52 protein-coding genes and 2 tRNA genes (1 of these 54 running past the window's edge) are annotated in these 56,029 nt (G+C 70.7%); 20 read left to right on the plus strand and 34 right to left on the minus strand.

Features of this window, described 5'->3' with window-relative positions:
- Both PGH47_RS18065 and PGH47_RS18070 read right to left on the minus strand, forming a co-directional pair.
- Positions 1-786, minus strand: the 5' portion of a protein-coding gene (locus PGH47_RS18065) for an alpha/beta fold hydrolase (RefSeq protein ID WP_271664285.1). The gene continues 159 nt to the left of window position 1, outside the view; the window shows 786 of its 945 coding nt (coding positions 1-786); the start codon lies at positions 784-786; its stop codon lies beyond the left edge, outside the window.
- Positions 783-2,426: a flavin-containing monooxygenase gene (locus PGH47_RS18070; RefSeq protein ID WP_271664286.1), complete on the minus strand. Its 1,644-nt coding sequence runs from the start codon at positions 2,424-2,426 to the stop codon at positions 783-785. Before PGH47_RS18070 ends, PGH47_RS18065 begins: the two co-directional genes overlap by 4 nt.
- Positions 2,427-2,559: 133 nt before the next feature.
- Here PGH47_RS18070 and PGH47_RS18075 point away from each other — a divergent pair, with 133 nt between their 5' ends.
- Complete coding sequence (locus tag PGH47_RS18075; protein ID WP_125524516.1) at positions 2,560-3,201, plus strand: MerR family transcriptional regulator; 642 nt, start codon at positions 2,560-2,562, stop codon at positions 3,199-3,201.
- Positions 3,202-3,476: 275 nt separating this feature from the next.
- On the plus strand, positions 3,477-4,697 hold the full coding sequence (locus PGH47_RS18080; RefSeq protein ID WP_271664287.1) for a recombinase family protein: 1,221 nt from the start codon (positions 3,477-3,479) through the stop codon (positions 4,695-4,697).
- Between the two features lie 57 nt (positions 4,698-4,754).
- On the opposite strand, the gene PGH47_RS18085 is transcribed toward PGH47_RS18080, so the two are convergent.
- Positions 4,755-5,558 carry an exodeoxyribonuclease III gene (locus PGH47_RS18085; protein ID WP_271664288.1) on the minus strand — a complete coding sequence of 268 codons (804 nt, stop codon included), beginning with the start codon at positions 5,556-5,558 and terminating at the stop codon, positions 4,755-4,757.
- A 77-nt stretch (positions 5,559-5,635) separates the two neighbouring features.
- Between PGH47_RS18085 and PGH47_RS18090 the strand changes: the two genes are divergently transcribed.
- A complete protein-coding gene (locus PGH47_RS18090; RefSeq protein ID WP_271664289.1) occupies positions 5,636-6,112 on the plus strand; it encodes a GNAT family N-acetyltransferase in 477 nt (158 codons plus the stop codon).
- Positions 6,113-6,116: 4 nt separating this feature from the next.
- On the opposite strand, the gene PGH47_RS18095 is transcribed toward PGH47_RS18090, so the two are convergent.
- The 8 genes from PGH47_RS18095 to galU all read right to left on the minus strand — a co-directional run bounded on the left by PGH47_RS18095 (position 6,117) and on the right by galU (position 13,124).
- Positions 6,117-7,346: an MFS transporter gene (locus PGH47_RS18095; protein WP_271664290.1), complete on the minus strand. Its 1,230-nt coding sequence runs from the start codon at positions 7,344-7,346 to the stop codon at positions 6,117-6,119.
- Between the two features lie 113 nt (positions 7,347-7,459).
- Positions 7,460-7,533: transfer RNA gene (locus tag PGH47_RS18100), tRNA-Ala, on the minus strand.
- Between the two features lie 84 nt (positions 7,534-7,617).
- A complete protein-coding gene (sepX, locus tag PGH47_RS18105) occupies positions 7,618-8,949 on the minus strand; it encodes a divisome protein SepX/GlpR (protein WP_271664291.1) in 1,332 nt (443 codons plus the stop codon).
- A gap of 196 nt (positions 8,950-9,145) precedes the next feature.
- The gene (locus PGH47_RS18110) at positions 9,146-9,793 is read right to left on the minus strand and encodes a GNAT family N-acetyltransferase (protein WP_271664292.1); all 648 of its coding nucleotides are present in this window, start codon (positions 9,791-9,793) and stop codon (positions 9,146-9,148) included.
- A 20-nt stretch (positions 9,794-9,813) separates the two neighbouring features.
- Positions 9,814-10,314, minus strand: a complete 501-nt coding sequence (locus tag PGH47_RS18115; RefSeq protein WP_271664293.1) for a MogA/MoaB family molybdenum cofactor biosynthesis protein — start codon at positions 10,312-10,314, stop codon at positions 9,814-9,816.
- Positions 10,311-10,805: a cyclic pyranopterin monophosphate synthase MoaC gene (gene moaC / locus PGH47_RS18120; RefSeq protein ID WP_030950696.1), complete on the minus strand. Its 495-nt coding sequence runs from the start codon at positions 10,803-10,805 to the stop codon at positions 10,311-10,313. The genes PGH47_RS18115 and moaC overlap by 4 nt, the downstream gene beginning before the upstream one ends.
- An 86-nt stretch (positions 10,806-10,891) precedes the next feature.
- Complete coding sequence (glp, locus tag PGH47_RS18125) at positions 10,892-12,217, minus strand: molybdotransferase-like divisome protein Glp (RefSeq protein WP_271664294.1); 1,326 nt, start codon at positions 12,215-12,217, stop codon at positions 10,892-10,894.
- A gap of 4 nt (positions 12,218-12,221) precedes the next feature.
- Complete coding sequence (galU, locus tag PGH47_RS18130; RefSeq protein WP_271664295.1) at positions 12,222-13,124, minus strand: UTP--glucose-1-phosphate uridylyltransferase GalU; 903 nt, start codon at positions 13,122-13,124, stop codon at positions 12,222-12,224.
- Positions 13,125-13,217: 93 nt separating this feature from the next.
- Here galU and PGH47_RS18135 point away from each other — a divergent pair, with 93 nt between their 5' ends.
- Complete coding sequence (locus PGH47_RS18135; RefSeq protein WP_271664296.1) at positions 13,218-13,832, plus strand: 5-formyltetrahydrofolate cyclo-ligase; 615 nt, start codon at positions 13,218-13,220, stop codon at positions 13,830-13,832.
- Positions 13,833-13,902: 70 nt separating this feature from the next.
- On the opposite strand, the gene PGH47_RS18140 is transcribed toward PGH47_RS18135, so the two are convergent.
- Complete coding sequence (locus PGH47_RS18140; protein WP_271664297.1) at positions 13,903-16,677, minus strand: penicillin acylase family protein; 2,775 nt, start codon at positions 16,675-16,677, stop codon at positions 13,903-13,905.
- Between the two features lie 285 nt (positions 16,678-16,962).
- Here PGH47_RS18140 and PGH47_RS18145 point away from each other — a divergent pair, with 285 nt between their 5' ends.
- From PGH47_RS18145 to mscL, 6 genes are all read left to right on the plus strand, one after another.
- Complete coding sequence (locus PGH47_RS18145) at positions 16,963-18,432, plus strand: potassium/proton antiporter (protein ID WP_271668088.1); 1,470 nt, start codon at positions 16,963-16,965, stop codon at positions 18,430-18,432.
- A gap of 282 nt (positions 18,433-18,714) precedes the next feature.
- The gene (locus tag PGH47_RS18150; protein WP_271664298.1) at positions 18,715-20,007 is read left to right on the plus strand and encodes an MFS transporter; all 1,293 of its coding nucleotides are present in this window, start codon (positions 18,715-18,717) and stop codon (positions 20,005-20,007) included.
- A 67-nt stretch (positions 20,008-20,074) separates the two neighbouring features.
- A complete protein-coding gene (locus PGH47_RS18155; protein WP_271664299.1) occupies positions 20,075-20,401 on the plus strand; it encodes an FmdB family zinc ribbon protein in 327 nt (108 codons plus the stop codon).
- Positions 20,402-20,481: 80 nt separating this feature from the next.
- Positions 20,482-21,324 carry an S-methyl-5'-thioadenosine phosphorylase gene (locus PGH47_RS18160; protein WP_271664300.1) on the plus strand — a complete coding sequence of 281 codons (843 nt, stop codon included), beginning with the start codon at positions 20,482-20,484 and terminating at the stop codon, positions 21,322-21,324.
- 203 nt (positions 21,325-21,527) lie between these two features.
- On the plus strand, positions 21,528-22,028 hold the full coding sequence (locus tag PGH47_RS18165) for a hypothetical protein (protein WP_365105283.1): 501 nt from the start codon (positions 21,528-21,530) through the stop codon (positions 22,026-22,028).
- Between the two features lie 129 nt (positions 22,029-22,157).
- Positions 22,158-22,616, plus strand: coding sequence for a large conductance mechanosensitive channel protein MscL (gene mscL / locus PGH47_RS18170; protein WP_126901841.1), 459 nt, complete (start codon positions 22,158-22,160; stop codon positions 22,614-22,616).
- A 4-nt stretch (positions 22,617-22,620) separates the two neighbouring features.
- Here mscL and PGH47_RS18175 read toward each other — a convergent pair whose 3' ends face one another.
- Positions 22,621-22,806, minus strand: coding sequence for a hypothetical protein (locus PGH47_RS18175; protein WP_107905882.1), 186 nt, complete (start codon positions 22,804-22,806; stop codon positions 22,621-22,623).
- A 145-nt stretch (positions 22,807-22,951) separates the two neighbouring features.
- Between PGH47_RS18175 and PGH47_RS18180 the strand changes: the two genes are divergently transcribed.
- The 4 genes from PGH47_RS18180 to PGH47_RS18195 all read left to right on the plus strand — a co-directional run bounded on the left by PGH47_RS18180 (position 22,952) and on the right by PGH47_RS18195 (position 27,658).
- Positions 22,952-24,190 carry a low temperature requirement protein A gene (locus PGH47_RS18180; protein WP_271664302.1) on the plus strand — a complete coding sequence of 413 codons (1,239 nt, stop codon included), beginning with the start codon at positions 22,952-22,954 and terminating at the stop codon, positions 24,188-24,190.
- 107 nt (positions 24,191-24,297) lie between these two features.
- Positions 24,298-25,326 (plus strand): P1 family peptidase, encoded by a 1,029-nt coding sequence (locus PGH47_RS18185; protein WP_271664303.1) that lies wholly within the window; start codon positions 24,298-24,300, stop codon positions 25,324-25,326.
- A gap of 181 nt (positions 25,327-25,507) precedes the next feature.
- On the plus strand, positions 25,508-26,722 hold the full coding sequence (locus PGH47_RS18190) for a L,D-transpeptidase (RefSeq protein WP_271664304.1): 1,215 nt from the start codon (positions 25,508-25,510) through the stop codon (positions 26,720-26,722).
- 189 nt (positions 26,723-26,911) lie between these two features.
- On the plus strand, positions 26,912-27,658 hold the full coding sequence (locus PGH47_RS18195) for a DUF6227 family protein (protein WP_107905886.1): 747 nt from the start codon (positions 26,912-26,914) through the stop codon (positions 27,656-27,658).
- Between the two features lie 46 nt (positions 27,659-27,704).
- Here the strand turns inward: PGH47_RS18195 and PGH47_RS18200 are convergent, their stop codons facing one another.
- The 5 genes from PGH47_RS18200 to PGH47_RS18220 form a co-directional block, all read right to left on the minus strand.
- Entirely contained in the window at positions 27,705-27,968 is a 264-nt protein-coding gene (locus PGH47_RS18200) for a hypothetical protein (RefSeq protein WP_271664305.1), read from the minus strand.
- Between the two features lie 119 nt (positions 27,969-28,087).
- A complete protein-coding gene (locus PGH47_RS18205) occupies positions 28,088-30,217 on the minus strand; it encodes a PTS fructose transporter subunit IIABC (RefSeq protein WP_271664306.1) in 2,130 nt (709 codons plus the stop codon).
- A 286-nt stretch (positions 30,218-30,503) separates the two neighbouring features.
- Positions 30,504-31,451, minus strand: coding sequence for a 1-phosphofructokinase (pfkB, locus tag PGH47_RS18210; protein WP_271664307.1), 948 nt, complete (start codon positions 31,449-31,451; stop codon positions 30,504-30,506).
- Positions 31,452-31,490: 39 nt separating this feature from the next.
- Positions 31,491-32,252, minus strand: a complete 762-nt coding sequence (locus PGH47_RS18215; protein WP_030956965.1) for a DeoR/GlpR family DNA-binding transcription regulator — start codon at positions 32,250-32,252, stop codon at positions 31,491-31,493.
- A 176-nt stretch (positions 32,253-32,428) separates the two neighbouring features.
- Positions 32,429-33,877 (minus strand): MFS transporter, encoded by a 1,449-nt coding sequence (locus PGH47_RS18220; protein ID WP_271668089.1) that lies wholly within the window; start codon positions 33,875-33,877, stop codon positions 32,429-32,431.
- Positions 33,878-34,068: 191 nt separating this feature from the next.
- Here PGH47_RS18220 and PGH47_RS18225 point away from each other — a divergent pair, with 191 nt between their 5' ends.
- Positions 34,069-35,037, plus strand: coding sequence for a helix-turn-helix transcriptional regulator (locus PGH47_RS18225; protein ID WP_271664308.1), 969 nt, complete (start codon positions 34,069-34,071; stop codon positions 35,035-35,037).
- Positions 35,038-35,382: 345 nt separating this feature from the next.
- On the opposite strand, the gene PGH47_RS18230 is transcribed toward PGH47_RS18225, so the two are convergent.
- Both PGH47_RS18230 and PGH47_RS18235 read right to left on the minus strand, forming a co-directional pair.
- Positions 35,383-36,042: a TetR/AcrR family transcriptional regulator gene (locus PGH47_RS18230; protein WP_376052710.1), complete on the minus strand. Its 660-nt coding sequence runs from the start codon at positions 36,040-36,042 to the stop codon at positions 35,383-35,385.
- Between the two features lie 371 nt (positions 36,043-36,413).
- Positions 36,414-37,412 carry a sigma-70 family RNA polymerase sigma factor gene (locus tag PGH47_RS18235; protein ID WP_271664309.1) on the minus strand — a complete coding sequence of 333 codons (999 nt, stop codon included), beginning with the start codon at positions 37,410-37,412 and terminating at the stop codon, positions 36,414-36,416.
- A gap of 203 nt (positions 37,413-37,615) precedes the next feature.
- Here PGH47_RS18235 and PGH47_RS18240 point away from each other — a divergent pair, with 203 nt between their 5' ends.
- Positions 37,616-38,146: a GNAT family N-acetyltransferase gene (locus PGH47_RS18240; RefSeq protein ID WP_271664310.1), complete on the plus strand. Its 531-nt coding sequence runs from the start codon at positions 37,616-37,618 to the stop codon at positions 38,144-38,146.
- 32 nt (positions 38,147-38,178) lie between these two features.
- On the opposite strand, the gene PGH47_RS18245 is transcribed toward PGH47_RS18240, so the two are convergent.
- Positions 38,179-38,964: a dioxygenase family protein gene (locus tag PGH47_RS18245; RefSeq protein ID WP_271664311.1), complete on the minus strand. Its 786-nt coding sequence runs from the start codon at positions 38,962-38,964 to the stop codon at positions 38,179-38,181.
- A gap of 121 nt (positions 38,965-39,085) precedes the next feature.
- Here PGH47_RS18245 and PGH47_RS18250 point away from each other — a divergent pair, with 121 nt between their 5' ends.
- Positions 39,086-39,637 (plus strand): MarR family winged helix-turn-helix transcriptional regulator, encoded by a 552-nt coding sequence (locus tag PGH47_RS18250; protein WP_271664312.1) that lies wholly within the window; start codon positions 39,086-39,088, stop codon positions 39,635-39,637.
- Positions 39,638-39,751: 114 nt separating this feature from the next.
- On the opposite strand, the gene PGH47_RS18255 is transcribed toward PGH47_RS18250, so the two are convergent.
- Positions 39,752-41,296 carry an MFS transporter gene (locus PGH47_RS18255; protein ID WP_271664313.1) on the minus strand — a complete coding sequence of 515 codons (1,545 nt, stop codon included), beginning with the start codon at positions 41,294-41,296 and terminating at the stop codon, positions 39,752-39,754.
- A 150-nt stretch (positions 41,297-41,446) separates the two neighbouring features.
- Positions 41,447-42,091, minus strand: coding sequence for a TetR/AcrR family transcriptional regulator (locus PGH47_RS18260; protein WP_271664314.1), 645 nt, complete (start codon positions 42,089-42,091; stop codon positions 41,447-41,449).
- 315 nt (positions 42,092-42,406) lie between these two features.
- On the opposite strand from PGH47_RS18260, the gene PGH47_RS18265 reads away from it, so the two are divergent.
- Both PGH47_RS18265 and PGH47_RS18270 read left to right on the plus strand, forming a co-directional pair.
- The gene (locus PGH47_RS18265; protein WP_271664315.1) at positions 42,407-43,687 is read left to right on the plus strand and encodes a M6 family metalloprotease domain-containing protein; all 1,281 of its coding nucleotides are present in this window, start codon (positions 42,407-42,409) and stop codon (positions 43,685-43,687) included.
- A 222-nt stretch (positions 43,688-43,909) separates the two neighbouring features.
- Entirely contained in the window at positions 43,910-45,592 is a 1,683-nt protein-coding gene (locus PGH47_RS18270; protein ID WP_271664316.1) for an IclR family transcriptional regulator domain-containing protein, read from the plus strand.
- Between the two features lie 436 nt (positions 45,593-46,028).
- On the opposite strand, the gene PGH47_RS18275 is transcribed toward PGH47_RS18270, so the two are convergent.
- Positions 46,029-46,616: an NADPH-dependent FMN reductase gene (locus PGH47_RS18275; RefSeq protein WP_271664317.1), complete on the minus strand. Its 588-nt coding sequence runs from the start codon at positions 46,614-46,616 to the stop codon at positions 46,029-46,031.
- A 208-nt stretch (positions 46,617-46,824) separates the two neighbouring features.
- On the opposite strand from PGH47_RS18275, the gene PGH47_RS18280 reads away from it, so the two are divergent.
- Positions 46,825-46,900, plus strand: a tRNA-Arg gene (locus PGH47_RS18280).
- A gap of 67 nt (positions 46,901-46,967) precedes the next feature.
- On the opposite strand, the gene PGH47_RS18285 is transcribed toward PGH47_RS18280, so the two are convergent.
- The 10 genes from PGH47_RS18285 to PGH47_RS18330 form a co-directional block, all read right to left on the minus strand.
- Positions 46,968-48,116: a tyrosine-type recombinase/integrase gene (locus tag PGH47_RS18285; RefSeq protein ID WP_271664318.1), complete on the minus strand. Its 1,149-nt coding sequence runs from the start codon at positions 48,114-48,116 to the stop codon at positions 46,968-46,970.
- Complete coding sequence (locus PGH47_RS18290; protein ID WP_271664319.1) at positions 48,116-48,316, minus strand: helix-turn-helix domain-containing protein; 201 nt, start codon at positions 48,314-48,316, stop codon at positions 48,116-48,118. The genes PGH47_RS18285 and PGH47_RS18290 overlap by 1 nt, the downstream gene beginning before the upstream one ends.
- Before the next feature lie 488 nt (positions 48,317-48,804).
- Positions 48,805-50,280 carry an ATP-binding protein gene (locus tag PGH47_RS18295; RefSeq protein ID WP_271664320.1) on the minus strand — a complete coding sequence of 492 codons (1,476 nt, stop codon included), beginning with the start codon at positions 50,278-50,280 and terminating at the stop codon, positions 48,805-48,807.
- A gap of 2 nt (positions 50,281-50,282) precedes the next feature.
- Positions 50,283-51,152: a bifunctional DNA primase/polymerase gene (locus tag PGH47_RS18300; RefSeq protein ID WP_271664321.1), complete on the minus strand. Its 870-nt coding sequence runs from the start codon at positions 51,150-51,152 to the stop codon at positions 50,283-50,285.
- A gap of 89 nt (positions 51,153-51,241) precedes the next feature.
- Positions 51,242-51,694 carry a hypothetical protein gene (locus PGH47_RS18305; RefSeq protein ID WP_271664322.1) on the minus strand — a complete coding sequence of 151 codons (453 nt, stop codon included), beginning with the start codon at positions 51,692-51,694 and terminating at the stop codon, positions 51,242-51,244.
- A 49-nt stretch (positions 51,695-51,743) separates the two neighbouring features.
- Entirely contained in the window at positions 51,744-53,531 is a 1,788-nt protein-coding gene (locus PGH47_RS18310; RefSeq protein ID WP_271664323.1) for a MarR family transcriptional regulator, read from the minus strand.
- 267 nt (positions 53,532-53,798) lie between these two features.
- Positions 53,799-54,152, minus strand: coding sequence for a DUF6251 family protein (locus tag PGH47_RS18315; protein ID WP_271664324.1), 354 nt, complete (start codon positions 54,150-54,152; stop codon positions 53,799-53,801).
- Positions 54,122-54,493: an RRQRL motif-containing zinc-binding protein gene (locus PGH47_RS18320; protein WP_271664325.1), complete on the minus strand. Its 372-nt coding sequence runs from the start codon at positions 54,491-54,493 to the stop codon at positions 54,122-54,124. Before PGH47_RS18320 ends, PGH47_RS18315 begins: the two co-directional genes overlap by 31 nt.
- Positions 54,493-55,371: a DUF2637 domain-containing protein gene (locus PGH47_RS18325; RefSeq protein WP_271664326.1), complete on the minus strand. Its 879-nt coding sequence runs from the start codon at positions 55,369-55,371 to the stop codon at positions 54,493-54,495. The genes PGH47_RS18320 and PGH47_RS18325 overlap by 1 nt, the downstream gene beginning before the upstream one ends.
- Positions 55,368-55,631 carry a DUF6284 family protein gene (locus tag PGH47_RS18330; RefSeq protein WP_271664327.1) on the minus strand — a complete coding sequence of 88 codons (264 nt, stop codon included), beginning with the start codon at positions 55,629-55,631 and terminating at the stop codon, positions 55,368-55,370. Before PGH47_RS18330 ends, PGH47_RS18325 begins: the two co-directional genes overlap by 4 nt.
- Between the last annotated feature and the right edge of the window lie 398 nt (positions 55,632-56,029).

Genomic DNA, 56,029 nt, shown 5'->3' on the forward strand with positions numbered 1-56,029 from the left:
GAGGGAGCGCGTGTGCACCGGCGGCGTCATCCGGTCGGCGCTGCCGACGAGCACCGCGGTCGGCACCGTCAACTGGCGTACGCCGTGGTCGAGATCGAGCAGGTCGAGCACCTGCGACCAGGCGTGGCGCACCTTGCGCGGGCACGCGTGCACGATCCGCGCGCACGCCTCCACCATGTGCGGGGCCGAACCGGGGCCCATCGTGGCGTACTTGAGGATCGCCCGCGCCACCGGCGTGACCGGCCCGAGCGGCGCCCGGGAGCCGAGGACGCGCGCGGTCAGCCAGGTGCGCAGCCGGCCCGCCCGTATGGGTATGACGGTCGACTCGGCGACCAGCCGCGAGGCGCCGGTGCTGCACAGCAGGACGGCGGCTGCGTGTTCACGGAACCCCGGGCGCGCGGCGGCGGCCATCACCGTCATGCCGCCCACGGAGTGCCCGGCTATCACGGCCTTCTCGCCGGGTGCGAGGGTCTCCTTCAGGACGGCTTCCAGATCGTCGGCGAGGGCGTCGGCGGTGCAGGCAAGGCTCGCCGGGCTGCGGCCGTGGCCGCGCTGGTCGTAGGCAATGACGCGGTGGTCGACGGCGAGTTCGCGGATCTGCGCCGCCCAGAAGGCGGTCGAGCAGGCCCAGCCGTGCGCGAGGACGACGGCGGGCGCGTCGGGGTCGTCGACGCGGCCGTGCACCTCGACGTGCAGCCGGGCGCCGTCGGCGGACACGACCGTCAGCTCACGGGCGGGGGCGGGCGGGGCGTACGGCCCGGAGGCGACGTTCATCAGGCGGCTCACGCGGTCACCTCCGCGCCCTCGCCGGTCTTCGCGCTCTCGCCGGTCTTCACGCTCTCGCCGGTCTTCGCGCCCTCGCCGGTTTTCATGCCGTCGCCGGTTTTCACGCCGTCGCCGGTTTTCACGCCGTCGCCGGTCTTCACGCTCTCGCCGGTCTCCTCGCGCGCGCCGGCGGACGCCCGCACCACGGCGTACTCGGCGAGGTCCACGCGCCGGGTGGCCCGCCGGAACTCGCTCGTCGTGCCCGGCCAGACGGTGGTGTTGCGGCCGGCCGCGTCCAGGTACCAGCTGGTGCAGCCGCCGGTGTTCCACACCGTCCGCTTCATGCGCTCCTGCACCCGCCGGTTCCAGGTGTGCACGGCGCTGGGCCGCGCGTCGAGGGCGACCCCGCTGCCGAGCAGGCCGAGCTGCCGTACGAAGTCGGCCATGTAGTTCAGCTGGGACTCGATCATCAGGATCATCGAGGAGTTCCCGAGGCCGGTGTTGGGCCCGATGATGGTCATCCAGTTCGGGAACCCGGCGGCGGAGGCGCCGCGCAGGGCCTCCATCCCGCCCTTCCACACCTCGGCGAGGGTCTTGCCCTCCGCACCCACCACGCGCTCCGCGATGGGCATGTCGGTGACGTGGAACCCGGTGCCGAAGACGATCGCGTCGACCTCGGCCTCGGTGCCGTCGGCGGCGACGACCGTCGAACCGCGGATCTCACTGAGCCCGCTGGCGACGACGTCCACGTTGGGCCTGGCGAGCGCCGGGTAGTACGTACTGCTCAGCAGGATCCGCTTGCAGCCGATGCGGTAGTCGGGGGTGAGCTTGGCGCGCAGCACCGGGTCCTTGATCGCGCGGGCCATGTTCCGCTTGGCCATCTGCTCGATGAACCCGAGCTCGTTGGGGTGCTTGGTGAACGCCTGGACCTGGAGCTCCCGGATGCCCCACAGCAGCCCGCGGCGCAGCCGGCTGGTCAAGGGCAGGGCCCGGTGCAGGGAGCGCTCCGCGCCGCTGATGGCACGGTCGATGCGGGGCATGACCCAGGGCGGGGTGCGCTGGAAGAGCGTGAGCCGCTCCACCTCGGGCTGGATGGAGGGCACGATCTGGATGGCGGAGGCGCCGGTGCCGACCATGGCGACGCGCTTGCCGCGCAGGTCGAAGTCGTGGTCCCAGCGGGCGGAGTGGAAGACCTTGCCGGGGAAGGTGTCAAGACCGGGGATGTCGGGCGTCTTGGGGTCGGACAGCGGCCCGGTGGCGGAGACCACGAAGTCGGCCGACAGGTTCCCCGCGCTGGTCTCGATGTCCCAGCACAGCCGCTCGCCGTTCCAGGTCATCCGCTTCACCTCGGAGTCGAAGCGGATGTGCGGGCGCAGCCCGAAGGTGTCCGTGACGTGCTCCAGGTAGGCACGGATGTGCTCCTGCCCGGAGAATGTGCGCGGCCAGTCGGGGTTGGGCGCGAAGGAGAAGGAGTACAGGTGGGACGGCACGTCGCAGGCGCATCCCGGATAGCTGTTGTCCCGCCAGGTGCCGCCGACGCTGCCGGCCCGCTCCAGGACGACGAAGTCGGTCACGCCCTCGCGCCGCAGCCGTACGGCGGCTCCCAGCCCGCCGAACCCGGACCCGACCACCGCGACCCGCACATGTTCGCGTTCGGCCATGCCTGTGCCTCCACACTCGAACCGGAACCATGCCAGTGAACACTGGCGCAATGGGGAGAGTAGAGGAGGTCCGTACCGACCGGTAGGGGGTGGGGCGAGGAAAGTTACCGCCGGTACGATTTAAGGTGCCGGGGTGACCGAGAAGCGTGAATACCGCATGGAGGAGCTCGCCCGACTGGCCGGCATAACGGTGCGCACCCTGCGCTTCTACCGAGAACGCAAGCTGATCCCGCCACCACGCCGCGAGGGCCGCATCGCCTGGTACGACGAACACCACCTGGCCCGGCTGCGCACCATCGCGGCCCTGCTGGAGCGGGGGCACACCCTCACCGGCATCGCGGAACTGGCGGAGGCCCTCGACAACGGCCGCGACGTCGCCGACGTCCTCGGCGTCACCCCGACCGAGGAGGAGCCGGTCCGCCTCACGCCCGAAGAACTCGCGGCCCGCTTCGAGGGCCAGGTCACCCCGGAGAACCTGGCCGCCGCCCTGGACCTCGGCTACCTGGGCACCGACGGCGACGAGATCGTCCACATCAGCCGCCGCCTGCTCGACGTCTCCTCGGCCCTGGTCCGCGAGGGCATCCCCCTCGCCGAGGTCCTGTCCGCCGGCAAACGGGTCCGCGAACACGTGGACGCCCTGGCAGAAATGTTCGCCGAACTGGTCCTCCGCCACGCCCACGAGGACGACCTCCACCGCCTGCGCCCACTGGCCCGAAGCGTGGTGGAGGCAGAACTGTCGTTGGCACTGGACCGCCGGTTGCGAAAGCACGGTTAGCACCCGAGATCACCTCGCGCCTCAACTGTCCGACAGTTCATGGACATTCACACCATTGAGGCACTTTTACCGTAGTCCCAGGCGAAGCCGCGTTCGCACTCCGAGAGTGAGATCGAAAAGGCCCCGGCGACTGTGCGACCAGTCCCGGGGTATGGCCGACACTTACCAGGAGCGTCGACGTGCCCGAGCGTAGTCCTCAGCCCTCACAACCGGCGTCAACTCCCACCGAACATCCGCGAGCTCTTGGAGCTGTGCGTCTCAGCACTCTGACCGAAGTGACCACCTCACCCGGCAGGCAGCGCGCCTGCATCCAGCAGTGCACCGACCAACTGGGCTTCAGCCTGATCGCCGAAGCCGCGGATCTGGGGGTATCCGCACGCAAGATGTCTCCCTTCGAGAGGCCCTCGCTGTCGCCGTGGCTGCGGCGCCCGGACGAGTACGACGCCATCGTGTGGTCACATGTGGACCGTGCCGTGCGTTCCGTCGCCCATATGTCCGAGTTGATCGAGTGGGGTCAGCGGTGTGCGATCACGCTGGTCTTCGGGATGTCCGAAGAGCGTCAGCCACTCGTGGTCACGCCGCAGGCGGACGGCGATGCCATTCGCCGCTGCATGAATCTGGCCTACGCCGCCGAACAGGAATCTCGCGCCCTGTCCGCTCGGCTCACCAGTGCCCACGAAGCACTGCGCGCGACGGGCCGATACGGAGGCGGCCTTGCTCCGTTCGGGTACAAGAAGGCCCCGCATTCCTCCGGCGTCGGCTGGTGTCTCGCTCCCGACCCTGAGACCGTCACCGTTGTCCACGCGATCGTGGACGACGTGCACTCAGGGCTGTCTCTGGTCGCCATCGCCCACAAACTCGAAGCCGCGGGCGTACTCGTGCCGCGCGATCGCCATGCCCAACTCCAGGGACGCCCCACGGGTGGTCGGCGCCACGGCCGCGACTTCGACCGATTTCGCTGGACGGCAGGCAGCCTGTCCAAAATCCTGCGCACGCCGACTCTGATGGGGCACCGGGTACACAGGGGAAAGACCGTCCGTGACGCCGAGGGCTCACCCGTACTGATCGGCCCTCCGCTGCTCACCGAAGTGGAGTTCCAGGCCCTCCAGGACACCCTCGACGCCCGTTCCAACGGAATCCACCCCCAGCGCCGAGCGAAGTCGCTGTTGATCGGGGTGGCGCACTGCGCCGGATGCAACGGTCGCATGTACTTCGCCGCACGGAAGGCCTACGCGTACGGCGACTACGCCTGTCGTGCGTCGGCCCGCGGCACGACTTGTGCCGCTCCTGCCGCCATCCGCGCCGGCTGGCTCGACGAGTACACCGTCAGCCGCTACCGCGAGGCATACGCCGTGGACGGCGAGGTGACACGGGAACGACTCATCCGGGACGGGGTTCGGGTCACAGTCGCCAAAGGACGATCGGGCGGCGGACCGGAACGGCTGGCAGGCCCAGACACCTCCCGATTGACCTTCACGGTCGGGTCACGTCCCTGACCTACCCGCGATGCGCGTGGGGGTGTGCAGGGTGTCAGCACACCCCCATGGTCCAAGTCACATGTCGAAGACGACAGTCACGGGAGCGTGATCCGACCACCGTTCGTCATGACTGGCGGCTCGCTCCACGAAGGCCTTGGCCGCCCTCCGAGCAAGCCCCGGGGTCGCGACGGCAAGATCGATCCTCCAACCCGTATCCCGATCGAAGGCCCGCCCCCGATACGACCACCAGGTGTACGGCCCCTCCACATCCGGATGCAGCGACCGCACGACGTCGACATAGCCGCCCGCCGAAGGATCGAAGACCTCGGTCAGCCAGTCGCGTTCCTCCGGCAGGAAGCCGGAGTTCTTGGTGTTGCCGCGCCAGTTCTTCAGGTCGGCGCGCTGGTGGGCGATGTTCCAGTCGCCGCAGACGAGGACCTCACGGCCGTCGGCGGCGGCGCGCTCGCGCAGCTCCTTCAGGTGGGCCAGGAACTCGCCCATGAAGCGGACCTTCTCGTCCTGGCGCTCGGTGCCGACCTCGCCGGAGGGCAGATAGAGCGAGGCGATCGTCACACCCGGCAGGTCGGCCTCGACGTAGCGCCCGCTGTCGTCGAACTCGCTCGAACCGAATCCGACCTGGATCCGGTCCGGCTCACGGCGGGTGTAGAGGGAGACACCGGCGCGCCCCTTCGCGGCGGCGGGCGCGTGCACGACGTGCCAGCCGTCCGGCGTACGGACGTGCTCGGGCAGTTGCTCCGGCTCCGCGCGCACCTCCTGAAGGCACAGCACATCGGCGTCGGTACCGGCGAGCCACTCCACGAAGCCCTTCTTCGTGGCGGCCCGCAGCCCGTTCACATTCACAGAGGTCACAGTGAGCACCACGGCACCCTACCGGCACACTGGACGGTGTCCGATATTGGAACCTCTTGATCTTGAATTGATATACGGTATTCAGCATGCATATACAGCACGTCCCCTTCGACCACCCCGACGCCGTCAAGCTCAGCGACCAGGTCCAGGCCGAGTACGCGGTCCGCTACGGCGACGACGGCGACGCCACGCCCCTGGCCACGGCCGACTTCGACCCGCCGAACGGCCTGTACCTGATCGCGTACGACGAGCAGGGCATCCCGGTCGCGTCCGGCGGCTGGCGGGCCCAGGACGACAACGGCGAGGGCAACCGGAACGGGGACGCCGAGCTCAAGCGCATGTACGTCGTCGAGGCGATGCGCGGCCGGGGCCTGGCGAGACGCATCCTGGCGGCGCTGGAGGACGACGCCCGGACGGCGGGCCGTATCCGCATGGTGCTGGAGACCGGCGCCAAGCAGCCGGAGGCGGTGGCCCTGTACAGGTCGAGCGGCTACGAACCGTGCGGGAAGTTCGGCTACTACCGCTTCCACGACCTGAGCCTGTGCTTCGCCAAGGCGCTGTGAGCGGTCACTTCCCGGTCGCGTTGATGCGGTACACGTCCCGCACGCACAGGTTGAGGACGACCGCGGCGACGACGAGCCCGGCGCACGCCACCAGCACGGTCCGGTTGTCCCACAGTCCGGCCGCGAGCGCGGTCAGCAGATAGCCGAGCGGAATCGCCAGCCGCTCGCCGACGCTGTTGAACGCGCCGAGCCGCCCCAACTCGCCCTGCGGCACATGCTGCTGAAACGCCGTCGCCCAGGCGACGATGGCCACGTCGAGACCGATCCCGGCGAGCAGCGTGGCCAACAGCACCCAGGGCAGCGGCAGTCCCCACCCCATCGCCAGCAGCGGCGCGGCCAGGGGCGCGCCGCCCGCGACGGCCACGGCCAGCAGCCGGTACGGCCGCCAGCGCAGGCACACCAGCGTCCCGGCCAGCAGCCCGGCCGCGAACGCCCCCTGCACCAGCCCCCAGTCACGTGCTCCCGCGTACCGCTGCGCCGCGACGACGGGGCCGAGCAGCTGGAACCCGGCGAGCCACGCGGCGACGAGGACGCTCCCGGCGGCCGTATAGGTCCACAGCCAGGTCCGCGACCAGAAGCCCGCCCATCCCTCGCGCAGATCGGTCAGCGCGCTGGTGACGGTGACGGGCGCGTCCAGGCGCAGCCCGAGCAGCAGGACGGCGGCGACGGCGAAGGTGAGCGCGTCCCAGGCCAGCGCCCAGGCCGGGCCGCTGACCGCGACGACGACACCGCCGACGGCCGGCCCGAGCACTTTGACGGCGTTGCCGGGCAGCCGCAGCACGGCGTTGGCCTGCTGCAACTGCTCCGCGGGCACGATCTGCGCCACGGCTCCCTGGTTGGCGGGCACGGTGAAGGCGACGGCCGTGCCGGAGACGAAGCCGCAGACGGCGACCGAGGTCGTCGTCGCCTGCCCCAGGGCGACGATCACGGCGAGCGAGCCCTGGGCGGCGGCCGCGAGCAGATTGCCGAGGAAGAGCATGCGGCTGCGGGACATGCGGTCCGCGAGCACGCCGCCCATCACGAGGAAGACGATGGTGGGAATGGTGTTTGTGGCGAGCACCACACCGAGGTCGCCGGCTCCGCCGCCCTCGCCGATCACGGCGTAGGCGAGCGCGAGGGGCGCCATCGCGGACCCGGTGGCCGAGATCAGACTGGCGGTCACGAACCGCCGGAAGGCGACTATCCGCAGCAGTGTCGTGCGCCCGGTCGGTAACGGTGCGGCGGTCTTCTCCACGCTCCCCCTCAGGACTGGGCTCCCGGCCTCTTGGGCGCAACAAAAATCCCGCCCGATCAACCGATCGGACGGGATCTCGCCAACTCCCGGGTTTCCCCGGGGAGTCGTTGCTGTGGACCTGAGGGGATTTGAACCCCTGGCCCCCTCGATGCGAACGAGGTGCGCTACCGGACTGCGCCACAGGCCCTTGCAACGAGTGAAACTTTAGCACCCCGATCGGCCTGCTTGGAAATCCGTTCCTGGTCGGCCGCCTGCTCGCCGCGGGGGCGGGTCACTCGTTCGCGGCGCGCGGCCGGTCGCCGTCCTCGTACTGGTCGAACAGCGGCGTACGGCCCCGTTCACGTGCCCGGCGGGCGGAGGCGCCCGTGGGGTTCCCGCCGCGCGAGCGGGTGCGGGCGCGCGGGAGGGCGTCGCCGCGGCCGTCCTTCTCGCCCTTGTCGTCGCCGCGTGCCGACTCCGGCGACTGCGCCTCGTGCGCGGCGTCGTCGGCGCCCGCGGCACCGGTCTCGCGGTCCCGGGCGACGGAGCTCGACCGGGCCGAGCTCCAGGCGTCCGGCGCGCCGAGGTCCACGTCGGAGGAGGCACGGGGCGCGACCGGTGCCGTCACGTACGTCGGCAACGGCACCGGGACCGGGTCCCAGCTGTCCCCGTGGCCGGGCCGGCGCTGCCGCTCGCGCTGCTGGTCGACCCACTCGGCGTGGTCGGTCTGCTCGACGAGGGCGCGCCGGTCCGCGGCGAGGGCGGACATCCCGGTCTCGGTGCCTGGTTCGGGCCCCTCGTCGGGCTCGTCGGCGCCGGCCCCGGCGTCGGAGCTGCCGCGGCGTCGGGACTGGCGTGCGTGCTCGCGCAGCCGCTGGGCTGCGGCCTCGGCCTGGCGCCGGTCCATCTGGTAGGCGAAGCGGCGGCGCTCCTGCGACCGCAGATACGCGATGTAGCCGCTGAGCAGCAGGGCGGGGATGCCGGGCGCCCACAGGAACGCGAGTCCGCCGACCGCGGCGACGATCGCGCCGAGGGTGAAGGCGAGGAAGAGCACGACGGTGGTGCGCCTGCGGCGGGCGAGAGCCTTCGTGCGCCGGGCCCGTGCCGCGGCCGCCGCTGCCGCTTCCCCGGAAGGGGGACGCCGGGCCGCCGGCACCCGCTTGCGTGCCCCCGCCGGGGAGGCTGCCGCGGGTGCGCCGGTCCGCTCGGGCGACGGCTTGGCCGCCGCGCCGGTGCGTTCGGACGTCGGCTTGACCGGTGCCTTGGCCGCCGGTTCCCGGGCGGGTTCTCGCGCCGGATCCGGGCGTGCGGATGCCTGCGCCTGAGCCGTCGCCTGGGTCTGCGGACGGGTCGGAGGTACGGCGAAGGCCCGGACGTCCACCGACTCGGTGACGTCGCCCGGGTCGTCGGCGCTGGGCTCCCCCTCGGCGGTGGAGCGCGCGCGCAGGTCCTTGGCGTACCGGCGCTCCATCCCCGCCCGTCCGGACAGCAACCGGATGGCTGTGCTGAAGCGTTCCGTCGGACGGGCCTCGTTCAGCTCGTCCTGCCTACGGAGCCACATCGGCACCAAGTAGGCGGCCCAGGCCCCGACAATGACTGCGTAGATGAGGCCGCTGCTGCTCACGTCTCACACGGTAGAGGGGTTTGCGTGAGGCCATCCGCCAATTGAGCCGGTGTGTCGCACGATCTGGCTGATATTTCGAACTTTTTTTGTGACCGATGCGATCAGCAGCCCGCTCGGGGCGCGAATTTAATGCCCCGAGGCGGTCATCCGGCGATCAATTTCGAACACTTATTCAATTTTCGGAGTCACTTCCGCACTACGCGGGATTCCCCTGCGGGTTCTGCCGGGTGTTCTGCGGGTTCGAGTGCGGCGTCTTCTGCGAGCGTGTCCGCCGCCAGCGGCCCAGCAGTCCTTCCGGGACCTCTTCCGCGGTGAGCGCGAACACGAGATGGTCGCGCCAGGCTCCGTCGATGTGGAGATATCGCGGCCGCAGCCCCTCCTCGCGGAATCCGAGTTTCTCCACGACCCGGCGGCTCGGCCCGTTCTCCGGGCGAATGCAGACCTCGATGCGGTGCAGACCAACGGTCCGGAAACAGTGGTCCACGACAAGCGCCACCGCCGTGGGCATCACGCCGCGGCCCGCCACCGACTCGTCCACCCAGTAGCCGACATGCCCGGAACACATCGAGCCCCAGGTGATCCCGGCGACGGTCAACTGCCCCACCAGCCGCCCCTGGTACTCGATGACGAACGGCAGCATCCGGCCCGCCCCTGCCTCGGAGCGCAGGTGCCGGACCATCTGACGGTAGGTCGGCCGGTGCGCGATCGGCCCGCTGGGCGTGGGCGGCGGAATCGTCGCCTCCCACGGGCGCAGCCAGTCCCGGTTGCGCCGGTTGACCTCGCGCCAGGCCCGCTGGTCGCGCATCTTTATCGGCCGGAGGACGATGTCGCCGTCCCCCAGCACGACGGGCCAGGATGGGCTGTTCAGCTCGCACCCCCGCTGCTCGGTCTGGGGTGGTCGCCGCCGCGGATCTGGTCGACGGCGTGGATCAGGAGGGGCTCGAGGACGGCCAGTCCGTCCTTCACCCCGCCGCTGGAGCCGGGCAGGTTCACGATCAGGGTGCGCCCCGCCACGCCGGCCAGACCCCGGGACAGCGCCGCGGTCGGCACCTTCCCCCGGCCGAACGCCCGGATGGCCTCCGCGATGCCCGGCACCTCGTGGTCGATCACCTCACGGGTCGCCTCGGGGGTGCGGTCGGTGGGCGAGATTCCGGTGCCGCCGGTGGTGACGATGACGTCGTACCCGGCATCCACACCGGCGCGCAGGGCGGCGGTGACCGGGTCGCCGTCGGGCACGACCTGCGGGCCCTCGACGTCGAAGCCGAAGCCCTTGAGGCCACGGGCGATCAACGGGCCGCCCTTGTCCTCGTAGACCCCGGCGGCGGCCCGGTTGGAGGCCGTGACCACGAGTGCGCGATACGTCATGCCCGGCTCCAGTCGCCCGACTTGCCGCCCGTCTTCTCCTCCACCCGTACGTCCGTGATGACCGCTCCCTTGTCGACCGCCTTCACCATGTCGATCACGGTCAGCGCCGCGACGGAGACGGCGGTGAGGGCCTCCATCTCGACGCCCGTGCGGTCCGTGGTCTTCACGGTGGCCAGGATCTCCACGGCGTCGTCCGCGACCGACAGGTCCAGTTTCACACCGGAGAGCGCGAGCGGGTGGCACAGCGGGATGAGGTCCGGGGTGCGTTTGGCGCCCATGATGCCCGCGATCCGCGCGGTGGCGAGGGCGTCGCCCTTGGGGACCCCCTCGCCGCGCAGCAGCTCGATCACGCGGGGTGAGACGAGGACGCGTCCGCTGGCGCGGGCGGTCCGCGCGGTCACGTCCTTCCCGGAGACGTCGACCATGCGGGCGGCGCCCGCGTCGTCGATGTGCGTGAGGCGGTCCTGCGTGGGTCGGTCCTGCGTGCTCATGCTCGTGTGGCGCTCCCGGTCCGGGCCCGTCGCGGTGCGGCGCACGGGCCTGCTGTGCGCGACACGGTACCGCCAAGCGGGGCCGCTCAGCCGAGCAGGACCACCTCGACCTCGGTGCCGGGCTCGACGGTCTCGGTGTCCTCGGGGACCACGATCAGCGCGTCCGCGTGCGCGAGGGCCGCGATCAGATGGGAACCGGCGCCGCCGACCGGGCGCACCTCGCCGTCGGTGTAGGTCCCGCGCAGGAACTGTCTGCGCCCCTTCGGCGAGGTCAGCGCCTCGTCGGCGGTGAGCTTCGCGGTCGTGCGGGGCCGGTGGACGTCCTGAAGTCCCATCAGGGCGCGGATCGCGGGGCGCACGAAGATCTCGAAGGAGACGTACGACGACACCGGGTTGCCCGGCAGGGCCAGCAGCGGGGTGTGGTCGGGGCCGATGGAGCCGAAGCCCTGGGGCTTGCCGGGCTGCATGGCCAGTTTGCGGAACTCGATGCCGCTGCCGGCCTCGTCCTCGTCGCCGACGTGCGACAGCGCCTCCTTGACCACGTCGTACGCCCCGACGCTGACGCCGCCCGTGGTGACCATGAGGTCGGCGCGCACGAGCTGGTCCTCGACGGTGGACCGGAGCGTCTCGGCGTCGTCGGCGACGGCGCCCACGCGGTAGGCGATGGCGCCGGCGTCGCGGGCGGCCGCGGTCAGGGAGAAGCTGTTGGAGTCGTAGATCTGGCCCTCGGCCAGTTGCTCGTCGGGCTGGACGAGTTCGCTGCCGGTGGACATGACGACCACGCGCGGGCGCGGGCGCACCCGTACCGTGCCGCGGCCGATGGCGGCGAGCAGGGCGATCTGCGACGGTCCGAGGACGGTGCCGGCCGCGAGGGCCTTGTCGCCGGCCTTGACGTCGCTGCCCTTGGCGCGCACGTGCGCGCGTGCCTTCGCGGGCCGGTAGATGTGCACCTGGCCGCTCGCGCCCTCCGGGGCGGCGCTGCTTGCGCGCATCCCGGTGACCGGGCCCTCGCCGAGTCCTCCGTCAGTCCACTCCACCGGAACGACGGTCTCGGCGCCGGGCGGCAGCGGGGCGCCGGTCATGATGCGGGCGGCCTGACCGGGGCCCACCTGGGGCGCGTCGGCCTGGCCGGCCGCGACGTCACCGACGACTTCGAGCACCGCCGGGAACTCCTCGCCGGCACCCTCGACATCCGCGACCCGCACCGCGTACCCGTCCATGGAGCTGTTGTCGAACGGCGGCAGGGAGACCTGCACCGTGACGTCGTCGACCAGGACGCAGCCCTGGGCGTCGAGCAGTTGCAGCTCGATGGGTTCGAGGGGGCGGACTGTCGTGAGGATGTCCTCCAGGTGCTCGTCCACCGACCAGAGGTGGTCCTGACCGGCGGGGCGGGGCGCGGCGGCGGTGCTCAACTCGCTACATCTCCTCGGCTACGTAACTGCGAAGCCAGGTCCGGAAGTCCGGGCCCAGGTCTTCACGTTCGCATGCGAGTCTGACAATGGCACGCAGGTAGTCGCCACGGTCTCCGGTGTCATAGCGGCGGCCCTTGAAGACGACGCCGTGCACGGGGCCGCCGACCTTCTCGTCCTGGGACAGCTGCTGGAGCGCGTCGGTGAGCTGGATCTCGCCGCCACGGCCCGGCTCCGTCTTGCGCAGTATGTCGAAGATGTGCGGGTCGAGGACGTAGCGGCCGATGATGGCGTAGTTGGACGGGGCGTCCGCGGCGGCCGGCTTCTCGACGAGGTCGTGCACCTTGACCACGTCGCCGGCCTCGGTGGGGTCCACGGCCGCACAGCCGTAGAGGTGGATCTGCTCGGGCGCGACCTCCATGAGCGCGATGACGCTGCCGCCGCGCTGCTCGTGCACCTCGACCATCCGCTTGAGCAGCGGGTCGCGCGGGTCGATCAGGTCGTCGCCGAGGAGGACGGCGAAGGGCTCGTGACCGACGTGCGGGGCGGCGCACAGGACGGCGTGGCCGAGGCCCCTGGGGTCGCCCTGGCGGACGTAGTGCATGGTGGCCAGGTCGCTGGACTCCTGCACCTTCGCGAGCCGGTCGGCGTCGCCCTTCTTCTGAAGGGCGGACTCCAGCTCGTAGTTGCGGTCGAAGTGGTCCTCCAGGGGGCGCTTGTTGCGGCCCGTGATCATGAGGACGTCGTCGAGGCCCGCGGAGACGGCCTCTTCGACCACGTACTGGATCGCCGGCTTGTCGACGACCGGCAGCATCTCCTTGGGAGTGGCTTTGGTGGCCGGCAGGAAGCGGGTGCCCAGACCCGCTGCGGGGATGACAGCCTTGCTGATCCGAGGGTGAGACTGAGTCATGCCCGCAACCTTATCCGGTGCCTTTGTAGGGAATCTGAGGCTCCGGTTATTTGGCTCTCATATGAGCACATTGGGAAGGGTACGGGAGAACCATTGAGTCACACCGGACGTCCGGCCGAGCCTGACAAGCGAACGTTGCGGCGGGAGTTCCTCACGGTGAGAAACAGGTTGACGGCGGATGACGTGCAGTCATCGGCGACCGCGTTGGCCGGCCGCGCGCTGGAGCTGCCCGAACTGGCGCACGCGGGCACGGTGGCGGCGTACGTCTCGGTCGGGAGTGAACCGGGCACCCTCGCGCTGCTGGACGCGCTGCGCGCGCGGGGCGTGCGGGTGCTGCTCCCGGCGCTCCTGCCCGACAACGACCTCGACTGGGGCGCGTACGCCGGGCGGGACTCCCTGGAGCGCGTCCAACACGGCGGAAAGATGGCGCTCTTCGAGCCCGGCGGCGAGCGCCTCGGCCCGGACGCCGTGACCGGTGCGGACGTCGTGCTGCTGCCCGGCCTCGCGGTCGACGCGCGCGGGATGCGCCTGGGCCGCGGCGGAGGTTCCTACGATCGCGTCCTCGCCCGGCTGGAACGCGCGGGCGCCCGGCCCCCGCTCGTGGTGCTGCTGTACGACACGGAGGTCGTCGAGCGCGTCCCCGAGGAGCCGCACGACCGGCCGGTGCACGCGGTGGTGACGCCCTCGGGGGTACGGCGGTTCGGCTGACGCGCCCGGCCCGAAGGACGCGAGAGGCCGCCACGCGTGCGTGGCGGCCTCTCGAATCAGCTGACCGGGGTCAGGGCTTGAGCACGAGCGTGTCGCTCGTACCGTCGTCGACCGCCTTCTCGGAGAAGGACCAGTCGAGCAGTTCGCCGTCGGCCCACTTGTCCGTCTGGTCGGTGTAGTGCGCGTTGTAGGCGTGCCCCGAGGCACCGGTGAGGTTGATCCACTTCGACTTGTCGAGGTCGCCGAGGTTGACCACCATCCGCATCGACGGCACCCAGACGACGCCGTAGCCGCCGGCCGCGTTCCAGCCGCTGGCGTTGACCGTGGCCTCGCCGCCGCTGAGCTTCCAGGGGCCGCGGTTGAGTGCGTACTGGAGGAACCCGGGGCCCTCGACGCCGAGGGTCTGGTTCTTCAGGAACAGGCGGTGCAGCCGGCCCCAGTTCCAGGTGTCGATGTCCTTGCCGAGCTTGGCGGTCAGCTCCCAGCGGGCGTCGATCATGGCGCGCCGGAACAGCTCGTCGCGGTTGTCGGCCGACGGGCGGGTGCCCGAGGCGGGCGTCTTCCACCAGTCGCTGTCCTCGTCACTCATCAGGCTGCGCACGACCTCGAACCAGCGGTCGCCGCCGTCCGGCTGCGCCTGGTCGGGCTCACGCTCACCGCACTCGCGCACCTTGTCCGTCTCGTCGGCGGGGCCGGTGGTGTTGACGGGGTCGACCCACAGGCACTGGCCCTCGACCCGCAGCTCCTTGGGCAGCTTGTTGCCGAAGGCGAGCTTGAGGATGTTGCGCCAGACCGAGTTGAAGTAGGCGGCCGCCGCCGAGTCGGCGTCCTGGGTGTAGTCCCAGCCCTCCAGGAGCTCCTGCGCCTCGCGGATGGCAGCGGCGTCCCGGACGTCCTTGTCGGAGATGTCGATCTTCAGCAGCTTGGGCACGAGCAGCTTGGCGATCTCGCTGCTGTTGTCGAGCTGCATCTGGCGCATGTCGTCGGTGGAGATCTTGCCGCCGTCGTCGATCTTCGACTGGATCAGGTCGTTGATGCGCTGGCTGCGGGCGCCGTAGCCCCAGTCCGTGGTGAGCGTGTACGGGTACTCGGCCTTGTCGATCACGGCCTGGTTGGCGGTGACGATGTAGCCGCGCGCCGGGTCGTACTCGTAGGGCAGCTCGTCGTCGTCGATGTAGCCCGTCCAGCGCGACTTCGCGTCCCAGCCCGGCGCCGGGACCGAGCCGTCGTAGCCCTGCGGCCGGGTGGGGATCTTTCCGGGCAGCGTGTAGCCGATGTGGTTCTCGGTGTCGGCGTAGATCAGGTTCTGCGAGGGCACGTCGAACAGGGCCGCCGCGGCACGGAAGTCGGTCCAGTTCTTCGCCCTGTCCATGGCGAAGACGGCGTCCATGGTGGTGCCCGGGTCCAGGGCGGTCCAGCGCAGCGCGATGCCGTAGCCGTCGCCGCGGTCGGGGGCGGCGGTGTCGACGGTGGCCTTGCGGCCGACCTTCACGAGTTCGTCGCTGCGGTCGGACAGCAGGGGCCCGTTGTTGGTCTCGCGGACGACGATCTTCTTCGGTGAGCCGCCGGCGACCTTGATGGTCTCCTGGCGGGTGGTGAAGGGCACCGTCTTGCCGTCGTACAGGTAGCCGTCGCCGGAGAGCTTCTCCAGGTAGAGGTCGGTGACGTCGACGCCGGAGTTGGTCATGCCCCAGGAGATGTTCTGGTTGTGGCCGATGACCACGCCGGGCATGCCCGCGAAGGTGTAGCCGCTGACGTCGTACTGGCACTTGCTGGAGACCGCGCGGCAGTGCAGGCCCATCTGGTACCAGACGGACGGCAGCGAGGCCGACAGGTGCGGGTCGTTGGCCAGCAGGGGCTTGCCGGTGATCGTGTACTTCCCGCCGACCACCCAGGAGTTGGAGCCGATGCCGTTGCCGTTCACGCCGACGGCCGTGGGGAGGTCGTCCAGGACCTCCTGGAGACCCGCAAGCTGGCCCTGGAGGCCCGCGGTGCCGGAGGAGGTGCCGGTGCCCGCGGTGCCGCCCGCGGACGAGCCCGTGCCCGCCGCGGAGCCCGTCGAACCGAAGGTCTTGGTGACCTCGTCGTACTGGCCCGCCTGGACGATCGTCTTGTTGCGGCTGTACGGGTACTGCGGGTACAGGTCCGCGATCTCCTTGGGGCCGAGGCGGCTGGTCATCAGCGCGCGGTCGATCTCGTCCTGCATGTTGCCGCGCAGGTCCCAGGCCATCGCCTTCAGCCAGGCGACCGAGTCCACCGGGGTCCACTTCCCCGGCTTGTAGTCGTTGGTGAAGCCGAGGGCCGCGTACTCCAGCGAGATGTCCTTGTTGTCCTTGCCGTCCAGATAGGCGTTGACGCCCGCCGCGTAGGCCTGGAGGTACTTCTTGGTGGACGCCGACAGCGTCTTGTCGTACTCCTGCTTCGCGATCCGGTCCCAGCCCAGGGTGCGCAGGAACTCGTCGTTGTCGACCTGGCTCTTGCCGAACATCTCCGACAGCCGCCCGGACGTCATGTGCCGGCGTACGTCCATCTCCCAGAACCGGTCCTGGGCCTGGACGAAGCCCTGCGCCATGAACAGGTCCTCGTCGGAGGACGCGTATATCTGCGGGATGCCGTAGTCGTCGCGCTTCACGTCGACGGGCCCGGACAGGCCCTTGAGCGTGATCGACCCCTTCGTCTGCGGGAACGACGCGCGGACGGTGCTGATGGACCAGTACGCCCCGCCGGCCACGCCCGCTACGACGGCCAGCACCAGCACGAGGACGAGCAGGCGGGCTCTGCGCCCCTTCTTCCTGCCGGACTTGCCGGGCTGTTGACCCGTGGAGGCGGTGGTGTTGGGGGGCATCGCTGTCCTTGCTGTCCTAACGCGAGCGGCAGGCGGTCCTGGAGTGCTGGAGCAACCATAGGCGCAGGGCCAAGTCCAACTTGACGCGGAGTAGGGAACCAGCACGGACGGACGTTCGATCATGCCTCGAAGAGCGTCAAGAAATCGTCAAGAGTTAGGTAAGGTAACGAAGTAGTTGGGTGCGGAGAACCGCCACTTCGTGTCCTATGTACATGAGCCCCGCGCGCGTGCGCGTAGGCCAGGGAAAGGGAACGGCCGCTGACTGTCCACGACCTCAACCAGCTCCTGCTCGTCTGCTCGCTCGTCCTGCTCGTCGCCGTCGCAGCGGTTCGGATCTCCTCGCGCAGCGGGCTCCCCAGCCTGCTCGTCTACCTGGGCATCGGCGTGCTCATGGGCCAGGACGGCATCGGCGGCATCCGCTTCGACGACGCCGAGCTCACCCAGGTCATCGGGTACGCGGCGCTGGTCGTGATCCTGGCCGAGGGCGGTCTGGGCACGAAGTGGAAGGAGATCAGGCCGGCCCTGCCGGCCGCCTCCGCGCTGGCGCTGGTCGGGGTCACGGTGAGCGTCGGGGTCACGGCCACGGCCGCGCACTACCTGGTCGGGCTGGAGTGGCGGCAGGCGCTCATCATCGGGGCGGTCGTCTCCTCCACGGACGCCGCAGCGGTGTTCTCCGTACTGCGCAAGATCCCGCTGCCCGCGCGCGTGACGGGCACATTGGAGGCGGAGTCCGGCTTCAACGACGCCCCCGTGGTCATCCTGGTGGTCGCCTTCTCCCAGGCCGGCCCGATCGAGCACTGGTACGTGCTGGCCGGTGAGATAGCCCAGGAACTGTCCATCGGCGCCGCCATCGGCCTCGCGGTGGGCTGGCTGGGCGCCTGGGGCCTCAGACATGTGGCGCTGCCCGCCTCCGGCCTCTACCCGATCGCCGTCATGGCCATCGCCGTCACCGCCTACGCGGCCGGCGCGATGGCGCACGGCAGCGGCTTCCTGGCCGTCTACCTCGCCTCGATGGTGCTGGGCAACGCGAAGCTGCCGCACTGGCCGGCCACGCGCGGCTTCGCCGACGGGGTCGGCTGGATCGCCCAGATCGGCATGTTCGTGCTGCTCGGCCTGCTGGTCACCCCGCACGAGCTGGGCGACGACATCGTGCCCGCGCTCGTCATCGGCCTGGTGCTGACCATGGTGGCGCGCCCGCTCAGCGTCTTCACCTGCCTGGTGCCCTTCCGCGTGCCCTGGCGGGAGCAGGCCCTGATGTCCTGGGCGGGGCTGCGCGGCGCCGTGCCCATCATCCTGGCGACGATCCCGATGGTGAGCGGCGTCGAGAGCAGCCAGGCCATCTTCAACATCGTCTTCGTCCTGGTCGTCGTCTACACCCTGATCCAGGGGCCGACGCTGCCCTGGCTCGCCCGCAAGCTCGACCTCGGCCAAGGCCCCACGCCCGCCGACCTGGGCATCGAGTCGGCACCGCTGGAGCGGCTGCGCGGGCATCTGCTGTCCTTCGCGATCCCCGAGGGCTCCAAGATGCACGGCGTCGAGATCAACGAACTGCGGCTGCCTCCAGGGGCTGCCGTCACCCTGGTCGTCCGCGATGGAAAATCGTTCGTCCCGATGCCCACGACGGTGCTGCGGCGCGGGGACGAACTGCTCGTCGTCGCCACGGACCCGGTACGCGACGCCGCCGAGCGCCGGCTGCGCGCGGTGGGCGCCGGGGGCAAGCTGGCCGGCTGGCTGGGGACGAACGGGACGGGCTGATCGCAGGCGGCTCGGGGTGCGAGGTGACCCGTTCACAGGTGAGACGCTGCCCAGTGCTCATTTTCACAAGGTCAATGGCACCCGCTCCCTGTACTATGCAGGCGTAACCCCAGATCGAACCAACTCTGCCTGACGCAGAGCTGGCGCGACCGTATGGCGGCCGGGACGTCCTTCCTCGAAGTGGGCTCCGGTATCTACCGCAGTTCCGCGCAAGAGGACAGCTCTCGGCGCCGCCCCCCACCCGCAGGGGCCGCGCTACCAGGTGGCAGAAAGGCACGGGCCGTGGCGTCCACGGTCACCCACGAGCCGTCGAAGGACTCGTCCGCCGCCTCCCGCCCCGGATACGGACAGCTGCTGCGCACCCGCGGCGCCTGGACGTTCCTGGTCCCCGGCTTCGCGGCACGCCAGCCGTTCGCGATGCTGACCATCTCCATCGTGCTGCTGGTCCAGCACACCACCGGTTCCTACGGCGCGGCGGGCGCCGCCGCGGCCGTCACCGGCGTCTCCATGGCACTGTTCGCGCCCTACAGCGGCCGGCTCGCCGACCGCTACGGACAGCGTGCCGTCCTGATCCCCGGCGTCCTCGTGCACACCGTGTCCGGTCTGACCCTGACCGGGCTGGCGCTGGCCCACGCACCCCTGTGGGCGTTGTTCGTGGCCGCCGTGCCGACCGGCGCCTCCGTGCCGCAGGTCGGCCCCATGGTGCGGGCCCGCTGGGGCGTCAAGCTCCAGGGCTCGCCCCTGATGACGACGGCCGCCGCCTTCGAGTCGGTCACCGACGAGCTCACCTTCGTCGTCGGCCCACTGCTGGCCACCGCCCTGTGCACCGCCGTCGACCCGGCGGCGGGCCTGGTCACGGAGGCCGCGCTGACGCTGCTCGGCGGTCTGCTGTTCGCCGCGCAGAAGAGCACCCAGCCCTCGGTCACGCCCGCCGGGCACGCACGCGTGGAGCACACTTCGGCGCTGCGCGTCCCCGGGGTGCGCGTGCTGATCGTGAGCTTCCTCGGCATCGGTTCCGTCTTCGGCGGCATGCAGGTCTCGCTGGCCGCCTTCACCGAGTCGATCGGCGAACCCGGACTCAACGGCGTCCTCTACGGCACCTTCGCCGCGGGCAACATGATCTCCGGCGTCGCGTGCGGCGCGATCGCCTGGAAGGTGGCCCCGCAGCGCCGCCTCGTCGTCGGCTACGCCGCCCTCGCGCTGGCCGCGTCCGGCCTGTGGACCGCGCATTCCGTGCTCGTCCTGGCGGGCCTCGGTCTGCTGGTCGGCATGTGCATCGCGCCCGCGCTGATCACCGGCTACACCCTGGTCGAGAGCCTGGTTCCGGCCGGGGCCCGCACCGAGGCGTTCACCTGGCTCACCGGCGCGGTCGCGCTCGGCCAGGCCGCCGCCGTGACGGTCGCCGGGCATCTGGAGGACCGCCTGTGGGGCGGCGCCGGTTTCCTGGTGCCGATGGGCGGCACACTGCTGGCCCTCGCGACCCTGCTGGCACTGCGTTCACGGCTCGCGACGCGGTCCGCCGGCCGTACGGTGGCACGTGGCGTGGGTCACCGAGTGCCGGTGGCAGTGGACTGAGCGGCTGGAATACGTCACTATGGACCGTCGTTAGCACTCATCGAGTGAGAGTGCCAGGAGGAAGACAGTGCCGACCTACCAGTACCAGTGCACCGAGTGCGGCGAGGGCCTCGAGGCGGTGCAGAAGTTCACCGACGACGCCCTGACCGAGTGCCCCAACTGCCAGGGACGCCTCAAGAAGGTCTTCTCCGCGGTCGGCATCGTCTTCAAGGGCTCCGGCTTCTACCGCAACGACAGCCGCGGTTCCTCGTCGAGCAGCTCGCCGGCTTCCTCGAAGTCGTCGTCCTCCTCGTCCGACTCCTCCTCGTCGTCGTCCTCCACCTCGTCGACCTCGTCCTCCTCGGACTCGAAGTCGTCGAGCGCGGGCAGCTCCTCCAGCAGCTCCGCCGCGTAGGGCGCACCACTTCTTACGGGACCCTGTCGTCGTACGGCGACAGGGTCCTCGGCATATCCGGGTCCGGTTAGGGTGCGGACATGGCGAACAAGGCGAACGTCGAACTCGGCGTGATCGGCGGCTCCGGTTTCTACTCGTTCCTCGACGACGTGACCGAGATACAGGTCGAGACCCCCTACGGGCCGCCCAGCGACTCCCTCTTCCTCGGCGAGATCGCCGGCCGGCGGGTCGCCTTCCTGCCCCGGCACGGGCGCGGCCACCATCTGCCGCCGCACCGGATCAACTACCGGGCCAACCTCTGGGCACTGCGCTCGCTCGGCGTCCGCCAGGTCCTCGGCCCCTGCGCGGTGGGCGGTCTGCGCCCCGAGTACGGACCGGGCACGCTGCTGGTGCCGGACCAGCTGGTCGACCGTACGAAGTCCCGGGTGGGGACGTACTTCGACGGGCTGCCGCTGCCCGACGGCACCGTGCCGAACGTGGTGCACGTGTCGCTGGCCGACCCCTACTGCCCCACCGGGCGCGCGGCCGCGCTGAAGGCTGCGCGCGGACGGGACTGGGAGCCGGTGGACGGCGGCACTCTGGTCGTGGTGGAGGGGCCGCGCTTCTCCACCCGTGCCGAATCGTTGTGGCACCAGGCGCAGGGCTGGTCCGTGGTGGGCATGACGGGCCACCCCGAGGCGGCGCTCGCCCGGGAACTGGAGCTCTGCTACACGTCATTGACGCTGGTCACCGACCTGGACGCGGGCGCCGAGACGGGCGAGGGCGTCTCCCACGACGAGGTGCTGCGGGTGTTCGCGGCGAACGTGGACCGGCTGCGGGGGGTGCTCTTCGACGCGGTGGCGGGACTGCCGGCGAACGAGGACCGGGACTGCCTGTGCACGAAGGCGCTGGGCGGGATGGATCCGGGGTTCGTGTTGCCGTAGGGGGCGCGGGGGGGGCACCTGCGCGCGGTGGAACTTCTCGTTCGGGTGGGGGAGTTTTCCACAGCCGGTCGGTCGTCCACAGGGCCCGGCGGGCGGCGGCGCGATGGCTCATCGTGAGCGGGCAAGCCGTTCCGTCGTCGCAGGTGGTGGTCCCCGTGTCCGTTGCTCCGCCGTTCCCTTCCTCCTCTTCCCCCCGTACTCCCCTGCCGCCGGGCACCGACGCTCCGGCCACCTGTGGGGTGCCGCACTTCGCTCCGGTACGGGTGCGGGGCGGGCGGCATCGGCTGCGCCGGCTCGTGCGGCACCGCAGGCGGGCTCTCGCGGCCGGACTTGCCGTGACCGCGGCGGCACTCGTCGCGGCGGGCCCGGGGGAGGCCGACGGGGCGCGGGGGCATCCGGCGGCGGAGCCGGTACGCCGGCACCGGGCCGTCGAGCGGGTGTCCGCGCCGGTGCGGATCGCCGACGGGGCCACCGTGCGGCTGCTGCGGCCCGGCGACCGTGTCGATGTGATCGCCGCGCAGGAGACCGCGGCGGGCGGTGACGCGCGGGTGGTCGCGCGCGGGGCGCGGGTGACGAAGGTGCCGGAGCCGGTGGACGCGGCTGTGGAGAGCGGGGCGCTGGTCGTGCTGTCGGTGCCGCGTGCCACGGCGGCCCGCCTCGCCGGAGCGAGCGCGACGGCCCGGCTGGCGGTGACACTGTGCTGAGCCCGATCAAGCGCGACCCGCTGTCAAGTCGCTCGATGGAGGGGACCGATTGGACAGGACGGCCGAGCGCTGACGTAGGTTGCGGAGCGGTCTGTTCCACAAGCTGTGTGTGCAAGGGGTGGCTCGGAAGTGAGCGAGAACAAGGGACCGAGCGTCTGGGAGGGCTTCAAGGCCTTCCTGATGCGCGGAAACGTCGTCGACCTGGCGGTCGCGGTGGTGATCGGTGCCGCCTTCACCAACATCGTGAACGCGGTGGTGAAGGGCGTCATCAACCCGCTGGTCGGAGCGATCGGCACCAAGAACCTCGATCACTACAGTTCGTGCCTGAGCTCGTCCTGCGAAGGCGAGGAGGGCATCCAGATCCTGTGGGGCTCGGTGCTCGGCGCGACGCTCAGCTTCGTGATCACCGCGGCCGTCGTCTACTTCCTGATGGTCCTGCCCATGGCGAAGTACCTGGCCCGCGTGGAGGCCCGCCGCAAGGCGAAGGAGAGCACGCACGAGGTCATCGAGGTGACCGAGCTGGAGGTGCTGAAGGAGATCCGCGACGCCCTGGTCGCCCAGCGCGGCTCGGGGCACGACGAGCGGTAGCGGCTCAGATGTGGTGGGGCGGCTTCTCGTCGAGGAACCGCTTCAGGTCGGCCGCGCTGTCGCCGCCGCCCTGCCGGTCGCCCCACCCACGGTCCGTGTCGTCCGAGGACTGCTGGTCCAGCGGGTCGTCGAAGACCAGCGCGGCCTTCGGCTCGGGCTGCTCGGGGACGGCGTCGGGGGCGGTGCTCATGCGTCCAGGGTACGGCCCCCACGGGGACGGCCCTCGCGCCGACGGCGCCCTTGGCTGCGGCCACCGGGCGGACGGCTCGGGTCCCCCGTACGCGGGTGATCCCCTACAGGAGAAATTCCCCGCTCCATCTGCTCTGCTTGTCCCCATGACGTCCAGTTCCACTCCCGCGCCGGACTCGCCCCGCCCCCCGGGACGCCGACGCCCGTTGCGCAGGCTCAGTGCCCGTGGCCGTGGGGAGACCCACAGGGTCGCCACTCCGCTGGAACTCTTCTTCGACCTGTGTTTCGTCGTGGCCATCGCCCAGGCCGGCATCGAGCTGGTGCACGCGGTCGCCGAGAGCCACGCGGGCGAGGGGATCCTCAACTACGCGATGGTCTTCTTCGCCATCTGGTGGGCCTGGATGAACTTCACCTGGTTCGCCTCGGCCTACGACAACGACGACGTGCTGTACCGCGTCGTCACCCTGCTCCAGATCGCCGGTGTGCTGGTGCTGGCGGCCGGGATCTCCCGGGCGTTCGAGGACCACGAGTACCTGGCGGTGCTGATCGGCTATGTGATCATGCGGCTCGCCCTGGTGGGGCAGTGGCTGCGGGTGGCCCGGTCGAGTTCGGGGCCGGAGCGGAGAATGGCCCTGCGGTACGCCGGCGGCGTGCTGCTGTGTCAGATCGGCTGGGTGGGCCTGGTGGCCCTGCCCGAGGACGTCCGGCCCTGGTGGTTCCTGGCGATGGCGATCCTGGAGATGTGCGTGCCGCCGTTCGCGGAGCGGGAACACCCCACCTCCTGGCACCCGCACCACATCGCCGAGCGGTACGGCCTGTTCACGATCATCGTGCTCGGCGAGACCATCGCGGCGGCCACGGTCGCGGTGAAGACCGGCATCGACGAGAACGACGCCCTGGGCGATCTGCTGCCGATCGCCGCCGGTGGACTGCTGATCATCTTCGCCGCGTGGTGGATCTACTTCGTGGTGCCGATCCACGGTCATCTGAGATCCAACAGGCAGGCTTTCCTGTGGGGTTACGGCCACTACGTCGTCTTCGCCTCGGCGGCCGCGATCGGTGCGGGCCTGGAGGTGGCGGTCGAGCAGACCGTGGGCAAGGCGCACATCTCGACGCTGGCCGCGTCGGCCGCGGTGACCCTGCCGACAGCCCTGTATCTGCTCACGGTCTGGCTGCTGCACTCGCGCTACTTCAAGGTGGGCATCGCCCAGCAGCTGGTGCTGCCGACCGCGGCCCTGCTGGTGATCTGCTGCACGTTCCTGGGCGACTGGGGGGTGCTGGCGGCCGGCATCGTCTCGGCACTGGCGGTGGCTACCGGGGAGACCCTGTCGGCACGCATGACGTCCAGGGACCGCGGGACGGCGACGAGAACACCGGTGGCCTGACCGCCCGGCCGAGCCACCCCGCACCGCACACCACGCCCGCTCCCCGCACGACCGGTCCTCACGCCGGCGTGCCGCGCCGTGGGGTGGGGCTGGACGAGACTGGCCCCATGACAGTTGACGCTCTGACAGATGTCGCCGGACTGCGGGTGGGGCACGAGACGCGGGCCGGGGGTGGCTGGCTCACCGGCACGACCGTCGTGCTCGCGCCCGAGGGCGGGGCCGTCGCCGCCGTGGACGTGCGTGGCGGCGGGCCCGGCACCAAGGAGACGGACGCCCTCGATCCGCGCAATCTCGTGCAGAAGGTCGAGGCGATCGTGCTGACCGGCGGCAGCGCGTACGGGCTCGACGCGGCGTCCGGCGTGATGGCCTGGCTAGAGGAGCAGCGGCGCGGGGTGCGGGTGGGGGTGGACCCGGCGCACGTCGTGCCGGTGGTGCCCGCCGCCTGTGTCTTCGACCTCGGGCGGGGCGGCGACTTCCGGGCCCGGCCGGACGCGGCAACCGGCCGGGCGGCGGTCGAGGCGGCCGCGGCGAGCGAACCCGGCGCCCCGGTGCGGCAGGGCTGCGTGGGCGCGGGCACGGGGGCCACCGTCGGGCCGGTCAAGGGCGGGATCGGCACCGCGAGCACCGTCCTCGACTCGGGGATCACCGTGGCGGCGCTGGTCGTGGCCAACGCGGCGGGGTCGGCCGTGGATCCCGAGACCGGGGCGCTGTACGGGGAGTTGTTGCAGGGGCGGGTGAGGTATCCGGAGGAGGACGTCCACCGGGCGGCGCGGCTGCGGCTCACCGAGATCGCGGCGAAGAACGCGCCGCCCCCGCTGAACACCACGCTCGCCGTGGTCGCCACCGATGCGGACCTGTCGAAGGCACAGGCGCAGAAGCTGGCCGGCACGGCGCACGACGGCATCGCGCGGGCCGTGCGGCCGGTGCATCTCCTCAACGACGGGGACACCGTGTTCGCGATGGCCACCGGGGAGCGCCCGCTCGACGCCGGGCATCCGCTCGCGCTGAACGAGATCCTCGCGGCGGGCGCGGACGCGGTGACCCGGTCGATCGTGCGGGCCCTGCGCGCGGCCGAGTCGGTGGACGGGCCGGGTGGACTGTGGCCGTCCTACGGGGAGTTGTACGGCCGGGCGTAGGGATCCGCGGCGGTGGGGGCCGGTCGGCGGCCCCTCCCCCGCTGCTCCGTGCCGGCGATTGTCGCGGTTCTGTCACGTGACTGCATTCACCGCGAACGCTGGGAACCCGGTCCGGGGGCAGTCACCTCTTCCCCCCTGGAACGGAACGCATCCCGCAGATCGCACGAAGATGGAGCAGATCTTGACAACGCCGGACATAGCAGCGCGGCGCGCACTGGGGGCCTGTGCCGCCCTGATGATCGGCGCCCTGACGCTCACCGCCTGCGGTGGCAGCGCCAACGCCGACAACGACGACAAGGCCGGCAAGGACTCCAAGTCGTCCGCCGCGACGATCGAGATCTCGGCGAAGGACGGCTCGAACGGGGCGTCGATCAACTCGACCGGCGTGAAGGTCAGCGACGGCAAGCTGACCGAGGTGAAGATGACGGTGGCGGAGAGCGGGCAGGCCGTGCCGGGCTCCCTGTCCGCCGACGGGGGCGCCTGGAAGCCGAAGGAGCAGCTGGAGCGCGGGACGAAGTACCGCATAGCGGCCACTGCGAAGGACAGCGACGGGCGCAGCAGCGCCGCCGACTCCACCTTCACCACCGTCTCCTCGGCCAACAGCTTCATCGGGACGTACACGCCCGACGACGGCACCACGGTCGGCGTCGGGATGCCGGTGTCGTTCAACTTCGACAAGGCGATCGGCGACAAGAAGGCCGTCCAGTCGCACATCACCGTCTCCTCCAGCAGCGGGCAGAAGGTGGTCGGGCACTGGTTCGGCGAGCAGCGGCTCGACTTCCGGCCCGAGGAGTACTGGAAGGCCGGCTCCAAGGTCACGATGAAGATCGACCTGGACGGCGTCGAGGGCGCGAACGGCGTCTACGGCGTGCAGAAGAAGACGGTGACCTTCACCATCGGTCACTCGCAGGTCTCCACGGTCGACGTCAACACGCAGACGATGACGGTCGTGCGGGACGGAAAGACGCTCAAGTCGGTGCCGATCTCGGCGGGCAGCTCGGAGTTCACCACGTACAACGGGCAGATGGTGATCACCGAGAAGTTCGAGAAGCTGCGGATGGACAGCCGGACCGTCGGACTCGCCAACGCGTACGACATCCCGGACGTCCCGCACGCGATGCGGCTGACCCAGTCGGGGACCTTCATCCACGGCAACTACTGGTACAACAAGGGCAACCCGCCCTTCGGCCGCCAGGGCACCAGCCATGGCTGCGTCGGCCTCCAGGACGTACAGGGCGGACAGGGGGACACGCCCTCCAAGTGGTTCTTCGAGAACTCGACGGTCGGCGACGTCGTGATCGTCAAGAACTCCCCCGACAAGACCGTGACGCCGGACAACGGCCTCAACGGCTGGAACATGGCGTGGAGCGAGTGGGTCACCGGCAGCGCCGTGTGATCACCGTGTGATCCACCGAAGTGCCGTCCGAGCAGGGATTCTTGACAGTTCGTCGGGCCGCGCGGGAACTTCTCGCGCGGCCCGCGCGTTTTACCGGACGTACGTTTTCTCGGTTCCCGGACATGATGTCCGACCGAGGGGCTACGGTATGCACCCACAAGGTGACATGCAGCAACGCCGGGAGAAACCTTGAGCGTTCCGTACGAGACGGCAGCGTACGAACCACCCGAGTCGGCGGAGTCTCCGGAGGAGCATCTCGCGCGACTCCTCGGCCGTGCCCTGAATTCCTTCGAGTTGCCCGACGAGGCCATACGGCGGCTCGACTGCGCGCTGGCCCACGACAGCTCGCTGCACTCCGCGCACCACAGCGCGGGGCTGCACCGCGAGACGTACCGGCACACCTGGCTGCTCGCGGACGGCTCGGCGCTCACCCTGTGGGAGCTCGTCCACAACACCGCGCGCGGCCGCGAACCGCAGCACGAGGTGTACGCGGACGAGGAGGAGCTGCGTGCCGCGACCGCGCGGCTGCCGCTGCCGCCGGACGCGCCGGACTTCGAACTGCCGGTGACGGTGCAGTTGTCGCCGATACCCACGCCCCGGCACGCGTACGTGCCGGACGACTCGGCGGACCACGCTCGCCGGCTGCTGCGCCGGGCGGAGAACGCCGACCGGCCGGGCACGGAGACGGCCACGCTGCTGACCACGGCGTTCGCGCACCAGATCACGCAGGCGTTCGGGCGCCCGTGCCGTGCGGGCCGCGCCGGGCTGTGCTTCTCGCTCTACGAGCACGCCTTCCTGCTGCGCGACGGCGAGGAGGTCTCCCTCTGGGAGGTCGAGCACACGGCGACGCCGGACGGGCGGCACATGTGCGAGGTGTACGTCACCGAGGAAGCGGCGCGGGACGCGATGGAGCGGCGGGCGGCTCAGGTCTCGTAGCGCCGAAGCGGTATCGGTGGAGCGCCGGTTGAGGCGACTCGGCCGGTCAGTGATCCTCGCGGGCGTCGCCGAGCTGTCGCACCAGGCCCGCGAAGGCGTCCCGTTCCGCCGGGGTGAGTTCGACGGCCTCCAGCGCGGGGGCGGTCTGCCGCTGGTGCGGGAGCCCCGGGAGCATCGGGTCGGCCTGCCAGGGGGTCACCTCGGGGCGGTTGCGGCGCAGGAGGCGGACGAGTCCCATCACCCAGAGCACGGCCGCCAGGGCGAGGACGACCGGGCCCAGCAGCTGGAGGATCGAGACATTTTCTGGCATGCACCCCAGTAGACACCACGGTCCGGGCCTATTGGCCCGGACCGTGACGTATATCGCAGGTGCCGTGAACAACTCACAGCGCCCGAAAGGGACAAGCGGTCGGCTCGTCCGGCGGCGGGCTACGCCGCCACCGGCTGCTTCGCCTCCGCGGTGGCGGCCGCCGGGGACTCCGCGGCCGGGGTGCCGTCCGGGGCCGTCCTGCGCATGCCCTTCAGCACGATGACCAGGCCCGCCGTGACCGCCGTACCGGCCGCGATGGCCAGCAGGTAGAGGAACGGCTTGCCGATCAGGAAGGTGACCCAGATGCCGCCGTGCGGGGCGCGCAGGGTCGAGCCGAAGGCCATCGTCAGCGCGCCGGTGACGGCGCCGCCCGCCATGGAGGCGGGGATGACGCGCAGCGGGTCGGCCGCCGCGAACGGGATCGCGCCCTCGGAGATGAAGGAGGCGCCCAGCACCCAGGCCGCCTTGCCGTTCTCGCGCTCGGCGGTGGTGAACAGCCTCTTGCGGATGGTGGTGGCCAGGGCCATGCCCAGCGGCGGGACCATGCCTGCGGCCATCACGGCGGCCATGATCTTCATCGCGGAGTCGCTGGGCGCCGCGACCGAGATGCCGGCCGTCGCAAAGGTGTAAGCCACCTTGTTGACCGGGCCGCCGAGGTCGAAGCACATCATCAGGCCGAGGAGGACGCCGAGGAGGACGGCGTTGGTGCCGGAGAGGCCGTTCAGCCAGTCGGTCATGGCCTTCTGCGCCTCGGAGATCGGCTTGCCGATCACCACGAACATCAGGAAGCCGACGACCGCCGAGGACACCAGCGGGATCACCACCACAGGCATGATGCCGCGCAGCACCGGTGGGATGTCGATGCGCTGGATGGCGAGGACCACACCACCGGCGATCAGACCGGCGACCAGACCGCCGAGGAACCCGGCGCCGATCGTCACCGAGATCGCACCGCCGACGAAGCCGGGCACGAGACCCGGCCGGTCGGCCATGCCGTAGGCGATGTATCCGGCGAGGACCGGGACGAGGAAGCCGAAGGCCGCCGCGCCAATCTGGAACAGCAGCGCGCCCCAGCTGTCGACCTGCCCCCAGTCGAAGTGCTCGGTGACCGACTTGGCCTCGTTGATCTGGTAGCCGCCGATCGCGAAGCCGAGGGCGATCAGCAGACCGCCGGCGGCGACGAACGGGACCATGTAGCTCACGCCGGACATCAGCCACTTGCGCAGCTTGGTGCCGTAGCCCTCGCCGGGTTCGCCCGCGCGCTCCACCGGAGTGCCGGGCCGGGCGGCCGCCGTGGCCTCGCCGCGCTCGGCCTTGGCCCGGACCTCGGCGATGAGGGCGGCCGGGCGGTTGATGCCCGCCTTCACGCCGACGTCGACGGTGGGCTTGCCGGCGAACCGGTCCTTCTCGCGTACGGCCACGTCGTGGGCGAAGATCACGCCGTCCGCCGCGGCGATGACGGCCGGGTCGAGCCGGGTGAAGCCGGCCGAGCCCTGCGTCTCGACGACGAGTTCGACGCCCGCCTCACGGCCCGCGTTCTCCAGCGACTCGGCCGCCATGTAGGTGTGGGCGATGCCGGTGGGGCAGGAGGTGACGGCGACGATCCGGAAGGGGCGCTCGTCGTCGGCGTGCGCCTCGGCCGGGGCGCCCGGCGCCGGGGCGTTCACGCCCTCGGTGCGCGCTCCCGGCACCGGGGCCGTCGTGTCCGTGGCGGCGTCGGCGGAGGCCGCCACCGACGACGCCACGGAGTCTTCGGAAGGAGCGGCCGCGGCCGCTGAGGGCGCCTCGCCGGCCGCGGCCCCCGGGGGCTCCTCGCCCCGGATCAGCGCCGCCGCCGACGCCGGATCCCCCGCCGACCGCAGGGCGTCCGTGAACTCGCTGTTCATCAGCTGCCGGGCCAGCGAGGACAGGATCGTCAGATGGGCGTCGTCGGCGCCCGCGGGAGCGGCGATCAGGAAGATCAGGTCGGCCGGGCCGTCCGTCGCGCCGAAGTCGATGCCGGCGGCGCTGCGCCCGAAGGCCAGCGTCGGCTCGGTGACGTGCTCGCTGCGGCAGTGCGGGATGCCGATGCCGCCGTCGAGGCCGGTGGGCATCTGCGCCTCACGGGCGGCCACATCGGCGAGGAAGCCCTCCAGGTCGGTCACCCGGCCCTTGGCCACCATGCGCTCGGCGAGGGCGCGCGCCGCCGCTTCCTTGGTCCCGGCGGACAGGTCGAGGTCGACCAGGTCCGGGGTGATCATGTCGCTCATCGCGGGCTCCTTCGCACGCGTATCGCCCGGGGAGTCTCGTGGGCGGAGAAGGGGACGGGGGCGGTGTGGGGGGCGGTGTGGGTGACGGAGACGGGGTCGGGGAAACCGCGCCTCCCCCGGGCGGCGGGGCGGCTCAGGAGGGGGGCCGCGGTCCGTGGACGGCAGTGGGCGGCCGTGAGTAACGGTGAGCCCGGCCGGTCGGCCGTCGAACCGGCAAGAGTCGAACCGGCAAGAGTCGTACCGGCAAGAGTCGAACCGGCGATAACCGTGACATCCACGACATTTGTCATGACACCGGCTCCTTCAGTACGCGGTCGACCGGCACTTCGGCCGTGACCGTCACCGCCGCCAGGTCCAGATCGGCCGGCGAGGGCATCACGCTGCCCGGCAGTCCGACGGCCGCCGCGCCGTGTGCGACGGCGGAGGCGAGCGCCTCGGGCCCGCTCCCCCCGGCGATCAGGAACCCGGCGAGGGATGAGTCGCCCGCGCCGACGTTGCTGCGCACGGCGTCCACCCGCGCGCTGCCGAACCAGGCACCCTCGTCGTCCACGAGCAACTGTCCGTCCGCGCCCAGGCTCGCGAGCACGGCACGCGCGCCCATCCCGCGCAGTTCCTCGGCGGCCTTCACCGCGTCGCCCACGGTGGTCAGGGGGTGGCCGACGGCCTGCGCGAGCTCCTCGGCGTTCGGCTTCACCACGTCCGGGCGGGCGCGGAGGGCTTCGAGGAGGGCGGGCCCGGAGGTGTCCAGCGCGATCCGGGCGCCGCCCGCGTGGGCGCGGGCGACGACATCGGCGTACCAGGACGGCGCGAGTCCGCGCGGCAGGCTGCCGCAGCAGGCGATCCAGTCCGCGTCGCGCGACTGCTCGCGGACCGTCTCCAGGAGGAGTTCCTGCTCGGCCTCCGACAGTTCGGGGCCGGGTGCGTTGATCTTCGTGAGTACGCCGTCCGACTCCGCGAGCGCGATGTTCGAGCGGGTGGCACCGGCGACCGGGACCGGCGCGACCTCGATGCCCTGCGCGTCGAGCAGGTCGGCCACGAGCGCGCCGGGCGCACCGCCCAGGGGCAGCACCGCGACCGTGCGCCGCCCGGCTGCCGCGACCGCCCGCGAGACGTTCACGCCCTTGCCGCCCGGGTCCATGCGCTCACCGGTGGCGCGGATGACCTCGCCGCGGTCGAGGGAGGGGACCTCGTAGGTGCGGTCCAGGGACGGGTTCGGGGTGACGGTGAGGATCATGCGCACTCGTTTCTCAACACACAGCACTTCTGTGCCGCTCTAGACACAGAGCACTTCAGTGCCGCCGCGCTCGATGGCGGTGGCGTCTTCGGGGCTCAGCCCGCTGTCGGTGATCAGCAGGTCCACGTCGCCCAGGTCACCGAAGCGGGCGAAGTGCTCCTGGCCGTGCTTGGAGGAGTCGGCGAGCAGCACCACCCGGCGGGCCGCGGCCACGGCCGCCCGTTTCACGGCCGCCTCGGCGAGGTCCGGGGTGGTCAGACCGTGCTCGGCGGAGAAGCCGTTGGCCGCGACGAACAGGACGTCGGCCCGGATCTCGCCGTACGCCCGCAGCGCCCAGGCGTCCACGGCGGCGCGCGTACGGTGCCGCACGCGCCCCCCGACGAGATGCAGCTGCATGCCGGGGTGGTCCGCGAGGCGGGCCGCGATGGGCAGGCTGTGCGTGACGACGGTGAGGGACGCCTCCAGCGGCAGCGCGGCGGCCATGCGGGCCACCGTCGTACCGGCGTCGAGGATCATCGTGCCCTCGGCGGGCAGCTCGGCGAGGGCGGCCTTGGCGATGCGGTCCTTCTCGTCGGCCGCCGTTCCCTCCCGCTCGGCGAGGTCCGGCTCGAAGTCGAGGCGCCCGACGGGGATGGCACCACCGTGCACCCGGCGTACGAGCCCGGCGCGGTCGAGGGCCTTCAGGTCCCGGCGGATCGTCTCCGCCGTCACCTGGAACTCCTCGGCCAGCGACAGGACGTCCACCCGGCCGCCGTCACGGGCCAGCCGGAGAATCTCCTGCTGCCGCTCCGGTGCGTACATGTCCGTTCGCCTCCGAACTGTGCCCGAACTTGTGGTTTCGCGAGGAGGCTACGCCCGGATTTCTGGAATGTAAACAGGTTCGGGCCCAATCGGGCATGACTGGGCTTCTGGCATGGGCGATACGGAAACAACAAGGGGCCCGGCACCGAAGTGCCGGGCCCCTCCCTCCCCCGCTCTCAGCCCGCGAGCGCGGGCTCCTTGTCCATCGCCGGCGCCGAGTCGTCGGTGCCCTCGACGTGCTGCGCCGGTCGCTTGGGCAGCGCCGACATCAGCAGGAAGATGACACCCAGCACCGCGGCGACCCACCACAGCGCGTTCTGGAAGCCGTCCGCGAAGGCCAGGCCGGCCGCCGTGGGCTCCTTGGCCTGCGCGAGCTTGTCGTCGACGACGCCGAAGAAGACCACCGAGACCAGGCCGAGGCCGAGCGCGTTGCCCATCTGCTGGACGGTGTTGATGAGGCCCGACGCCGAACCGGAGTGCTCGCGCGGCACCTCGGAGAGGATCGCGTCCGTCAGCGGAGCCACGATCAGACCCATGCCGACACCCATCACGACCAGCGGCAGGGCCATCTGCCAGGGGGCGATGGACAGGCCGTAACGGTTCGCCTCCCAGATGTAGAGCAGGACGCCGAGCGCCATCACCAGCGCGCCCGCCTGGAGCACCTTGCGGCCGAAGCGCGGGACCAGCTGCTGCACGGACAGACCGGCCGCGGTCGAGACCGCGATCGAGAACGGGATGCCGGTGAGGCCGGCCTTCAGCGGGCTCCAGCCCAGACCGAACTGCATGTACAGCGTCCAGACCAGGAAGAAGATGCCGAGCGCCACACCGAAGACGGTCTGTACGGCGATGCCGGCCGCGAAGCTCTTCACCTTGAACAGCGACAGTTCGACGAGCGGCGAGCCGTCGCGGGCCGCCTTCCGGCGCTCGAAGAGCACCAGCACCGCGAGGACCACGAACGCGCCCGCCATCGACACGTACCCCCACACCGGCCAGTCCAGCTCACGGCCGCGGGTCAGCGGGTAGAGCAGCATCAGCAGACCGATGGTGACCAGCGCGACGCCGACGAGGTCCAGCTTCAGCGCCTTCGGTGCCTTGGACTCGGTGATGAAACGGCTGCCCAGGATCAGACCCGCGATGCCGACGGGCAGGTTGATCAGGAAGATCGGGCGCCATTCGAGACCGAACAGGTTCCACTCCGTCAGCAGCGCGCCGAGCAGCGGGCCGGTGACCGCGCCGAGTCCGACGACCGCGCCGAACAGACCGAAGACCTTGCCGCGTTCGTGCGCCGGGAAGGTGGCGTGCACGATCGACAGAACCTGCGGGACCATCAGCGCCGCCATCGCGCCCTGGAGGATGCGGGAGGCGACCAGCATCTCCGGGTTGGCGGCGAAGCCGCACAGCGCCGAGGCCAGCGTGAAGCCGCCGATACCGATCAGGAACAGCTTCTTTCGGCCGTGTATGTCACCCAGACGGCCGCCGGTGATCAGACCGGCGGCGAAGGCGAGCGCGTAGCCGGCGGTGATCCACTGGATCTGGCTGAACGACGCGCCGGCCTCCCGCTGGATCGACGGGATGGCGATGTTGACGATCGTGACGTCGACGAGGTCCATGAAGGCCGCGGTCATCACGATCGCCAGGGCGAACCATCGACGGCGGTCGGTGGCCGCGGAGGCGGAGGACTGGGTGGTGCGCTTGCTGCTGGGCTGTGCCTTGTCGCTGGTCACACGCGCCGGTTCTGTCTCGGTTGCGGTCATGGCTCAAAGCTATGGCCTCATTAGGTCAGATCGTGTCCTAGTTCTACGGCATCCTCGAAAACATGACGACGGACACTCCGGCACGGCTCCTGACCCTCCTCTCGCTCCTTCAGACGCCCCGCGAGTGGCCCGGCGGCGAACTCGCCGACCGGCTCGGGGTGTCCCGGCGCACGGTGCGGCGTGACATCGACCGGCTGCGGGACCTCGGCTATCCCGTGCAGGCCACCCTGGGGGCCGACGGGGGCTACCGGCTCGTCGCGGGCAAGGCGATGCCGCCGCTCGTGCTGGACGACGAGGAGGCGGTGGCGATCGCGGTCGGGCTGCGGGCCGGGGCGGGGCACGCGGTCGAGGGGGTGGAGGAGGCGTCGGTGCGGGCGCTGGCGAAACTGGAGCAGGTGCTGCCGTCGCGGCTGCGGCACCGGGTGAGCACGCTTCAGGCCGCGACGACGCCGCTGACCAGTGGGGACGGGGCGAGTATCGCGCCCGAGACGCTGACCGTGATGGCGTCGACCGTGGCGGGGCGGGAGCGGTTGCGGTTCGCGTACCGGGCGAAGGACGGGACGGAGTCGCGGCGTCTGACCGAGCCGTATCGGCTGGTGTCGACCGGGCGGCGTTGGTATCTCGTGGCGTACGACCTCGACCGGGGGGACTGGCGGACGTTCCGGGTGGACCGGGTGAGCGAGCCGTTCGCCACGGGGGCGCGGTTCGCTCCGCGGGAGTTGCCGACGGGGAATGCGGCGGAGTATCTGCGGCAGTCGGTGTGGCGACGGCAGGAGGCGTACGAGTTCTCGGTGACGTTCGATGCGCCGGTGGAGTTCGTGGCGGCTCGGGTGCCGGGGTGGTTGGGGGTGCCGGAGGCTCTGGACGGTGGGGAGCGGTGCCGGCTTCGGGGGGCCGTGGGGGATGCGGTGGAGTGGATGGCGGTGCGGCTGGCGATGGTGGACTGCGAGTTCGTGGTGGAGTCGCCGGAGGAACTGGTGCGGTGTGTGCGGGAGTTGGGTGGGCGGTTGAGTCGGGCGGCGCAGGTGTGACGCCTGCGGCGGCCCGTCGCGCCGAGTGGGGGTGCGGGTAGCGCCTACGGGTGGTGGTGGGTCGGGGCCGTGCCGGGGGGTCTCCGTCCTCGGTCGGGCGGTTGCCCTCGGACAGAGAGGCCGGCGTCTGTTGACGCCCGCCGCTGCGGGCGGACACCCCCCGGCACGTCCCCTCACCGCCATGGGCGACTGCGGCTCCGTAGGGGCGCGGGGAACTGCGCGAACGGTTGCCAGGGCTACGGTCACGTCTCGGCGCAGGCCCACTGCAACGCCCTGCTTCTAGGGGCGCGGGGAACTGCGCGGCCAGCCCCCACCGGCCCGCAGGCGCAAACCTCGGGCCGACCCTCAGACCGCCGTGATGTCCTCCCACGGAAAGTTCCGCAGGGCGTCCAGGTTGCGTAGGGCCTGCGCGGCCGGGCCCTGGGGGCCGTCCGCCGGGGCGTCCCCCGTTGCCCAGGTTTCTACGGCCACCCGGACGGACGCCGCTGCCACCGCCGCGGCGAAATTGTGGGCGGCAACGTTGTCGGTACCGCTTCTTTGCGCCAAAGCCTCGGCCAGTTTTGCCTCCGACTCGTGGCACGCCTCGGCCCAGACCTTGCGCAGGGCGGGGTTCGAGATGGCGAGGCGGACCAGGGTGCGGGCCCACTCCCAGGAGGCCTCCGAGACGCCCGCGCCCGGGGTCAGCGTGTGGCGCAGGGCGTGTTCCAGGGCCTGCGGTACGGGCAGTTCGGCGGGGGCGTCGCGGACCGCCTGGGTCCAGCGGTCGGCGCCCACCGCGTAGAGCGGGGACACCGCCTCCTCCTTGGTGGCGAAGTAGCGGTAGAAGGTGCGCGGCGCGATGCCGGCGGCCTGGGCGATGTCCTCGGCTCGGGTGGCCCGCAGTCCCCGTCGCACGAAGAGCGCGGCCGCGGCGCGCGCGATCTCCATGCGGGTGGCCGCCTTGCGCCGCTCCGTCAGGGAGGGCGACGAGGTGGCCGAGGGCTGTGCGGGGGTGGGGCTGGTCACGTTCGGCAGGCTATGCCCATGTGGCACAATCTGCCATCCGGGCGGGCCACCCCGTGGTTCAGGTACGGGGTGACCCGCCCGTCCGGACGTGCGGAAGCGGAAAGAGCCGGGCCCCGGCACCCAGGGGGGATGGGCGCCGAAGCCCGGCTCGTGGGAAGTCCCGGCGCCGGGGGGAGTGCGTCGGGACTTGGTCCGGTGTTGTGAGGCTCGTCGGTCGGTCTGCGTCCGGGGCCCGAGGGCGGTCGCCTCGGGTCCGAACTCCCTTGCCCGCAGGTCTTGTTCCCGGTGGCCCCTGCATTGAAGCGGCGTTACATCGCCATGTTTGCGCGGTCTTTGGCCACCGGGCGTACGCCCCCGCCGCCGCCCGAGGGTCAGGCGGCCGCGTCGAAGCCGGTGCTGCGTGCCAGCTTCTTCAGCTCCAGCAGGGCGTGCTTCTCGATCTGGCGGATGCGTTCGCGGGTCAGGCCGTGTTCCTTGCCGACCTCGGTCAGGGTGCGCTCGCGGCCGTCCTCGATGCCGTAGCGCATCTTGATGATGGACGCCGTGCGCTGGTCGAGGCGGCCGATCAGGTCGTCCAACTCCTCGCTGCGCAGGAGGGTGAGGACCGACTGCTCGGGCGAGACCGCCGAGGTGTCCTCCAGGAGGTCGCCGAACTGCGTCTCCCCCTCGTCGTCCACCGACATGTTGAGGGACACCGGGTCACGGGCCCAGTCGAGGACGTCCGCGACGCGCTCCGGCGTCGAGCCGAGCTCGGCGGCGATCTCGGTGTGCTCCGGGTCTCGGCCGTGCTCGCGGTTGAACTCGCGCTGGACGCGCCGGATACGGCCCAACTCCTCGACCAGGTGGACGGGGAGACGGATGGTGCGGGACTGGTCGGCTATCGAGCGCGTGATGGCCTGACGGATCCACCAGGTCGCGTACGTCGAGAACTTGAAGCCCTTGCGGTAGTCGAACTTCTCCACCGCGCGCACCAGGCCGGCGTTGCCCTCCTGGATCAGGTCGAGCAGGGGCAGGCCGCTGCGCGGGTAGCGCCGGGCCACCGCGACGACCAGGCGGAGGTTGGAGCGGATGAAGATGTCCTTGGCACGCTCTCCGTCGGCGACGAGGGCTTCGAGCTCGTCACGGGTGGCGTCGGCCTTGGCCTCCTCGTACCCGTCGAGGACCTGCCTGGCGAACACACCCGCTTCGATGATCTGCGACAACTCGACCTCTTTGGCTGCGTCGAGAAGCGGCGTACGCGCGATCTCGTCGAGGTACATGCCGACCAGGTCGCGGTCCGCGATCTCGCCGCCATGGGCGCGAACACTGCTTGCCGCGTCGGCGGTCCCGCCGGTGGCGGACTGACGACGGGCGACGGCACGGGTTGCCATGCGTGCTCCCTTGCGGTGGGGTCCCCCCGCTCGAGCGCACTCGAGAGAAGGGGAGGGCGGGCGGTGGTTCGTTGAACGTTCGGGACTCTTGTCGAGTGCCCGCCGTTCGATGGAAACAACGACTGGAATCAGGACAGAATTCCCAACCCGCCCCCCTATTTTTCTGATCTTGCAGTATCCTGCCGGGCCACAGAGGAGGACCGATGCCGTCGGGGCGTACAGAAGTGCAGGTCAGGCCGGGAGTCGAGAGCGACCTCGATGCCCTCGTCGCCATCTACAACCACTACGTACGCGAGACGCCCATCACCTTCGATACCACGGTGTTCACGCCGGAAGAGCGCCGCCCTTGGCTGCTCTCCCACCCTGAAGACGGCCCGTACCGCCTGATGGTTGCCACGGAGGCGGACTCCACGGGCAACTCACAGCGGATTCTCGGCTATGCCACATCGAGCCCGCACCGGCCGAAGCCCGCGTACGCGACCTCCGTCGAGGTGACCGTCTACCTCGCGCCGGACGCCGGCCGGCGCGGCATCGGGACCCTGCTGTACAAGGCCCTGTTCGACGCGCTGGCCGGCGAGGACCTGCACCGCGCCTACGCGGGCATCGCCCAGCCGAACGAGGCGTCCGTCCGGCTGCACGAGCGGTTCGGCTTCCGGTACGTCGGCACGTTCCGCGAGGTGGGCCGCAAGTTCGGCCGGTACTGGGACGTGGCCTGGTACGAGAAGGACCTCTGAGCCCAACCGGCACGGGCGGCCGCGACGGGTTCTCAGCCGAACTGCACCGATCGCTTCGCCAGCCCCATCCAGAACCCGTCGATCACGGACTTCTGGGCCGCCTGCTCGCCGGCCGCGTCCGCCGCGCCCATCGTCACGAAGAGCGGGGCGAAGTGCTCGGTGCGCGGGTGGGCGTAGCGGCCGGCCGGGGCCTTGTGCAGGAAGTCCAGCAGGGCGTCCCAGTCGCGGCTCTCCAGCGCCCGCCGGCCCCAGTCGTCGAACTCCACGGACCAGGCGGGGATGCCGCCCTGGCGCAGTGCGGCGAGGTTGTGGGTGAAGAAGCCGGAGCCGACGATCAGCACGCCCTCGTCGCGCAACGGCGCCAGCTTGCGCCCGATCTCCATCAGCTCGACGGGGTCGAGGGTCGGCATGGAGACCTGGAGGACGGGAATGTCCGCCTCGGGGTACATCTCGACGAGGGGGACGTAGGCGCCGTGGTCGAGGCCGCGGTCCGGGATGTCCTGCACCGGGATGCCGGGGGCGCGCAGCAGCTTGCGCACGGACGCGGCGAGCTCGGGTGCGCCGGGGGCCGGATAGGTCACCTGGTAGTAGTGCTCCGGGAATCCCCAGAAGTCGTAGACGAGAGGAACGCGCTCGGTGGCACCGATGGCGAGAGGGGCCTCCTCCCAGTGGGCGGAGACCATGAGGATCGCCTTGGGGCGCGGCAGACCGGCGGACCAGGCCGCGAGCTCGCCGGGCCAGATCGGGTCGTCCGCGAGCGGTGGGGCGCCGTGGCTGAGATAGAGGGCGGGCATGCGCTCCTGTGCGGCGGCGGACATGACGACGACTCCCTCCGTAGACCTGAAGCCTTCAGGTGCTTTAAGTCTAAACATTCCTTACGGGAAAACCGTACGTCCAGGTAGTTAAAATTTCAAGGAGAGCTCTCGTACAGTGGAGTACATGAATACGGCATCGACCCCCGCGCCGCCCGCGTCCGCGACCGCATCCGCCTCGTCCGCGCCCGCGCAGGAGACCCGCTGGCTGACCGACGAGCAGCAGCGGGTCTGGCGCACCTATCTGGACGCGGTCACGTTGCTGGAGGACCACCTGGACCGCCAGCTCCAGCGGGACGCGGGCATGCCGCACATCTACTACGGCCTGCTGGTCAAGCTCGCCGAGTCGCCGCGCCGCCGGCTGCGGATGACCGAGCTGGCGATGTACGCCAAGATCACCCGATCCCGTCTCTCGCACGCCATCGCCCGGCTGGAGAAGAACGGCTGGGTCAGGCGCGAGGACTGCCCCGACGACAAGCGGGGCCAGTTCGCCGTGCTGACCGACGCGGGCGTGGCGGTGCTCAAGGAGACCGCACCGGGCCATGTGGAGGCGGTGCGCCAGGCGATGTTCGACCGCCTCACCGAGGAACAGCAGAAGGCCCTCGGCGAGATCATGCGGATCGTCGCCGAGGGCCTGCAGCCGACGGAAGCGGGTGCGGACCTGCCCTGGCTCCGCTGAACCGCTCATTCAGCGAGGCCGGGCAGGTCCTGAAGGCCGTATGTATGGAGCGTCCCCATCCCCGTACGTACGGCTCGTCCCAAGGGGTACGACCGGGCGGTCGTCGTCGCGCGACTAGTGCGCGACGACCGGCACCGCCACCTCGTCCTGGGCGCCCTCCTCGGAGGAGGCCACCGTCGAGCCGCCCGGGCGGCCTGCGTTGACCAGGGTCAGCGCGATGCCCGCGGCCACGACCAGGATGCCGACGGCGAACCAGATGGCGCTGGTGTAGCCCTCGACCATGCCCTCAAGCTGGACCAGCTGCTGCTGGGACTTGTTGGAGGCACCGGCGATGTGGTCGGCGATGTAGGACGTGGTCGCCGAGGCGGCGATCGTGTTCAGCAGGGCCGTACCGATGGCGCCGCCCACCTGCTGCGAGGTGTTGACCATCGCGGAGGCGACACCGGCGTCCTGCGGCTTGACGCCCTGGGTGGCCAGGGACATGGCCGGCATGAACGCCGTACCCATGCCGAGGCCGAGCAGCAGCATCGCGGGCAGCAGGAGCGCGGCGTAGGAGGAGCCGATCTCCAGCTGGGTCAGCAGCAGCATGCCGAGGGCGGCGACCAGGAAGCCGGGGCCCATCAGCAGCCGCGGCGCGACCCGGGTCATCAGACGGGTGCCGATCTGGGTGGAACCCGTGATCATGCCCGCGATCATCGGCAGGAAGGCGAAGCCGGTCTTCACCGGCGAGTAGCCCTTGACGATCTGGAGGTAGTAGGTGAGGAAGAGGAACAGGCCGAACATCGCGATGATCGCGAGGCCCAGCGAGAGGTAGATACCGCCGCGGTTGCGCTCGGTGACCACGCGCAGCGGCAGCAGCGGGGCCTTGACCCTGGACTCGACCAGGACGAACGCCAGCAGCAGGACGCCGGAGGCGACGAACATGCCGATCGTCATCGAGTCGCTCCAGCCCTCGGACTCGGCGCGGGTGAAGCCGTAGACCAGCGAGACCAGACCGAGGGTGGACAGGATCACGCCGGGGATGTCGAGCGCGGAGCGGTTGCGGCCGCCCTCGGGCTCACGGATGACGTACCAGGCACCGGCCGCGGCGACGATGGCGAACGGAATGTTGACGAAGAACGTCCAGCGCCAGTCCAGGTACTCGGTGAGGAATCCGCCGAGGATCAGACCGACCGCACCGCCACCACCGGCGATGGCGCCGTAGATGCCGAAGGCCTTCGCGCGCTCCTTGGCGTCCGTGAACATCACGGCGAGCAGGGAGAGCGCGGCCGGGGCGAGCAGCGCGCCGAACGCGCCCTGGAGGGCACGGGCGCCGAACATCATGGCCTCGTTGGTGGCGGCTCCGCCCAGCGCGGAGGCCGCGGCGAAGCCGCCGAGACCGACGACGAAGGCGCGCTTGCGGCCCCACAGGTCGGCGATACGACCGCCGAAGAGCAGCAGACCGCCGAAGGCGAGGGCGTAGGCCGTGACGACCCACTGCCTGTTGCCGTCGGAGATGCCCAGGTCCTGCTGGGCGGAGGGCAGTGCGATGTTCACGATGGTCGCGTCGAGGACGACCATCAGCTGGGCTATCGCGATGAACGCGAGCGCTTTCCAGCGGTTGGTATCGACGGCGGCGCCGAGGGCGCTGCCGGGAGCCTTCGCGGCTGTTTCAGACATGGGGGTACCCACTTCGGGACTTCGTGACGGAAAAAGCGAAAGGAAAGGGGACGGCTCGTCGGCTGTGACGGCCGGTGCGATTCAGGAATCGATTGATTCGGCTGCGTACGGTGTGATGACTGCCGTGATGCTCAGGACTGAGCGGTCAGGTCATGCCTTGCGCAGGTCCTCCATGGTCAGCGCCGTGCCCGGCAGAACCGAACGGGCCGGGGCCCGCAGTCCGTCCAGGAACAGCTGAAGATGACGGTGGACGTAGCGGTCGGCGATGTCGCACCCGGTTCCGGCCGGGGGCCGGCTGAGCTGGGCCGCGGCGATCATGACGTCGCCGACGTCCACGTCGGAGCGGAGCTGGCCGGCCGCCTTGGCGCGGTCCATGATCGCTCCGACGAGGCGCTCGCACCGCTCGCGCGAGGCCTCCAGATCGGGGTGGTTCTGGTCGAAGGCGCTCTGGACCATCGGGCACAACGCGCTGATCCGCTCGTCGGCGGCGGTGTGCACGAAGCGCTCCAGAGCCTCGAAGGCATCCCCGGTCTGCGTGAGCGCGAGCTCGGCCGCCGCCATCGTACGGTTGATGACGGAGCAGACGACCTCGCGGACCAGTGCGTCGCGGTCGGGGAAGTTGCGGTACACCGTGGCATTGCCGACGCCGGCCCGGCGGGCGATCTCGTCGAGCGGCACATCGGGGCCGAACTCGACGAACATCTCCCGGGCGGCGGTGACGATCCGCTCCCGGTTGCGCAAGGCGTCGGCGCGCGGCCGGGGCGCCCTGCGCGCTTCGGGGGTCACGGTCTGCACGGCGTACTCCTGATGCTGCTGGGGTGGCGGTTGTTGCCGCCGGTGACCGGCGGTTGTTGCCGCCGGGTGACGATCCGGGGACGCTGTCCCCGTTTCGCTCGGACACATGGCTAAACGGGGAGACGATCCCCGGTTATTTCCCGACCGGGGAAAGATTCCATGTGACCTGAGTCACATGCGATTGAGTATGCGGTTTCCGGGAAGAAACCCACGTTCGGTCTCCTCCAGCGCGCGCCCAAGCACCCCTCGACACAGGGTGATCGAGAGGGTGCAGCGCGCAGGCCGGCGGGCTGCCATGGACTGAAGGGCCCATGCATGCAGCCGAGCCGTCGGATACGCCCCCGCCGTGTCGCCGCCCTCGTCTCCGTGACCGCCCTGACCTTCGCGGTCAGCACCTCGGCAGGCACCGGGCACTTCACGGCGGACACCTCGACGGTGGCCGGGGCGGGCCCGATCTCGCCGGAGCACCCCTCCGCCCTGCGCCCCTGCATGATCACCGGCCGGCCCACGATCCAGATGTCGGAGGGAGTGCCGACCACGCGCGGCTACTCCCGCTCCACCGGCACCGTCCGCGCCCTCACCGTCATGGTCGACTTCCCCGACGCGCCCGGTCCGGGCCGCGCGCTCGACCGCTTCGACGAGTTCTTCCCGCAGACCCAGGACTGGTTCCGCACCAGTTCCTACGGCCGCCTCGACTACCGTCCCGAGACCCCGATATCCGGCTGGCTGCGGATGCCCAAGTCCTTCCGGGCCTACGGCATAGAGCGCGGCGCCCCCTTCGACCCCGGGTACCGCCGGCTGGTCCAGGACATCGTGGTCGCCGCCGATCCGAAGGTGGACTTCCGCGCGTACGACTTCCTGAACGTCCTGGTCACCCCGAACGCCGGCCCCTCGGCCCTGGACACGGTCCTGTCGGTGACCTTCGCGGGGAACACCGAGGCCCCGGTCGCCGACGGCGTCTCGGTGGCCAACGCGTCCTTCGTCTACTCCCGCCAGGACGACGGCTCCGGCACCTACCACCGCACCGGCTACCGGGTCCTCCCCCACGAGAACGGCCATGTCTTCGGCCTGCCCGACCTCTACACCGCCGAGGGCGGGGCCGCGGTCGGCCACTGGGACATCATGAGCGAGGACTGGGGGGCCAACAACGACATGCTGGGCTGGCACAAGTGGAAGCTGGGCTGGCTGGACGGCGCACAGGTACGGTGCGCGGCGAACCCCGGGACCTCGGAGTACGCCCTCACCCCGCTGGCCCGCGAGGGCGGCCCGAAGCTGATCTTCGTACCCCTCAGCCGCCGCAGCGGCTACGCCATGGAGCTGCGCACCCGCGAGGGCAACGACGAGTCCGTGTGCCGCCCCGGCGTCCTGATCTACAAGGTCGACGCGGACGTGGACACCGGGATGGGCCCGGTCAAGGTCGAGGACTCCCACGAGGACAGCGGCGGCTGCACCCGCAGCCCGAACGTCCACGCGGAACTGTCCGACGCGACGTTCGGCCCCGGGGAGGAGTTCCGGGACGAGGAGCGGGGGGTGAAGGTGACGGTGCTGGGGGTGGATCTGGCGGGGAGTTATCGGGTGCGGGTGGAGCGGGGGTGAATCGGGGGTGGGGTGAATCGGGCGTGGGGTGAATCGGGCGTGGGGTGAATCGGGGCTGGGGGAATCGGGGCTGGGGGTGATGAGGGTGCGCACGAGTGTTGGCCGGGGTCTCGATAGTGAGCTTGGCTCGGATATTGGTGCTCGGGCGTGTGGCCAGGTCGCCGCGTGCGTGCGTGGGGCGGATTACGGTTGAGGCTGCCGCGAACGCCGTACGGAGAGCCGATGCCCGCGAAGACGACCCTGGACGACGACCGTGCCGTGCCCGCGGAGGCGGTCACGCCGCTGATTCGGGGTGTGACGGTGCTGCGGCGGCTGACCGAGGCCGGCGGGACGCTGAGCGCGAGCGGCCTGGAGCGCGGCACCGGGCTGGCGCGCTCGACGGTGGACCGGATCACGTCCACGCTCGCGCGCATGGGGTACGTCCGTCTCGACGGCCGCGACATCGTGCTGGCGCCGCGCGTGATGGAACTGGGCAACGCCTACCTGGCGGCCCTCGCCCTGCCCTCCCTCCTCGCCTCCCACGCGGACGCGCTCGCCGACGAGCTCGACGAGTCGGTGTCGCTGGCGGTCGCCGACCACGACGGCATCCGCTTCATCCACCAGGCGACCCGCCGCCGCGCGATGTCCCTCAGCTTCCGCATCGGCGACCTGCTCCCGGCCGAACGCACCTCGCCAGGTCCGCTGTTCGCGACGGAATGGCCGGACGCGCAGTGGCAGGCATGGCGCGAGCGCAGGGCGGCGGACCCGGACGACCGCGGCTTCCCGGCCGCGCCGTGGCAGTCGCACGCGTCCTCCGACGTGGACTTCGAACGCCGGGCGGCGCGGGCGCGCAAGGAGGGCTGGGCGCTGGACGACCAGTTGATCGAGCCGGGGCTGGTCGCGGTGTCCGTGCCGGTACGGGATCCGCGGGCGGGCGGCCGTATCGCCTGCGTGGCGAACGTGGTGAGCCACACCAGCCGGCACACCGCCGCCGACCTGCGCGACACGCTCCTGCCCCGCCTGCGGACGGCGGTGGCGGACATGGAGCGGGAGCTGCGCGAGGCGCCGGAACCGCGCCCCGCGACCGCTCCGGCGGGCCTCGCGACCTGGACCGGCGCCTCCAAGCAGGAACTGGGGCGGGAGTTCGTCGAGTCGCTGGCGCGCGGGCTGACCGTACTGACCGCGTTCGGCGAGGGCCGGGCGGAGCTGACGCTCACGGACGTGGCCAACGCGACCGGGCTGGCCCGCGCGACGGCCCGACGTGCGCTCATCACCTACGAACACCTGGGCCTGGTACGCCCGTCGGGCAACCGAGCGTTCTCCCTGACCCCCCGTGTCCTCTCCCTCGGCTACCCGCCCCTGTCCCGCACGTCCCTGGCCCAGATCGCGACCCCGCACCTGGTCGAACTCGCCGACCGGGTCCATGAGTCGGCGTCCCTGGCGGTGCTGACGCCGTCGGCCGAGGAGATCCAGTACATCGCCCGGGCCGCCACCAGCCGCGTGATGAGCGTGAACATCACGATCGGCACGCGACTGCCGGCGTACGCGACGTCGATGGGCCGGGTACTGCTGGCCGATCTCCCTGAGGGCGACGGCCATTTGTCCTCCGCCCTGCACGACCTGCGCCCCCTGACGCCCCGCACCGTCACCGATCCCGCGACCCTGGAGACGACCCTCTCCCACGTCCGCACCCACGGCTACGCCTTGGTCGACGAGGAACTGGAGGCAGGCCTCCGCTCAGTGGCGGTCCCGGTCCGCGACCGCACGGGCCGAGTGGTCGCGTCCCTGAACGTGGCGATGCATGCGGCGCGGCGAACGGTGGAGGAGTGCGTACGTGAGGTACTGCCCGAGCTGGTGAAGACGGCCGGCCGGGTGGAGGGGGATCTGCGGGTGGCGGGGCGGTTCGGTGGGGTGGGGGTGGGGTGAGGGTGGGGTGAGGGGGCGCCCGGCCGGATCGGGGTAGGGCTGGCGGATAGGGGCACGGTGGCGGATAGGGGTGCGCTCGGGCGGAAAGGGGTGCGCACGGGCGGAAAGGGGTGCGCACGGGCGGATCCGGGTACGGCTGAGGGATAGGGGCACGGTGGCGGATGGGGGTGCGCTCGGGCGGATCCGGGTACGGCTGACGGATAGGGGTGCGCTCGGGCGGATCCGGGTACGGCTGACGGATAGGGGTGCGCTCGGGCGGATCCGGGTACGGCTGACGGATCCGGGTACGGCTTGACTGGTGAGGCGATCAGCCGTGGCGACGGTCGTGCCGGTCGCCGCGTTCACTCGCCGCCAGCCCTCGTGCCGACGGTCGTCCCGGTCATCGCGCTCACCCATCACCCCCGCGCTCGTGCCGACGGTCGCGGCACCTGCCGCCTCAGCCGTCGTACGGCCTGGCTGCGCGGCCCTCGCGCAGGGTGAGCCCCCACCAGGCGAGCTGGTCCAGCAGCACGGAGGCGGCCTTGGCGGTGCCGTCCTGATCATGGGGATGCCCGTCCTCGTCGAACTGCTCCCAGGCCATGTGGAAGCTGACCGTGTCGCGCAGGGTGACGGCGTGCAGCTCGGCGAAGACCTGACGCAACTGCTCGACGGCTCGCTGGCCGCCGGCCATACCGCCGTAGGAGACGAAGCCGACGGGCTTGGCCCGCCACTCCCGGTAGACGTAGTCGATGGCGAGCTTCAGCGACGCCGGGTACCCGTGGTTGTACTCGGGCGTGACGACGACGAATCCGTCGAGTCCGCCGATGCGCTCGGCGAGGGTCGGAGCGTCACCGGACCCGTCGGACCGCTCGAGGGTGAGCTTGAGCTCAGAGGCCAGGTCGGGCTCGGACAGGTCGATGACATGCGTCTCCATGTCGCCACGCCGCCCGATCTCGGACAGAAACCACTGCGAAACCCGATCAGCGAACCGCCCGGGCCGAACACTGCCGACGAGAACGCCGATCTTGAGCGGGGACACGGACATAGGGGTACCTCGATCCAGGAAGGCGACATGGGGTGTTGGCGGGGGCACCTGCGGTCCGACCCCGCAGAAGCAACGTAAAATCTCAAGCAAACTTGAGGTCAAGCAGACCAGCCCCGCCGGCGACCGAAGATCACCGCCCCCTCCCCTCTCACCCACAACCAGGGCGAACCCCGAGGAACGAATCCGCTACGCTGTCAGGGCACCTTCCGCCTTCGTAGCTCAGGGGATAGAGCACCGCTCTCCTAAAGCGGGTGTCGCAGGTTCGAATCCTGCCGGGGGCACCAGCACAAACGGCCCGGACCGATCATGGTCCGGGCCGTTTTGACGGCACCAATTGACGGCAGTCCCCTCTCAGGCGGCCGGCGGACGCCGCCGGAGTAGGCGGTCCATGTGGCTGATGGCCTCCCGCTGGGTGTCGTGCACGACGTGCGTGTACACGTCCATCGTGATGCTGATCTGGCTGTGCCCGAGGATCTCCATGATGACGCGCGGCGCGACGCCGGCCGCCGTCAGCAGCGTGGCGCAACCGTGTCGCGCGTCGTGCAGCCGGACCACTCGTAGCCCTGCATCGGCGGCGACCCGCGTGAACGACCGATAGACGTTGCGCGGCTCCACAGGCCGGCCGTTCCGCGTGGCGAAGATGTAGCCCTCCTCAGACCACGTCGTGCCAGTGCGCGCGAACGTCTCTCGCTGCCGCAGCCGATGCCAGCGCAAAGGAGCGATGCACAGTGCAGGCATCGGAACCACGCGCTTGCGGCGGCTCTTGGGGTCGTCGTCGTACAGCGTGCCGCGCCGGCGCTGAGTCTGCTGACGTACGTGCAAGACCCGGTTGTCGAGGTCTACGTCCGACCAGCGCAGGCCCACCAGTTCCCCGCGACGCAGTCCCATGGCGACGGCCAGCACGAAAGCGGCGTACAGCGGATCACGACGTGCGGCTTCAAGGAAGGTCAGCGCTTCCTCCAGGGACCACGGCCGGATCTCCCGCTGCTTCACGCGCGGCGGTTCCACCAGGGATGCGACGTTCCGCGTGATCAGTTCCTCGCGCACGGCCGCCGTGAGTGCGGTGCGCAGCACCCGGTGTGCTTCCTTGGCAGTCGCGGCTGTGTGGGTGTTCTGCATGCGAGTGATGAAGCGGCGCACGTCGGCGACACTCAGCGTCTCCAGTCGCTTCGTACCCAGCACGGGGATCAGGTAGAGGCGCACGTGTGTCTCGTACTTGTCGTAGGTGCTGAGCTTGCGGCGCGGCTCGACGTAGTGCTTCAACCAGTACGGCAGCCACTCGGAGAGTTTGGCGGACCGAGTCGGCGTCGGGATGCCCTGACGGTCCCGGCGTACCAGCTCCTGGCGCTTGGTGTCGCACTCCTCCCACGTACTTCCGTATACCGTCTTGCGCTTACGAGTCCCGTCCGGCTGAGGGACGTACACACGTGCCTCGTAACGGCCGTCCTTCCGCTGCCAGATGCTGCCGGCACCATTGGGGTTTCTCTTTCGGGAGGCCATCAGGCTGCGTTCTCCTCAAGTCGGTCCTGCATGTAGTGGCGTATGGCGTCGACCGGGATGCGGCGGGCGCGGCCGGACGTGTAGCTCGGGAGCTGCTTGGAGCGGATCAGGTCGTAGACCTTGCTGCGGCTAAGCCTCAGAGCGGTCATGGCCTCGGGGACGGTGAGGGCTTGAGGGTCGTTCGCGACGACGGTCAGCACGTTGAGACCTCCGGTAGAGGGCGGGGCCTGCGAATGGAGTTGGTTAGGGGCGTCTCAGGAGCCCGCGTGTGTCCGAGGCACAGATTTCTGCGTCATCGCGTCACGCACGTCATTTGGGGTTCTGACCTGCGGTTATGCGGTGACGCGGGCAGCTCGGGGCGTGTCATGGGGCGGGGCGGGGTTCTGTCATCCGTGACGCGTGTGACGCGGGATGACGCAGGTTTGGCCGTCTGCGTCATTGCTGTAGCCGCTGGTCAGGGACCGGTTTCGGGTGGCTGGTGACGTGGGTGACGCAGGGTGTCTTCTCTTAGGAAAAAGAGAGGGGGTGGTTGTCTGTGGTGGTGCAGTGCGGCTCAGGACGTGAGGAAGGAGCCGCTGCGCGGCGCGACCTTGGGCGGCGGCACGCCGCCGGAACAAGCAAGAGGAGCACCACCTCGGCGATGGGTGCTCCTCTTGCTTGTTCGGTGCGGCCCCCGTGGTGGCACGGGTCAGAACGCCGCTTCCTGCTCGCTCGTTGGCGAGAGCGGGGGTCGGGTCATCTCGATGTAGCGGGCGGCACTGGTGCGGCCCCAGTCGATAAGGACGCCGCGTGCGGCGAGGGTCGGTTGCAGCCGCTTGAGTCGGTCGGAAAGGACCTTGCCGGTGGTGGGCCAGCCTTTGGGCAGGGGACGGCACTCCTCGCCGTTGTAGAGGCCGGTGAGGCAGTGCAGCCACTCCGATGACGTCATACGGACTTCCTCGCCCGCGTCGAGTCCGTCGGCGTGCTTGAGGACCGTCTGCGCGAGGAGGTCTCCTTCGATGACGTCGTCGTTGAGGTCGTCGAGGCTGGCCCGGTAGGCGGCCAGCGAGCCGAAGCCGGTCGCCGCATCCAGCTGCGCGCACAGGTGGGCGAAGTCGGCCATCCGCAGGTCGGTGGGGGTTTCCGCCTCGGCGGCCCGTACCTTCACGGTCAGGTCAAGCAGGGAGCCGAGAACGACCGGCAGGATCTCCGCGTACTCCGCCCACAGCTCTGCCTCGGTGCGCCGCACCCGGGGCCTGACGAGGCGGAGTGGGAGGAGGCGTTCGGCGAGGTCGGGGCGGATGACGCCGACGTCGATGCCGGTCAGCAGCATGGGCCGGCGGTAGCGGGAACGCACGACGTCGCCGTCGGTGAAGAGCGCGCGCTTGATGCTCTCGGCGCCGGTGACGATGCAACACATGAGGTCGGACAGGTCCGGGGGCAGGTGGGAGAGGTTGTCCAGGGCGGTGACCCATCCGGCGGCGACGGCCGTGATCATGTTCTCCTCGTCCTTCGGCGCCCGGCGCAGGTCACCGCTCATGCCCTCGATGATCCGCACGAGCATCCGGCCGCCGGTGGACTTGCCCGCGCCTTGGGGGCCGGTGAGGAACGGCGCGGGAACGGGCACGGACGGTTCGAGGCAGCCGATCAGCCAGGCGATGGCCAGGCACTCGGTCTCGGCGCCGGCGAAGTTGCACAGGCGGAGCAGGAGGTCGATGCCCTTGCCGTTGGTGTCCTTGGCGGGCAGGGGGAGTTCGCCGGTGAGCTGGGTGCGCCGCCAGCACACCTCGCGCGGCTCGGGGGTGAGGATGTCCCAGCCGGTGGGGTGAATGCGCACGGACGTACCGTCGTCACGGCCCAGGTCGAGCCAGGTCGCCCCGTCGAACCCGGGGGCGACGCGGATGTGGGTGGGTTGTACGTCCTCAGTCAGCGCGAGTGCTTCGATCAAGTCCAACGCCTCCTTGAGCGCCGTGCCGTTGAACACGCCGACCCCGTCCTTGAAGAGGCCGACCATGAGTTCCTGCCGGTGGCTCCCCGTCGTGCCCTGAGAGCGGATGGGCCGGGCCACAGGGTGACCGTTCCGCTGCGCGTAGACGGTGCCGTCGATGGTGCGGAAGTACCGGAAGTGCTCCTGCGCGTAGTCGGTGATGATCTGGCGGGCGGGCGTCTTCTCGTCCTCGGACATGGCTACATCCCCAGTGCGGTGCGGGCATTGGTCCACGCGTCGGTGCAGTGCCGCGGTGATTCCCCCTTGGCCTGAGCGACGGTGAACAGTCGCGCCATGTGGGCGTCGGTGAGGCAGCCGCACCGGCCGTGGGTGGACAGCACAGCCAGGAAGGTGCGATAGACCGTGGCGTGGACCGCACTGGACGCTTCGGTAATGCGCTGCTCTGCCATGGCGATGCCGCGTTCCAGGTAGACGGGCGTGCGGTGGCGGCACTCCCCACCACCGCCCAAGGCGCCCACGGTGACGACCTGCGGGGGCCGGGCCGAGGAGGGCTCCTTCACGGCGAGCGCCCGTACCTCGTCCGGCAAGGTGGTCATGGTGCCGGTGCCGGTGCCGGTGCCGGGACCGAGCCAGCGGGCGTAGGCCATCGTGGACTTGATGTCGGCGCCGGGCCGTACGGCGTTGGCGGACTGCATGGTGCCCTGGTAGAGCCAGTGCTCACCACGGGTCGTCGGCACGGCCTGTGTGGCGGGCAGGCTCGCACGGGCCCATGCGATGGCTTCCGCGTTGTCGAGGTCGACGACGGTGAGACCGGCGCCACCAGGGTGGTAAGCCACCGCTGCCGCGTCACGCCACGCCTCCCGCCACGTGGACGAGTTGATGACGTCGGGGTCGGTGGTGGCGGCGGCCCAGCCGTGGCACGGCTGCGGGCAGGTGCAGGGGCCGGGGGTCTTCATGTTCGGCCGGCCGCCGCACGCGTTCTTCGCGCAGGCCCGGCAGTTGCCGAACGGCACCTTCCCGGCTCGTAACGGCAGCACCGGCACCCCGGAGGCTGCCAGGGAGAGAGCGGTACGCAGGTGCTCTCCCCGAATGTCGGTCGGTTGCGTCATGCTGCAAGACCTCCACAGGTCTGTAGATGGCAGGTGGACAAGGGCGGCCCCGCGACTTTGGCGAGACGGAGGGGCCGCCCTTGGCGTAGCTAGCGGTTCTTGGCCCAGAGGGCGTACTGCTGGCGGACGTAGGCGCGCGGGTTGCAGGCAACGAAGGCGTCGTCGAGGTAAATCAGTCGGGAGGCCAGGTCGAGGGCGTTGCTGGTGCTGGCTGTGTGGCCGGGGGTGAGGCCGTGTGCCATGCGGTCGGTGAGGGCGGCGCGGCGCAGCCACCACTCACGCCCTTGGTCCTCGTTCGTGAGCAGCCACTCCAGCTCGGTGGCCGCCTCCGGTGCGTTGGTGTATGCCTGGATGGCGTTGGGCCACTGCGTGACGTCCCGCTCAGGGGTGTGCTTGTGGTCGGCGCGGACGTAGAGGCGGTTCTTCTCGCCGTCCTGGGTGGGGTAGACGGTCACGGTTCCGGCGTTGAATGCGTCGTCCAGTGCGGCAACGACGTGCAGTCTGTCGGCGGGGTCGCAGATGATCCGGATCTCGAAGGACACAGAGGCTCCCTGTCAGCCGTGAAGATCGTTGCGGTGGGTGGGGAGTGGTTCAGGCGGCGGCGGTGTCGTCGCCGCGTGTGGCGGTCAGTCGGCCGTCCAAGGTGCGGACGATCGTGCCGCCGGTGGTGAGGGTCTTGACGGCCTTGGACACGGCGCCCTTGGACAGGCCCGTGATCGTGACCAAGTCCTTTTGCTGCACCGGCTCGTCGGCGGTCTCGATGGCCTTCAGGACACGGGCGACGGCGCTGTCCGTGGCCGGTGCTGCCTCGGGCGCGGTGTCCTTGACGAGAGTCAGCGTCGGGACGCCCCCGGCTTCGACCGCCGGCGCCACGGTCCGGGACCACGGGGTGCGGTCCGGGAGGGCGATGACGACGGACTTGTCCATGTAGCGGACCTTGACCGGGTCGGGCTTGCGCTTGCCGTCGCGGACCAGCGCCACACCAGGGACGGGGAGTTCGTCGGCGTTCCAGCCCTTGGCCTGTGCGTCCTCGCCGAGGACCACGCGGGCTTCGGCGGGGGTGCGTACGGCGAGGCAGATGGAGACGCCGATCTGCGGGGCGATCTGCTTGGGGATGCCGTCGTCGATGGTGGGCTTCTGGGTCATCCACCACAGGTCGATGCAGGCGGCGCGGCCCATGCGGGCGATGGACTCCAGGCCCGGCAGCGCGGAGCGGTTGACGGTGCGCGTCCTGCCGTCGGCGCTCTCGGTCTCGTAGGGGACCTTGCTCGCGGCCGACATGACTTCCGCGCCCTCGTCGACCACGACCGTGATGCGGGGTCGGTCAGGGGTGGGGGTCCAGGTGTCCTGGCCCTTGGGCAGGATGGCGACCCGTTCCAGCATCTCGGTCTCCAGCTCGTCGACGACGTCGACGACGTCGCGCGGGGTGGAGGCGACGCGCGCCCGGTGGTCCCACAGGCGGCCTTCCACGCGCTTGAGGTCGATGATGACGAGTGCGTTCGACTCGCCCTCGGAGGCGTCGTAGAGCAGCGGCCGGGATGCGACGGACTTTCCGGCGCCGGAGCGTCCGGCGATGAGCAGGCGTTCCCCGAGCGGCACGGTGACCTGCTCGCCCGTGACGGTGTCGACCCCGAGCGAGCGCCGCTCGGGCGTCCACTTCAGGTCATCGCCGTCGGCAGCCGAGCGGGTGCGCAGGATGAGTTCGGCCCAGCCGCCCTGCTTGCCCGCCTTGATCTGCATGCGCAGGCTCGTGCGGGCCCCGAGCAGGGCGCGGATGTGGTCCTCGGCCGCGCGCAGCTTGGCCGGCGTCCACTTCCCGTCGAGGCGGACGGCGCACACGATGCCTGCCTCGGTCAGCTTCGGCCGTCCGGTCAACGTGCCGTCGAGGCCGCGCTGTTCGGCGTGCTCCTTCCAGTGCTGCGGCTGAAGCCGCTTCAGCAGTGCGGACTCTTCAACGGTGGGCTTCAGGCCGGTGGTGTCGCGCTCGCGCACCGCGATCCACACGGACAGGGCGGTGACGGCGGCGACCACGGCGATGGCCGACCACACCCAGGCGCGTGCGGAGACCTGCGGCAGCCACACGTACCCGGCGGCACCGAGCGCGGCGGCGGTCTTGGTGGCGAACAGCCACATCGGGTCGGGCACGCGGCGCTTGGCGGTGCGCAGTTCGCGTTCCGCGCGGTGGCGCAGCGAGGTGACGCCCTCGGGGTCGACGGCGCGTGCGGTGGCGAGCGCGCGGCGGGCGTCGCGCACGAGCGGCTTGCGTTCGGCGCGCAGAGCTTGGCGGCGTTCGGCTTCCTTGCGCCAGTGATCGGCGCTCCAGTGGGCGGCGGTGGCGGCGTACTGGCGGTGTGTGCGCCAGACTTGACCGTGACTCACGAATGATCCTCATTTCCCGGATGGGTGGGTTGGTGGTGACGGGCCCTGCGACGGCCCGTCACCACACGCGCGTGTTACGCGGAGTGAGCAGGTTTCCGGTTTCCTGGTTTCCGACAGGGGCCCCCACGCGTGCGCGCGCGAGGACGGAAACTTCCGTCACGCAGCGTCGCTACGGGGTGTGTGGCGGCCGAACAGGCTTCCGGGGGTCAAACCCCATCCGGAAGGGGCCTCAAAGGCTCTGTGGGCCGCCTACGGCTTCGGGGTGCTTCAGCAGCCCTTGCGGCCGCTCTTGCCGCCGTCGTTGACGGCGCGGACCACGGTGACGACGGCCCAGCCGAGCACGAGCGCAAGGATGGCGAGCATGGCGAGGTTCGCGGCCATGGCGGTCAGCGCGCCGACGAGCAGCGGGCCGAAGTAGACGCCGGCCGCCACGGCTCCGGCACCAACGCCGGAGCCGAGCGCGACGCGCTGCACCGTGCGGTCCGGCGGCGCCTGGTGGATGTGCACAACCTGCGGACCGGAGGACTGTTGAGCAGGAAGGGAGGCGGGGTCGGCGTATACGTGGCTGCCATCGGGCAGCTGCACGACGGTCAGCGGACGGTGTGCGGGGAGCTGTTCCATGACGCACCCTCCGGGGCGTTGTCGGGGAAAGCGCAGGCAGAGCACATGCCGAGCGAGGGCGGGATGACGTATCCGGCGTCGCGGCGGCACTCGGGGCAGGTGCGGCGGGCGGCGTTCGCCTTGGCCAGGGACGCCCACCGGGCAGGCGTCATCGGCCGCACCGGCTTCGCCGCGTCGATGCGGTAGAGGTACGCGACCAGCGGCGGACGACGCCTGCGCGGCCGTTCGAGCTGAGCCGCCACACCCTGACCGCCGGGGCGCAGGCCGCGTGCGCGGAGCTGGCGGTAGGTGGCGTAGCCGTCCGGGGCGAGCCGCCACCGGTATTCGGGCAGCGCGGCCATCACCCGGCCTGGAGGCCGCGCTCGGCACGCAGCGTGTCACGCAGGGTCCGGGCGTTGGCCGGGGAGGTGCGGACCTCGCGGCGGATACCCTCTGCGGTCAGCCGGGTGTCCGGCCAATCGGCCGTCACCTTCCGCGCCTCATCGAGCAGTTCATCCGGGGTCCGCTTCGGGCGCGGGGTGCGGGCGGCATCGGGCACACGGCCCGTCGCCCCACGTGGACGCGTCGACTCGGCAGCCACCGCACGCGATCCGATCGGCACGGCCGGGGTCAGCTCGATCGAGGGGAGCGGCTTGGCCGGGATGGTCGACTTGATGAAGCCGACGGCCACCGGTCGGGGCAGCGCCGTGACGTTCGGCGTGATCGGCTCCGGGGTCGATACCGCGAGGTCAGACCTAGACCGATTCCTCTCGGTATTGGTCGATTCCTCCGCGTTTTCGATCGGGGCGGGTCGGTGGTGCAGCACCTTCGCCACCAGGTCGGAGCTGAAGTAGATCGAGCCGACCGGGAGCGAGGTGGCGAGCAGCACGAGCGCCCAGTTCGCCGGGTCCCAGTCGGCCAGTCGAGCCCAGTCGACCGAGCGGCCGTGGAGCTCCGGCACCAGGCCGTGCACGGAGTTCAGCACTAGCGAGGCGATCGTGTAGGCGGCCAGCACCCGCAGCGCAAACACCCGATCCTTGCCCGAAAGCACAAGGGTGGCGATCAGGGCCAGGGCCATCAGGCCGTCGACCACGAACGGGTACAGCGTCGCTGCCGTGCCGTCGGCGCCGATGGCGCCCGCGATGTCCCGCAGGGCATTCCAGGACACCCGGAAGGCCATCGCGACCACGACGACCAGCGCGAACACGAGGGCCGCGCGGCCCTTGCGGTGCAGGTTCATGCAGCCCCGCCCGGCACCTCGGTGAGGCTGTTGACGTGGTCGCGGTGTGCGGCGAGCACGCGCCGGCGGGCCCGCCGAAGGCGCCGCTCGTCCAGCTCGCACGGCGTGCGGTCGATGACGATGATCTGCGCGTCCAGCAGCTCCATCTCCGCACGGATGACGAGCATCTCCGCGTCGATGGCGTCTAGCTCCGCGTCCGTGGGTTCCATCCACGGCTCGAACGCGGTAACAGCCTCCTGAACAGTGACGATGTGATCCATGGGTCGTGTTCTCCCTAGCAGGTGGCAACGGCCCGAACAGAGCCCCCGGTGTTCCAGCACCGGGGGCTCACGCCGTTGAAGTCGGTTGTTCCGGCTCCCCTCAGCGCCGCTCGTACGAGACGAGCAGCGGAGGCAACCGGCCGCCGCCCTTGAGCTGCGGAAAGGTGAAGTTGCGCTGTACCGCGCACGGGACAGAACCCCTACGCGCCCGCCCTCTTGCTTGCGAAGGGGGGACGGGATTCCCTTGGCACGCTGTTCAGTTCTCAAGGAACAGTCGCTTCCGGCGAGCGCGGTAACCCCTGGTCAGAGGGGCTCCCGTTCTTGAGGACGGGGTTCGCCGAGCGTGTTCGGAGCAGCCCAAAGAAGGCTCTCCCGATCCACTGTCCTAGGACTGCGGA

Source organism: Streptomyces sp. HUAS 31 (assembly GCF_028198125.1).
GTDB lineage: Bacteria > Actinomycetota > Actinomycetes > Streptomycetales > Streptomycetaceae > Streptomyces > Streptomyces chartreusis.

Excerpts from the sequence above, each read along its gene's own strand:
- PGH47_RS18315 (WP_271664324.1), bottom strand. The coding sequence starts at position 54,152 with ATGGAACAGCTCCCCGCACACCGTCCGCTGACCGTCGTGCAGCTGCCC.
- PGH47_RS18250 (WP_271664312.1), top strand. The coding sequence starts at position 39,086 with ATGAATACGGCATCGACCCCCGCGCCGCCCGCGTCCGCGACCGCATCC.
- PGH47_RS18320 (WP_271664325.1), bottom strand. The coding sequence starts at position 54,493 with ATGGCCGCGCTGCCCGAATACCGGTGGCGGCTCGCCCCGGACGGCTAC.
- PGH47_RS18300 (WP_271664321.1), bottom strand. The coding sequence starts at position 51,152 with ATGACGCAACCGACCGACATTCGGGGAGAGCACCTGCGTACCGCTCTC.
- pfkB (WP_271664307.1), bottom strand. The coding sequence starts at position 31,451 with ATGATCCTCACCGTCACCCCGAACCCGTCCCTGGACCGCACCTACGAG.
- moaC (WP_030950696.1), bottom strand. The coding sequence starts at position 10,805 with ATGAGCACGCAGGACCGACCCACGCAGGACCGCCTCACGCACATCGAC.
- PGH47_RS18175 (WP_107905882.1), bottom strand. The coding sequence starts at position 22,806 with ATGAGCACCGCCCCCGACGCCGTCCCCGAGCAGCCCGAGCCGAAGGCC.
- PGH47_RS18295 (WP_271664320.1), bottom strand. The coding sequence starts at position 50,280 with ATGTCCGAGGACGAGAAGACGCCCGCCCGCCAGATCATCACCGACTAC.
- PGH47_RS18215 (WP_030956965.1), bottom strand. The coding sequence starts at position 32,252 with ATGTACGCACCGGAGCGGCAGCAGGAGATTCTCCGGCTGGCCCGTGAC.
- PGH47_RS18140 (WP_271664297.1), bottom strand. The coding sequence starts at position 16,677 with ATGCCCCCCAACACCACCGCCTCCACGGGTCAACAGCCCGGCAAGTCC.
- PGH47_RS18265 (WP_271664315.1), top strand. The coding sequence starts at position 42,407 with ATGCAGCCGAGCCGTCGGATACGCCCCCGCCGTGTCGCCGCCCTCGTC.
- PGH47_RS18270 (WP_271664316.1), top strand. The coding sequence starts at position 43,910 with ATGCCCGCGAAGACGACCCTGGACGACGACCGTGCCGTGCCCGCGGAG.
- PGH47_RS18245 (WP_271664311.1), bottom strand. The coding sequence starts at position 38,964 with ATGTCCGCCGCCGCACAGGAGCGCATGCCCGCCCTCTATCTCAGCCAC.
- PGH47_RS18180 (WP_271664302.1), top strand. The coding sequence starts at position 22,952 with ATGACGTCCAGTTCCACTCCCGCGCCGGACTCGCCCCGCCCCCCGGGA.
- PGH47_RS18220 (WP_271668089.1), bottom strand. The coding sequence starts at position 33,877 with ATGACCGCGGCCTTCATGGACCTCGTCGACGTCACGATCGTCAACATC.
- PGH47_RS18185 (WP_271664303.1), top strand. The coding sequence starts at position 24,298 with ATGACAGTTGACGCTCTGACAGATGTCGCCGGACTGCGGGTGGGGCAC.
- PGH47_RS18090 (WP_271664289.1), top strand. The coding sequence starts at position 5,636 with ATGCATATACAGCACGTCCCCTTCGACCACCCCGACGCCGTCAAGCTC.
- PGH47_RS18070 (WP_271664286.1), bottom strand. The coding sequence starts at position 2,426 with ATGGCCGAACGCGAACATGTGCGGGTCGCGGTGGTCGGGTCCGGGTTC.
- PGH47_RS18235 (WP_271664309.1), bottom strand. The coding sequence starts at position 37,412 with ATGGCAACCCGTGCCGTCGCCCGTCGTCAGTCCGCCACCGGCGGGACC.
- PGH47_RS18240 (WP_271664310.1), top strand. The coding sequence starts at position 37,616 with ATGCCGTCGGGGCGTACAGAAGTGCAGGTCAGGCCGGGAGTCGAGAGC.
- galU (WP_271664295.1), bottom strand. The coding sequence starts at position 13,124 with ATGACTCAGTCTCACCCTCGGATCAGCAAGGCTGTCATCCCCGCAGCG.
- PGH47_RS18160 (WP_271664300.1), top strand. The coding sequence starts at position 20,482 with ATGGCGAACAAGGCGAACGTCGAACTCGGCGTGATCGGCGGCTCCGGT.
- PGH47_RS18275 (WP_271664317.1), bottom strand. The coding sequence starts at position 46,616 with ATGTCCGTGTCCCCGCTCAAGATCGGCGTTCTCGTCGGCAGTGTTCGG.
- PGH47_RS18285 (WP_271664318.1), bottom strand. The coding sequence starts at position 48,116 with ATGGCCTCCCGAAAGAGAAACCCCAATGGTGCCGGCAGCATCTGGCAG.
- PGH47_RS18330 (WP_271664327.1), bottom strand. The coding sequence starts at position 55,631 with ATGGATCACATCGTCACTGTTCAGGAGGCTGTTACCGCGTTCGAGCCG.
- PGH47_RS18255 (WP_271664313.1), bottom strand. The coding sequence starts at position 41,296 with ATGTCTGAAACAGCCGCGAAGGCTCCCGGCAGCGCCCTCGGCGCCGCC.
- PGH47_RS18325 (WP_271664326.1), bottom strand. The coding sequence starts at position 55,371 with ATGAACCTGCACCGCAAGGGCCGCGCGGCCCTCGTGTTCGCGCTGGTC.
- PGH47_RS18200 (WP_271664305.1), bottom strand. The coding sequence starts at position 27,968 with ATGCCAGAAAATGTCTCGATCCTCCAGCTGCTGGGCCCGGTCGTCCTC.
- PGH47_RS18205 (WP_271664306.1), bottom strand. The coding sequence starts at position 30,217 with ATGAGCGACATGATCACCCCGGACCTGGTCGACCTCGACCTGTCCGCC.
- PGH47_RS18225 (WP_271664308.1), top strand. The coding sequence starts at position 34,069 with ATGACGACGGACACTCCGGCACGGCTCCTGACCCTCCTCTCGCTCCTT.
- PGH47_RS18115 (WP_271664293.1), bottom strand. The coding sequence starts at position 10,314 with ATGACGTATCGCGCACTCGTGGTCACGGCCTCCAACCGGGCCGCCGCC.